General features: G+C 66.1%; 52 protein-coding genes, 1 tRNA gene and 1 pseudogene (1 of these 54 running past the window's edge). 26 read left to right on the forward strand and 28 right to left on the reverse strand.

The annotated features are described in order from the left end of the window. Positions 1-120: 120 nt before the first annotated feature. The 6 genes from PKE75_RS06260 to kdpA all read right to left on the reverse strand — a co-directional run bounded on the left by PKE75_RS06260 (position 121) and on the right by kdpA (position 8,340). The gene (locus PKE75_RS06260) at positions 121-297 is read right to left on the reverse strand and encodes a hypothetical protein (RefSeq protein WP_271167857.1); all 177 of its coding nucleotides are present in this window, start codon (positions 295-297) and stop codon (positions 121-123) included. Between the two features lie 110 nt (positions 298-407). Beyond that, complete coding sequence (locus PKE75_RS06265; protein WP_271167858.1) at positions 408-1,094, reverse strand: response regulator; 687 nt, start codon at positions 1,092-1,094, stop codon at positions 408-410. Next, the gene (locus PKE75_RS06270) at positions 1,094-3,784 is read right to left on the reverse strand and encodes a sensor histidine kinase (protein ID WP_271167859.1); all 2,691 of its coding nucleotides are present in this window, start codon (positions 3,782-3,784) and stop codon (positions 1,094-1,096) included. Before PKE75_RS06270 ends, PKE75_RS06265 begins: the two co-directional genes overlap by 1 nt. Positions 3,785-3,820: 36 nt before the next feature. Then, positions 3,821-4,396: a potassium-transporting ATPase subunit KdpC gene (gene kdpC, locus PKE75_RS06275; protein ID WP_271167860.1), complete on the reverse strand. Its 576-nt coding sequence runs from the start codon at positions 4,394-4,396 to the stop codon at positions 3,821-3,823. Positions 4,397-4,413: 17 nt separating this feature from the next. After that, the gene (gene kdpB, locus PKE75_RS06280) at positions 4,414-6,453 is read right to left on the reverse strand and encodes a potassium-transporting ATPase subunit KdpB (protein WP_271167861.1); all 2,040 of its coding nucleotides are present in this window, start codon (positions 6,451-6,453) and stop codon (positions 4,414-4,416) included. A gap of 177 nt (positions 6,454-6,630) precedes the next feature. After that, positions 6,631-8,340, reverse strand: a complete 1,710-nt coding sequence (gene kdpA, locus PKE75_RS06285) for a potassium-transporting ATPase subunit KdpA (RefSeq protein ID WP_271167862.1) — start codon at positions 8,338-8,340, stop codon at positions 6,631-6,633. Between the two features lie 866 nt (positions 8,341-9,206). Between kdpA and PKE75_RS06290 the strand changes: the two genes are divergently transcribed. The 15 genes from PKE75_RS06290 (at position 9,207) to PKE75_RS06355 (ending at position 22,686) form a co-directional block, all read left to right on the forward strand. Continuing rightward, complete coding sequence (locus PKE75_RS06290) at positions 9,207-10,379, forward strand: transporter substrate-binding domain-containing protein (protein WP_271167863.1); 1,173 nt, start codon at positions 9,207-9,209, stop codon at positions 10,377-10,379. Positions 10,380-10,485: 106 nt separating this feature from the next. Then, positions 10,486-11,040, forward strand: coding sequence for an ANTAR domain-containing response regulator (locus PKE75_RS06295; protein ID WP_271167864.1), 555 nt, complete (start codon positions 10,486-10,488; stop codon positions 11,038-11,040). Positions 11,041-11,310: 270 nt separating this feature from the next. Then, positions 11,311-11,913, forward strand: coding sequence for a nitrile hydratase subunit alpha (nthA, locus tag PKE75_RS06300; protein WP_271167865.1), 603 nt, complete (start codon positions 11,311-11,313; stop codon positions 11,911-11,913). 12 nt (positions 11,914-11,925) lie between these two features. Next, on the forward strand, positions 11,926-12,237 hold the full coding sequence (locus PKE75_RS17850; RefSeq protein ID WP_346432707.1) for a hypothetical protein: 312 nt from the start codon (positions 11,926-11,928) through the stop codon (positions 12,235-12,237). After that, a complete protein-coding gene (locus PKE75_RS17855) occupies positions 12,238-12,588 on the forward strand; it encodes an SH3-like domain-containing protein (RefSeq protein ID WP_346432708.1) in 351 nt (116 codons plus the stop codon). Next, complete coding sequence (locus tag PKE75_RS06310; protein ID WP_271167866.1) at positions 12,588-12,986, forward strand: nitrile hydratase accessory protein; 399 nt, start codon at positions 12,588-12,590, stop codon at positions 12,984-12,986. Before PKE75_RS17855 ends, PKE75_RS06310 begins: the two co-directional genes overlap by 1 nt. Continuing rightward, positions 12,983-13,165 (forward strand): CbtB domain-containing protein, encoded by a 183-nt coding sequence (locus PKE75_RS06315; RefSeq protein WP_271167867.1) that lies wholly within the window; start codon positions 12,983-12,985, stop codon positions 13,163-13,165. Before PKE75_RS06310 ends, PKE75_RS06315 begins: the two co-directional genes overlap by 4 nt. A gap of 66 nt (positions 13,166-13,231) precedes the next feature. After that, a complete protein-coding gene (locus tag PKE75_RS06320; protein ID WP_271167868.1) occupies positions 13,232-13,921 on the forward strand; it encodes a CbtA family protein in 690 nt (229 codons plus the stop codon). A 218-nt stretch (positions 13,922-14,139) separates the two neighbouring features. After that, positions 14,140-15,132 (forward strand): ABC transporter permease, encoded by a 993-nt coding sequence (locus tag PKE75_RS06325; RefSeq protein ID WP_271167869.1) that lies wholly within the window; start codon positions 14,140-14,142, stop codon positions 15,130-15,132. Further along, the gene (locus tag PKE75_RS06330) at positions 15,129-16,154 is read left to right on the forward strand and encodes an ABC transporter permease (RefSeq protein WP_271167870.1); all 1,026 of its coding nucleotides are present in this window, start codon (positions 15,129-15,131) and stop codon (positions 16,152-16,154) included. The genes PKE75_RS06325 and PKE75_RS06330 overlap by 4 nt, the downstream gene beginning before the upstream one ends. Positions 16,155-16,251: 97 nt before the next feature. After that, positions 16,252-17,469: a sugar ABC transporter substrate-binding protein gene (locus PKE75_RS06335; RefSeq protein WP_271167871.1), complete on the forward strand. Its 1,218-nt coding sequence runs from the start codon at positions 16,252-16,254 to the stop codon at positions 17,467-17,469. A 71-nt stretch (positions 17,470-17,540) separates the two neighbouring features. Then, on the forward strand, positions 17,541-19,079 hold the full coding sequence (locus PKE75_RS06340; RefSeq protein ID WP_271167872.1) for a sugar ABC transporter ATP-binding protein: 1,539 nt from the start codon (positions 17,541-17,543) through the stop codon (positions 19,077-19,079). Positions 19,080-19,127: 48 nt separating this feature from the next. Continuing rightward, positions 19,128-20,879, forward strand: coding sequence for a nitrilase-related carbon-nitrogen hydrolase (locus PKE75_RS06345; RefSeq protein ID WP_271167873.1), 1,752 nt, complete (start codon positions 19,128-19,130; stop codon positions 20,877-20,879). Positions 20,880-21,077: 198 nt separating this feature from the next. After that, on the forward strand, positions 21,078-22,115 hold the full coding sequence (locus PKE75_RS06350; RefSeq protein ID WP_271167874.1) for a phenylacetaldoxime dehydratase family protein: 1,038 nt from the start codon (positions 21,078-21,080) through the stop codon (positions 22,113-22,115). 70 nt (positions 22,116-22,185) lie between these two features. Then, the gene (locus PKE75_RS06355; protein ID WP_271167875.1) at positions 22,186-22,686 is read left to right on the forward strand and encodes an ester cyclase; all 501 of its coding nucleotides are present in this window, start codon (positions 22,186-22,188) and stop codon (positions 22,684-22,686) included. Between the two features lie 112 nt (positions 22,687-22,798). Here the strand turns inward: PKE75_RS06355 and PKE75_RS06360 are convergent, their stop codons facing one another. Beyond that, positions 22,799-23,689: a LysR family transcriptional regulator gene (locus PKE75_RS06360; RefSeq protein ID WP_271167876.1), complete on the reverse strand. Its 891-nt coding sequence runs from the start codon at positions 23,687-23,689 to the stop codon at positions 22,799-22,801. Between the two features lie 123 nt (positions 23,690-23,812). Here PKE75_RS06360 and PKE75_RS06365 point away from each other — a divergent pair, with 123 nt between their 5' ends. After that, complete coding sequence (locus tag PKE75_RS06365; RefSeq protein WP_271167877.1) at positions 23,813-25,312, forward strand: CoA-acylating methylmalonate-semialdehyde dehydrogenase; 1,500 nt, start codon at positions 23,813-23,815, stop codon at positions 25,310-25,312. A gap of 63 nt (positions 25,313-25,375) precedes the next feature. On the opposite strand, the gene PKE75_RS06370 is transcribed toward PKE75_RS06365, so the two are convergent. Continuing rightward, positions 25,376-26,296 (reverse strand): LysR family transcriptional regulator, encoded by a 921-nt coding sequence (locus tag PKE75_RS06370; protein WP_271167878.1) that lies wholly within the window; start codon positions 26,294-26,296, stop codon positions 25,376-25,378. Positions 26,297-26,330: 34 nt separating this feature from the next. Between PKE75_RS06370 and PKE75_RS06375 the strand changes: the two genes are divergently transcribed. Continuing rightward, positions 26,331-27,992 (forward strand): GMC family oxidoreductase, encoded by a 1,662-nt coding sequence (locus PKE75_RS06375; RefSeq protein WP_428979114.1) that lies wholly within the window; start codon positions 26,331-26,333, stop codon positions 27,990-27,992. A gap of 59 nt (positions 27,993-28,051) precedes the next feature. Here the strand turns inward: PKE75_RS06375 and PKE75_RS06380 are convergent, their stop codons facing one another. Beyond that, positions 28,052-30,100, reverse strand: a complete 2,049-nt coding sequence (locus PKE75_RS06380; protein WP_271167879.1) for a 2Fe-2S iron-sulfur cluster-binding protein — start codon at positions 30,098-30,100, stop codon at positions 28,052-28,054. Between the two features lie 28 nt (positions 30,101-30,128). Beyond that, complete coding sequence (locus PKE75_RS06385; RefSeq protein ID WP_271167880.1) at positions 30,129-30,740, reverse strand: glutathione S-transferase family protein; 612 nt, start codon at positions 30,738-30,740, stop codon at positions 30,129-30,131. 136 nt (positions 30,741-30,876) lie between these two features. Between PKE75_RS06385 and PKE75_RS06390 the strand changes: the two genes are divergently transcribed. Continuing rightward, positions 30,877-31,770, forward strand: a complete 894-nt coding sequence (locus PKE75_RS06390; protein WP_271167881.1) for a LysR family transcriptional regulator — start codon at positions 30,877-30,879, stop codon at positions 31,768-31,770. 540 nt (positions 31,771-32,310) lie between these two features. Here PKE75_RS06390 and PKE75_RS06395 read toward each other — a convergent pair. After that, positions 32,311-32,736, reverse strand: coding sequence for a hypothetical protein (locus tag PKE75_RS06395; protein ID WP_271167882.1), 426 nt, complete (start codon positions 32,734-32,736; stop codon positions 32,311-32,313). A gap of 1 nt (position 32,737) precedes the next feature. Further along, positions 32,738-33,322: an SHOCT domain-containing protein gene (locus PKE75_RS06400; RefSeq protein WP_271167883.1), complete on the reverse strand. Its 585-nt coding sequence runs from the start codon at positions 33,320-33,322 to the stop codon at positions 32,738-32,740. A gap of 272 nt (positions 33,323-33,594) precedes the next feature. On the opposite strand from PKE75_RS06400, the gene PKE75_RS06405 reads away from it, so the two are divergent. Together PKE75_RS06405 and PKE75_RS17860 are read left to right on the forward strand one after the other, a co-directional pair. Further along, positions 33,595-33,828, forward strand: a complete 234-nt coding sequence (locus PKE75_RS06405; protein ID WP_271167884.1) for a helix-turn-helix domain-containing protein — start codon at positions 33,595-33,597, stop codon at positions 33,826-33,828. Positions 33,829-34,169: 341 nt separating this feature from the next. Beyond that, positions 34,170-34,364, forward strand: coding sequence for an oxygenase MpaB family protein (locus PKE75_RS17860; RefSeq protein ID WP_346432718.1), 195 nt, complete (start codon positions 34,170-34,172; stop codon positions 34,362-34,364). A gap of 171 nt (positions 34,365-34,535) precedes the next feature. Here the strand turns inward: PKE75_RS17860 and PKE75_RS06410 are convergent, their stop codons facing one another. The 14 genes and pseudogenes from PKE75_RS06410 to PKE75_RS06470 form a co-directional block, all read right to left on the reverse strand. Continuing rightward, a complete protein-coding gene (locus PKE75_RS06410; protein WP_271167885.1) occupies positions 34,536-37,409 on the reverse strand; it encodes a beta strand repeat-containing protein in 2,874 nt (957 codons plus the stop codon). A gap of 216 nt (positions 37,410-37,625) precedes the next feature. Beyond that, positions 37,626-37,778, reverse strand: a pseudogene (locus PKE75_RS17920) (calcium-binding protein); the annotation flags it as partial. A gap of 68 nt (positions 37,779-37,846) precedes the next feature. Then, positions 37,847-38,164 (reverse strand): hypothetical protein, encoded by a 318-nt coding sequence (locus PKE75_RS06415; protein WP_271167886.1) that lies wholly within the window; start codon positions 38,162-38,164, stop codon positions 37,847-37,849. An 83-nt stretch (positions 38,165-38,247) separates the two neighbouring features. Then, complete coding sequence (locus tag PKE75_RS06420) at positions 38,248-38,637, reverse strand: hypothetical protein (RefSeq protein WP_271167887.1); 390 nt, start codon at positions 38,635-38,637, stop codon at positions 38,248-38,250. A gap of 77 nt (positions 38,638-38,714) precedes the next feature. Beyond that, positions 38,715-39,047 carry a thermonuclease family protein gene (locus PKE75_RS06425; RefSeq protein ID WP_271167888.1) on the reverse strand — a complete coding sequence of 111 codons (333 nt, stop codon included), beginning with the start codon at positions 39,045-39,047 and terminating at the stop codon, positions 38,715-38,717. 465 nt (positions 39,048-39,512) lie between these two features. Further along, entirely contained in the window at positions 39,513-40,448 is a 936-nt protein-coding gene (locus PKE75_RS06430; protein ID WP_271167889.1) for a phosphotransferase, read from the reverse strand. A gap of 12 nt (positions 40,449-40,460) precedes the next feature. Further along, positions 40,461-41,408, reverse strand: a complete 948-nt coding sequence (locus PKE75_RS06435) for a phosphotransferase family protein (RefSeq protein WP_271167890.1) — start codon at positions 41,406-41,408, stop codon at positions 40,461-40,463. Then, the gene (locus PKE75_RS06440; protein WP_271167891.1) at positions 41,405-42,700 is read right to left on the reverse strand and encodes a Zn-dependent hydrolase; all 1,296 of its coding nucleotides are present in this window, start codon (positions 42,698-42,700) and stop codon (positions 41,405-41,407) included. Before PKE75_RS06440 ends, PKE75_RS06435 begins: the two co-directional genes overlap by 4 nt. Beyond that, complete coding sequence (locus PKE75_RS06445; RefSeq protein ID WP_271167892.1) at positions 42,693-43,451, reverse strand: DeoR/GlpR family DNA-binding transcription regulator; 759 nt, start codon at positions 43,449-43,451, stop codon at positions 42,693-42,695. The genes PKE75_RS06440 and PKE75_RS06445 overlap by 8 nt, the downstream gene beginning before the upstream one ends. A gap of 101 nt (positions 43,452-43,552) precedes the next feature. Next, positions 43,553-45,397, reverse strand: a complete 1,845-nt coding sequence (locus PKE75_RS06450; RefSeq protein WP_271167893.1) for a dipeptide ABC transporter ATP-binding protein — start codon at positions 45,395-45,397, stop codon at positions 43,553-43,555. Beyond that, on the reverse strand, positions 45,397-46,320 hold the full coding sequence (locus PKE75_RS06455) for an ABC transporter permease (RefSeq protein WP_271167894.1): 924 nt from the start codon (positions 46,318-46,320) through the stop codon (positions 45,397-45,399). Before PKE75_RS06455 ends, PKE75_RS06450 begins: the two co-directional genes overlap by 1 nt. Continuing rightward, a complete protein-coding gene (locus PKE75_RS06460; protein WP_271167895.1) occupies positions 46,320-47,300 on the reverse strand; it encodes an ABC transporter permease in 981 nt (326 codons plus the stop codon). The genes PKE75_RS06455 and PKE75_RS06460 overlap by 1 nt, the downstream gene beginning before the upstream one ends. A 41-nt stretch (positions 47,301-47,341) precedes the next feature. Further along, positions 47,342-48,919 carry an ABC transporter substrate-binding protein gene (locus PKE75_RS06465; protein WP_271167896.1) on the reverse strand — a complete coding sequence of 526 codons (1,578 nt, stop codon included), beginning with the start codon at positions 48,917-48,919 and terminating at the stop codon, positions 47,342-47,344. Between the two features lie 192 nt (positions 48,920-49,111). Further along, entirely contained in the window at positions 49,112-49,417 is a 306-nt protein-coding gene (locus tag PKE75_RS06470) for a hypothetical protein (protein WP_271167897.1), read from the reverse strand. A 14-nt stretch (positions 49,418-49,431) separates the two neighbouring features. Here PKE75_RS06470 and PKE75_RS06475 point away from each other — a divergent pair, with 14 nt between their 5' ends. After that, on the forward strand, positions 49,432-50,760 hold the full coding sequence (locus PKE75_RS06475; RefSeq protein WP_271168521.1) for a recombinase family protein: 1,329 nt from the start codon (positions 49,432-49,434) through the stop codon (positions 50,758-50,760). Positions 50,761-50,872: 112 nt separating this feature from the next. Here the strand turns inward: PKE75_RS06475 and PKE75_RS06480 are convergent. Next, positions 50,873-50,948 (reverse strand) — tRNA-Ala (locus PKE75_RS06480). A gap of 154 nt (positions 50,949-51,102) precedes the next feature. After that, complete coding sequence (locus PKE75_RS06485; RefSeq protein WP_271167898.1) at positions 51,103-51,531, reverse strand: TIGR02300 family protein; 429 nt, start codon at positions 51,529-51,531, stop codon at positions 51,103-51,105. A gap of 135 nt (positions 51,532-51,666) precedes the next feature. On the opposite strand from PKE75_RS06485, the gene aroA reads away from it, so the two are divergent. The 5 genes from aroA to ihfB all read left to right on the forward strand — a co-directional run. Further along, a complete protein-coding gene (gene aroA / locus PKE75_RS06490) occupies positions 51,667-53,010 on the forward strand; it encodes a 3-phosphoshikimate 1-carboxyvinyltransferase (RefSeq protein WP_428979127.1) in 1,344 nt (447 codons plus the stop codon). Then, positions 53,011-53,658 carry a (d)CMP kinase gene (cmk, locus tag PKE75_RS06495; protein ID WP_271167900.1) on the forward strand — a complete coding sequence of 216 codons (648 nt, stop codon included), beginning with the start codon at positions 53,011-53,013 and terminating at the stop codon, positions 53,656-53,658. A 315-nt stretch (positions 53,659-53,973) separates the two neighbouring features. Further along, a complete protein-coding gene (rpsA, locus tag PKE75_RS06500; RefSeq protein WP_271167901.1) occupies positions 53,974-55,692 on the forward strand; it encodes a 30S ribosomal protein S1 in 1,719 nt (572 codons plus the stop codon). Positions 55,693-55,881: 189 nt separating this feature from the next. Next, on the forward strand, positions 55,882-56,832 hold the full coding sequence (gene sppA / locus PKE75_RS06505) for a signal peptide peptidase SppA (protein WP_271167902.1): 951 nt from the start codon (positions 55,882-55,884) through the stop codon (positions 56,830-56,832). A gap of 64 nt (positions 56,833-56,896) precedes the next feature. Continuing rightward, positions 56,897-56,948 carry the 5' portion of an integration host factor subunit beta gene (ihfB, locus tag PKE75_RS06510; protein WP_271167903.1) on the forward strand. The gene runs 251 nt beyond the window's last position, so the window shows 52 of its 303 coding nt (coding positions 1-52); the start codon lies at positions 56,897-56,899; its stop codon lies beyond the right edge, outside the window.

Raw genomic sequence — 56,948 nt, forward strand, 5'->3', positions numbered from 1 at the left:
CGCCCTTCATCCCCCGGCCGCCCGTCCCTGACAAAGACAGGCAGCATGCGCAACGCACGCCCCGGGGGGCAAAATTGGACGCCGATCCCCCTCACAACGGGGTCAAAATTCCACGCCGGATCACAGCTTCGCATCGAGAGCGCAGTTGAACATCGCGAGGTCGCGGACTCGAGCGTCCGTCTTCAACTGCTGGCGGATCGCCCAGATGTGCTTCGGCTTCAACGGCGCGTTCGGACCGATGAGCCGACCGGCGTTCCATGGCTTCTGAGGTAGCCGGAACAAGTCGGGCTGGCGCATAGCCTCCTCCTAGAGGCCGCCCCTCAAAGGCAATCACACACCCGTAACCGTTCGCGAAGCGCCAATAGCGGAAGCGGGCCTATATGCGGAAAGCGGACGTCGTCCGTCGATCAACTGACCAGCCGATATCCTACGCCTGCCTCAGTCAACAGATGGCTCGGACGCGAGGGGTCGGGCTCCAGTTTCACCCTCAGCTGCCGGATGTAGACGCGGAGCGACGTCTGGTCGCCGTCGTCCTGTCCCCAGACGGTGCGAAACAGGTGGCGATGGGTCAGCACCTTGCCGGCATGGACCACGAGCTCCTGCAGGATCGCGAATTCCTTCGGCGACAGCTTCACCTCCGCGCCGTCTCGGGTGACGACATGACGGGCGAGATCGACGACAAGCGGACCCGCTCGAAAGACTGGCTCGGCGCCTCGGTCGGCGAGGCGGTGGCGCAGAGCGGCGCGCATGCGCGCCATCAGCTCGTCAGTCCCGAAGGGCTTTGTGACGTAGTCGTCGGCGCCGAGATCGAGCGCCGCGACCTTCGCCGCCTCCTCGCCGCGAGCGGAGAGCACCACAATCGGCACGGGGCCCTGCGCGCGGATCTCGCGGATGAGATCGAGCCCGTCCATGTCGGGCAGGCCGAGATCGAGCAGGACGAGCTCAGGCGCGACATGGCGCATGAGCCGCAGTGCTTCGGCCCCGGTCTCCGCCTCCAGCGTCCGGTAGTCGTTCACCCCCAGCGTCGCTTTCAGGAAGCGCCGGATCGGCGCCTCGTCGTCGACGATCAGAACGGTGATCGCGCTTGAGGCCATCAGGCGGCTGCTCCTTCCCGCGCCGGCGTCGCCGCCCGCGGGAGCCGCAGTTCGAAGCGCGCGCCATGGCCGCCGGCGACGTTCTCAGCAGTGATCGAGCCGCCCATCGCCTCCACGAAACCCTTTGTGATGCCGAGGCCGAGACCGGCGCCCGTCGTCTTCCGGTCGCCCTGCCCGGAGCGGTAGAACCGATCGAACACTTTTTGAAGATCGTCCGCGGGGATGCCGGGGCCGTCGTCCGTCACGCTCAGCAGCACGTGGTCGGCCTCGGCGCGCGCCTCGATCGTCACCATCGCCCCCGCCGGCGTGTACTTGCCGGCGTTCTCCAGCAGATTGACCAGCGCGTGCTCGAGCAGCACCGGATCGCCGCTGATCAGAAGCGGCGCCTCGGGAAGCGCGACGGTCACGCGGCGGTCGCCGAGCAAAGGCGACGCGCGCCTCAGCGCTCCTCCGATGACGTCTTCGACGTCGAGCGTCTCGGCCTTCGCCGCCACGCCGCCGGCGTCGAGCTTCACGACGTCCAGAAGATTGGCGACGAAGCGGTCCAGCCGCTCGGTCTCGCTTTGCGCGCTCGCCAGCATGTCGTCGCGCGTGAGGTCATCGTAGCGGCCGCCATAGCTGCGCAGGCTGGTGATCACGCCCATGATGGTGGCGAGCGGCGTCTTGAAGTCGTGGCTAACGGAGGCGAGCAGGGCGCCCCGCAGGCGTTCGGCCTCAGCCTCCAGGCGCGCGGCGTCGACGTCGGCGCCGAGGCGGATGCGCTCCAGCGCGACCGCGGTCTGGTCGACGAGCGCGTCGAGCAGGCGACGCTCCCCGGGCGTCAGCACCGGGCCCGCCGAGCGCCGCGCGACGCCGACGACGCCGAGCTTGCCGCGGCTTGTCTTCAGCGGAAGGAACAGCCGCGTGACGCCCGGCAGGGTCGCGGCGCCGCGGCCGGTCGGCGCGTCGTGCTCGTAGGCCCAGGTCGCGGCGGCGAGCTCGGCGGCGTCGAGTTGGTCTTCGGGCGGATAGGCGCCGCCGACGTCGAGGCCGTTCGCGGTCTCGGTGAGCAGCACGACGTCGGCCTTCAGCATCAGCGCCACCTGATGGGCGGCGGCCCAGAGCAGATCGTCCTCGTCGCCGACGGCCGCGAGCTTGCGCGAAAACGCGTAGAGCTCGGCCGTGACCCGCGCCTGATCGCGCGCCGCGAGCGTCTGCGCCCTCACGCGCGCCGCGACGGAACTTGCGAGCACCGCGGTCAGCGAGAAAAACAGGATGGCGACGACGTTCGAAGGATCGTCGACGGTCAGCGAGAAGCGCGGATCGGTGAAGAAGAAATTGTAGGCGAGGGCGGCGAAGAACGACGCGGCGAGCGACGGGCCGAGGCCGTAGCGCACCGCGATGAGGAGCACCGCGGGCACGAAGACCAGCGAGATGTTCGGCAGATCGATCGTGAGGTCGACGGCGAGACCGGCGAGGCCGGCGCCGAGCGACGCTGCGGCCGCGGCGAGGTAGGCGCGCAGGCGCGGCGGCTGCGGGACGGGGCGGGAGGCGACCGATTTCGGCGGAACGGTTTCTCCGTCTCCCGCCATCACCTGCACGGCGATCGGCCCGGAGCGTTCGAGCAGGTTCGCGACGACTGATCCGTGACGGAACGCGAACCAGCGCGAGCGCCGCGCCTTGCCGAGAAGGATGGTCGTGACGTTCCGGCTCCGGGCGAAAGCGAGCAGGTCCTCCGCGACGTCGGCGCCGCCGGGGAGAGAAAGCGATTCCGCGCCAAGCGTCTCCGCGAGCCGAAGCGTGTCGGCGAGGCGATCCCGTTCGGCGTCGGACAGATGGGCGTGGCGCGGGGTCTCGATCGTCACGCAGAGCCAGTCCGCGCGGGCCCGGTCTGCGAGCCGCCGGCCGGCGCGCACGAGCGCGGCAGCTCCGGGCTGCTCGTCGATCGCGACCAGGACGCGCTCGACCGCCGCCCACGGCCCTTCGATGGCGTTGGCGCGCATGTGCTCGCGCATGTCGGCGTCGACGCGTTCGGCGGTGCGCCGGAGGGCGAGCTCGCGAAGCGCGGTCAGATTGCCGGGCTGGAAGAAGTGCCGAACCGCGCGTTCCGCCTGCTCGCGCACATAAATCTTGCCGGTCGCGAGGCGCTTTCGCAGAACGTCGGGCGTGACGTCGACGACCTCGACCTCGTCGGCGAGGTCGAAGACGCTGTCCGGCACCGTCTCGCGGACCCTCACACGCGTGATGCGGGCGACGATGTCGTTGAGGCTTTCGAGATGCTGGACGTTGAGGGTCGTGAAGACGTCGATCCCGGCGGCCAAAAACTCCTCGACGTCCTGGTGACGCTTCGGATGTCGCGAGCCGGGCGCATTGGTGTGGGCGAGTTCGTCGACGAGGACCAGTTTCGGCGCGCGCTTCAGTACGGCGTCGACGTCCATTTCCTGCAGCGTCCGGCCGCGATAGGCGACTTCGACCCTCCGGATCGCTTCGAGACCGCTAACGAGCGCCTCCGTCTCCGCGCGGCCGTGAGTCTCGACGACGCCAATCACCACATCGACGCCCTCGGCATGCGCCGCGCGGGCGGCCGACAGCATCTCGTAGGTCTTGCCGACGCCGGGGGCCGCCCCGAAGAAAATCTTCAGGCGGCCCCGTCCTTCACGCGAAGCGGCGTCGAGAAAGCGTTCGGGCGAAGAGCGTGGATCGGCGGCCATTTCCGGCGGATTATAGATCGCCGAACAGGCTCGGCGTCACGGTCTCTTCAGCGCATCGAGCGCGATGTTCAACGCGAGCACGTTCGTCCTTGGCTCGCCGATGAGGCCGAACAGCCGACCCTGAACGCTGGCTTCGATCAGGCGCCGGACGTCGTCTTCGGCCACTCCGCGCTCGCGCGCGACGCGGTCCACCTGCGCGTAGGCTGCGGCCGGCGAGATGTCGGGGTCGAGCCCGGAACCCGACGCGGTGACGAGATCGGCCGGAACCGGTCCATCGATTGCGTTTTCGGCCTTCGCCTTGGCGACGTCGCCCTTGATGCGGTCCGCGAGCGCCTTCGAGGTCGGCCCGAGATTGGAGCCGGAGGAGGACGCCGCGTCATAGCCGTTTTGGCCCGCGGCCGAGGGGCGGCCGTGGAAATAACGCGGGCTGGCGAAGGACTGGCCGATGAGGCTTGAGCCGACGACGCGGCCGTCCTGCTCGATCATCGAACCGGAGGCCCTGGCAGGCATGGCGAGCTGCGCGACCGATGTGATCGCGAGCGGATAGACGACGCCCGTCACGAGAGTGAAGAGCGCGAGCAGCGTCAGCGCGGGGCGGAGATGGCGGAGCATGTCGATGGTTTCCTTCTTCACGCCAGGCCGACGGAGGTGATCGCGAGATCGACGAGCTTGATCCCGATAAAGGGCGCGACGAGGCCGCCGAGGCCGTAGACGAGGAGGTTGCGGCGCAGCAGCGCCGCGGCGCTCGACGGCGTGTAGGAGACGCCCTTCAGCGCTAGCGGCACCAGCGCGACGATGATCAGCGCGTTGAAGATGATCGCGGAAAGGATCGCGCTCTGGGGGCTCGCGAGCCCCATGACGTTGAGCGCGCCGAGCGGCGGGTAGAGCGCGACGAACATCGCCGGGATGATTGCGAAATACTTCGCGACGTCGTTCGCGATCGAGAAGGTCGTCAGCGCGCCTCGGGTCATCAGCAGCTGCTTGCCGATGCCGACGATCTCGATGAGCTTCGTCGGGTCGCTGTCGAGGTCGACCATGTTGCCGGCCTCGCGCGCCGCGACCGTGCCGGTCTGCATGGCCACGCCGACGTCGGCCTGGGCGAGCGCGGGCGCGTCGTTGGTGCCGTCGCCGCACATCGCGACGAGCTTGCCGCCCTCCTGCTCCTTGCGGATGAGCGCGAGCTTCGCCTCCGGCGTGGCTTCGGCGAGAAAATCGTCGACGCCCGCCTCCGCCGCGATCGCGGCCGCGGTCATGGGGTTGTCGCCGGTGATCATCACCGTGCGGATGCCCATCGCGCGAAGCTCCTGAAAGCGCTCCCGGATGCCGCCTTTCACGATGTCCTTGAGGTAGACGACGCCGAGAGCCCTCGCGTCGGTCGACACGACGAGCGGCGTTCCGCCCTCGCGCGCCACGCGCTCGACGATCGCGCCGAGTTCGTCCGGGATTTGTCCTCCGAGCGTCTTCACGTGCTTGAGGACGGCGTCGGCGGCGCCCTTGCGGATCTTCGTGGCGCCGATGTCGACGCCGCTCATCCGGGCCTGCGCCGAGAACGGGATGAACGTCGCGGCGAGCGGGGCCATCTCGCGGCCGCGCAGGCCGTGCGCCGCCTTGGCGAGAACGACGATCGAGCGGCCCTCTGGCGTTTCATCCGAGAGGCTCGCGAGCTGGGCGGCGTCGGCGAGTTCGCGCGCGGTGACGCCGGGCAGCGGCCGGAACTCCGCCGCCTGACGGTTGCCGAGGGTGATCGTGCCGGTCTTGTCGAGCAGCAGCACGTCGACGTCGCCGGCGGCCTCCACCGCGCGGCCGGACATGGCGAGCACGTTGAAGCGAACGAGCCGGTTCATGCCGGCGATGCCGATCGCCGACAGGAGCCCGCCGATCGTCGTCGGGATCAGCGTCACGAACAGCGCGACCAGCACGACGACCGGGACCACGCCGCCGGAATAGGCCGCGAAGGATGGGATGGTCGCGACCGCAAGCACGAAGATCAGCGAGAGGCCCGCGAGCAGGATGGTGAGCGCGATCTCGTTCGGCGTCTTGGCGCGCTCGGCGCCTTCCACCAGCGCGATCATGCGGTCGAGGAAGCTCGAACCGCTCGCGGCCGTAATTCGGACCGTGATGCGGTCCGACAGCACCTTCGTGCCGCCGGTGACGGCCGAGCGATCGCCGCCGCTCTCGCGGATCACCGGCGCGCTTTCGCCGGTGATCGCGCTCTCGTCGACGGTCGCGACGCCTTCGACGACCTCGCCGTCGCCCGGGATCAGGTCGCCGGGCTCGACGAGCACGAGGTCCCCGACCTTCAGCGCGGGCGCCGCGATCTCCTCGTAATCTCCGCCCTGGCCGACAAGCCGTTTCGCCATCGTGTCCGAGCGGGTGCGGCGAAGAGCGTCGGCCTGGGCCTTGCCGCGCCCCTCCGCGATCGCTTCGGAAAAGGTAGCGAAATAGACCGTCGCCCAGAGCCAGAAGGCGAGCTGGCCGGAGAAACCGGCGGAGGGCGAGCGGACCGCGAGGTCGCGCGCGAAGAGGACGACGGCGACAAGCGCCACGACCTCGACCGCGAACATCACGGGATTGCGGATGAGCTGGCGGGGATCGAGCTTTAGCAGGGCGGAGCCCAGCGCCGGAACGATCAGTGCGGGATCGAGCAGGGAGCGAGGTTGTGCTGACATGTGTCTGGCCGGTTGAGCGTCGCATCTGTCGGCGGAGCGCTGAGCGCGCGGGCGACGATTGCAAGCAGTGTGATCAGGACGAGCAGAAGGGCGATCCGTGCGGCGCGCCGGCGTCTGAGCGCGCCGGCGGCTTCGGCGTAACAGACCCGAAAAGAGCGCCGGTCGCAGAGCATGGCCTTACCGCGTATCGCCGGCGGCGGTCGCAAAGGCGTCGGCGACTGGGCCGAGGGTGAGCGCCGGGAAGTAGGTGAGGCCGCCCATAATGAGGACGACGCCGACCAGCAGCCCGACGAACAGCGGTCCATGCGTCGGAAAGGTGCCGGCGGAGGGCGGGACCTTGCTCTTGGCCGCAAGCGATCCCGCCACCGCCAGCATCGGGACGATCAGCGCGAACCGGCCGATCATCATCCCGATCGCGAGCGTCACGTTCCAGAACGGGCTGTTCGCGGTCAGGCCGGCGAAGGCCGAGCCGTTGTTCGCCGCAGCCGAGGTCGTCGCGTAGAGCGCTTCGGAAAAGCCGTGCGGCCCGCTTTCCTGCAGGCCGGCCAGGCCGGCGGGAACGACGATGGCGACGGCGAGCGCGAGCAGCGTCGCCGCGGGCGAGCACAGCAGCGCCAGCATGGTGAGCTTCACCTCGCGGCCTTCGATCTTCTTGCCGACATATTCCGGCGTGCGCCCGACCATCAGCCCGGCCACGAAGACGGCGACGACGGCGAACAGCAGAATGCCGTAGAGCCCGGCCCCCACGCCGCCGACGATCACCTCGCCGAGCTGCATGTTGACCATCGGGATGAGGCCGCCGATCGCCGAGAAGGAGTCGTGCATCGCGTTGACGGCGCCGCACGAGGCCGCGGTGGTGACCACCGCGAACAGCGCCGACAGGGCGATCCCGAAGCGGACCTCTTTGCCTTCCATATTGCCGGCCGAGGGATCGAGGCCGATTGCGGCGTGGATCGGGTTGGCGCCGGCCTCCGCCCAATAGACCAGCCCGACGCCCGCCAGGAACAGGGCGCCCATCGCGCCGAGGATCGCCCAGCCCTGCCGCTCGTCGCCGACCATGCGGCCGAACACATTGGTGAGCGCCGCGCCGATCGCGAAGATCGAGACCATCTGGATGAGGTTGGAAAGCGCCGACGGGTTCTCGAACGGGTGCGCCGAATTGGCGTTGAAGAAGCCACCGCCATTGGTGCCGAGCATCTTGATCGCGAGCTGGCTCGCGACCGGCCCTAGCGCGATGGTCTGGTCCGCCCCTTCGAGCGTCTTCGCGGTGAGATAGGGCTGGAGCGTCTGCGGCACTCCGAGCGCGACGTAGATCAGCGCGAATACGATGCACGCGGGCAGCAGCACGTAGAGGACCGATCGGGTCAGGTCCGTCCAGAAATTGCCGATCCCCTTCGCCGAGCGCCGCGCAAAGCCGCGTATCAGGGCGACCGCTAGCGCCATGCCGGTCGCGGCCGATAGGAAGTTCTGGACCGTCAGCGCCCACATTTGCGAGCCGTAGGACAGCGTGGCTTCGCCGCCATAGGACTGCCAGTCCGTGTTGGTGATGAAGGAGATCGCGGTGTTGAGGGCGAGGTCCGGCGTCACGCCCGCAAAGCCCTGCGGATTGAGCGGCAAAACGCCCTGAAGGCGCAGAAGGCCATAGACCGCAAGGAAGCCTGCGACGTGGAACGCCAGCATGGCGAGCGCATAGCTCGCCCAGCTTTGCTCAGCGTCGGGCCTGACGCCCGCAAGCCTGTAGAAGCCACGCTCGACCGGCGCGAGAACGGGGTGAAGGAAGGTGCGCGCGCCGGCGTAGAGGCGGAAGAGAAAGCCGCCAAGCGGGCGGACGAGCGCAAGGACGATCGCGCAGAACACCGCGATCTGCATCCAGCCATTGATGGTCATCGTGTTGGGGTCCGGAAGGTCGAGCGGTTCAGAACCGCTCCGGCCGCAGCAGCGCTGCGAGGAAGACCGCGGTCGCGGCGAGCGCGGCCGCTCCGCCGAGAACGGCGTCGAGAACGGGAAGTCCGAGAAGGGTCATCGCGCTCAAAGCCTTTCGCAGGCGAGCGCATAGGCCGCGAGCGCGGAGAACCCCGCGATCCCGCCGGCGAGCATCAACAAATCCATCATGGGCAAGGCTCCACACGGCGACGTCGCCATGCGGATGAGATGCAGCCTCGGCCCGTTGGAATTTAAGAGGGATCGATGCGGCGGCGCGTTAAGAACGTGTTGGAACGGCGTCTCGCGAGTAGCCGCCGCCGGGAGTGCCAACCAGCCGTCGCGCGCACGTCAGGTAGGCGCCGACGCTCCCGTAAACCAGACGTTCCCAAGTTCGGCAAAGGGTCAAACTCGGCAATTGTCGTCTATCCTTTGCGCCATTCTGTCGCCCTTGCGCCGCCTTGGCGCGCTGTTTCCCAGAAAGGACTTCACTTCCTTCGCGACCAGAGCGTTGGTGTCGTCGTGGCGAACGAGGGCGCAACGATGTCGCGGAAGCTAGCGAAGGCCTGCCTGAGGTCGATGTTCGAGCCCGTGACCGAGTGCGGGGACCGGGCGCGCGCGGCGAGGGAGCTTCTGGCTCGCGCTTGACACCGAGTTTAGGCTTCTCTAGCATCCCCGTAGGCATCGAGGCCTTGTTCTTGTTGCGCTCTCGCGGGGCGCTAACGCTCTATTCCACCCTAAACCAATAGATCTTTGAGCGACTGTATCCTGGCCAGGGATGCACGAGCGGTCACGTATCGCGGGGCAGGGGGAGTCGCTTTCAGCGAGCTTCCATGACCAAGGCGTCCATTCCCGTCGGCATCCTCTACTCCCTGACCGGCTTCTACGGCGGGATCGGACGCGAGATGCGCAATGGCGCTCTTCTCGCCTGCGAGGAGGCCAATGAAAGCGCCGCCTACCCCTTCCGCCTCGATCCGATCGAGTTCGATCCGGGCGGCTCGCTCGAGGCTTACCAGCGGCACTGCAGAGCTCTGATACAGGAGCGCAGCGTTCGGCATATCATCGGCTGTTATACCTCGGCGTCGCGTAAGGCGATTCTTCCCATGATCGAGGGGCATGGCTGTCTTCTTTGGCAGTCGGCTCGGTACGAGGGCTTCGAGAGCAGCGAGAACGTCTTATATATCGGGTCTGCACCGAACCAGAATGTCGTTCCTCTCATGCAGTACGTGAGGGAATCGCACTCGGGCGATAAAATATATTGTGTGGGCTCAAATTACGTCTGGGCGTGGGAGATAAATCGGATCGTACGGGAATATATGGAAGGGGCGGTCGGCGGCGTAACTGCCGAGAGGCTCGTGCCCATGGGCGATGCCTCTTTCGATCATATCATTCGCGACATCGTGCGAACGCGCCCTCGAGTGCTTCTTAACACGCTGATAGGGCAATCGGCCTATAGCTTCTATCGGGCTTGGACAGAGGCCGCGAAGAGCTTTCCGTTCCTAAACGAGGTCACAAAGCTCAGCCTGACGCTGACCGAGCCCGAAATCCGGCTCGTCGGGACGGATGCGGTTCGGGACTATGTCGTTTCGTCCGTCTATTTCCAGTCGATCGCGCGGGCGGAGAACCAAAGTTTCCTTGAGCGCTACAGGGACCGCTTCGGTCAGGAGAGCTGCCCTTCCGTCGACGCCGAGGCCGCCTATCTCTCGGGTCTGTTCCTGGCGCGGGCCATAGCCGAGGCCGGAACCACTGACGTCGAGGCGGTAAAGACGGCGGTGTATCGCGATCGCATCGAGGCGCCGCAGGGGCCCGTCTGGATCGACGCGGACAACAACCACGCCTATCTCACCCCGCGTCTTGCGCGGGTGTCGGACGACGGCGTCCTCCGGACCTTCTGGGAAGCGCCCGGGCCCGTGAAGCCCGACCCGTTCCTGACATGGGTGGAGCGGTATGAGAGCGGCGGATTCCGTCCTGCGGAACGAAGCTCGGGCCAGCGTCAGGAGGGATAGGACCATGGCGCAGTCCAATCTCCTGGTACGGGGCCTCAGCCTTTGCGCCCTTTTCTGTGATCCAGGCGATCGGAGCGCAATTGAACGACAGTCCCACAGGCTCGGCATGGCGCCGACCTTCCACGAAGCGCTGCCGTCCAGCGACGCGCTGCTGAGCTTCGACCTGCTCGTCATCGACGCGGACAATGGAACGGTCGCGGCGCCGCGCTACGCCATCGCCGAGATCGCAAGGCCGAAGATCGCCCTAGTGGGTTCGGAGGCGCCGTCACGCCTGCAATGGGCGCTCAGCCAGGAAGTGACGGCCCATCTTCAGAAGCCGATCCGCTCGCAAGGCCTATTCTCGACGATCGTGTTCGCTCGCGAGCGCCACGCTCAGTTGGTCGGGGCGGAGAGCCGGGCTCAGGGAAGGCGGTTCGTGGTCTCCGCGCAGATCGCGCTGATCCGCGAGCTTGCCATTGACGAGGCCTCGTCATTCCGCTGCCTGCGCAATCTCGCCATGAACACGCATAAGACGATCGAGCAGGTCAGCGTGGAGCTGCTGGCGGACCCGGAGCTGCGGACACGCCCCCGCCTGCAGGCCCATCTCGATTTTCAGGCGCCCGGGGATGGTCGCAGCGGCCCCTCCGGGAGCGCCGTGGCGCCGCTTCGGGCGCGCCGCTGACAGGCCGATGCTCATAAATTAGGCGAAACGCGCATTATATTCGGGCGTTACTTGGCGACCTACTTCGTTGACAGCGTCATTGTCTGCTGAAAATATCCAGACAGGCAGCGTTGCCCACGGCTGTGACGGACTATGCGCCACAGCAAATCGGATGACCTTTAGGTCGTCACCTACACCGATAGATCGCACCGACAGGTGATTGGCCGAAAAGCCCGCAGGCGTTTGCCTACGGGCTTTTCGTCGTTGCTTGTCATGTTCAGGAGACGGATGATGGGTGCTCACCATGAGCCTCCGGCGGAGCTTTCGACGCGCGTAAAAGCGATCGAAAGTCTATTAATCGAGCGCGGTTATTTCGCCGCCGAGGCGCTCGACAAGATCGTCCAGATTCACGAGCATGAACTCGGTCCGAGGAATGGAGCGAAAGTTGTCGCTCGGGCCTGGGCCGATCAGGACTACAAGAAGTGGCTTCTCACGGACGCCACAGCCGCTATCGCAGACATGGGATATTCCGGAGCCCAAGGCGAGGACATGGTGGTGGTCGAGAACACCCCGGATGTTCATAACCTCGTCGTCTGCACGCTGTGCTCATGCTATCCTTGGCCGACGCTCGGTCTGCCGCCGACCTGGTACAAGGCGCCGCCCTACCGCGCGCGCGCCGTCATCGACCCGCGGGGCGTGATGAAGGAATTCGGCCTCGATGTCCCCGAAGACGTCGAAGTCCGGGTCTGGGACAGCAACGCCGAACTACGTTACCTCGTGATGCCAATGCGGCCGGCCGGGACCGAAGGGTTTTCCGAGGAAGAACTTGCGAATCTCGTGACGCGGGACTCGATGATCGGCGTCGCCGTCGCGCTTTCTCCCTCCGCCGTCTGAGGAGACCAGACCATGAATGGCGCGCACGATCTCGGCGGCATGCACGGCTTCGGCCCCGTCAATCCGGATCCAAACGAGAAACTCTTCAACCATGAGTGGGAGAGGCGTATTTTCGCGATGTATTTCGCGACGCTCGCTTCCGACATCTACAGCATCGATGAGCTCAGGAAGAACATCGAGATCATGGATCCGGTGCATTACCTCAGCTCGAGCTATTACGAGCACTGGGTTGAGTCGATCGAAACGTCCCTGATCGATCGAAAGATCGTGACCAAGGAAGAGATCGCCGAGCGCATGAAGAAGATCGACAAGGAGGCTGCGTAAATGCCGACCATCACCCCCGAACAGATTCCTGATCTCGTCCGGAAGGGCGCGTCCTGCCGCGTCGACGCAGCGCTCGAACCCCTCTTCAAGACCGGCGACAAGATCCGCGCGCTCAACATCAACCCCGCGACCCACACGCGGCTTCCACGGTATATCCGTGGGAAGGAGGGAGTCATCGACCGTGATCACGGCGTGTTCGTCTTTCCGGACACGCAGGCGGAGATGAAGGGTGCGAAACCGCAGCATGTCTACAGCGTGCGGTTCACGGCTCAGGAGCTCTGGGGAGCGGACGCGCCGCAAAAAGACAGCCTCTACATCGATCTGTTCGAAGACTACATGGAGAAGACTTGATGGCGGAGTCGCACGAAGGCGCTCTGAACTTTCTCCGCAGGTCGGAAGACGGGCAGACCTTCCGAGAGCCATGGGAGGCTTCGGCCTTCGCGATGGTCGTTCAGCTTCACCAGAGCGGGCATTTCACCTGGTCGGAATGGGCGGATCACTTGAGCGCCGAGATCAAGCACGCTGAGCGCCATGGGCTGGATCCAGACGGCAAGCTCTACTATCAGCATTGGCTCGCGGCGCTCGAAAAGCTGATCGAGGAGAAGAACATCCTCTCCCGCCGGGACCACGCTGACCGGATCGCGCATCTGAAAGCCAATCCTGTCCCGCACGATCACGTCGCCAAACGCGATCCGATCTTCGTCGCCGCGGCTCGGCCGCAGGCGTTATCAGCAGGAGTACTGCAATGACCTCCGTCCAGAACGCAACACGCCTCACCGCCGCCTCGTCCGCCGACAGCGCCGTCCAGGTCCTGGCCGCGGCGCTTCTCGGGATGGCGGTGCTGTTCGGCGTCGGCTTCAGCGCCATGCCGGCGTTGCACAACGCCGCTCACGACGCGCGTCACTCGGTCGGCTTCCCCTGCCACTGACGCAAGGCCGGGGCCGAGCGATTGGCCCCGGCCTCCCTTTATTCCTCGACGGCGACGGGTTCGGTGATGCGAAAATTTCGGTCGATTCTCTTCATCTGCGCGTTCGCCGCACTTGTCGTGGGCGGCGCGACTGGGCTCTTGCGCGTCGCGAGCACGACTCCTCTGATCCTCCAGGCCGAGGTCTACGAGCACGCGGCCGGGCACGCTGAAAGCGCGCCGGCCGGGCATGCCCACGAGGCCGAGGAGTGGGAGCCCGCCGACGGGTGGCAGCGCAATGGCCTCACCGTCCTCGCGACGATGGTCGCAACGTTCGGCTTCGCGCTCCTGCTCGCCGCGGTGAGCGAATTCGCCGGCGGCATACGGAACTGGCGCGCCGGCCTCCTCTGGGGCTCGGCCGGGTTCGCCGTCTTCGTGGCGGCGCCGAGCCTTGGCTTGCCGGCCGAGCTTCCGGGCGCGCCGGAAAGTCCGCTTCTCGCGCGGCAGGCGTGGTGGCTCTTCGCCGCGGCCGCGACTGCGGGCGGACTTGCGCTCATGGTCTTTCCCCGGAGGCTTCTCCTGGCGGTGATCGGCATGGCGTTGCTCGTCGCGCCCCATATCGTCGGCGCGCCCGCCCCGACGGCCGGGCAGGCGCTTGCGCCGGCGCTGCTCGAACATCGCTTCCTAGTGACGACGGCGATCGTCAGCCTAATCTTCTGGCTCGCGCTCGGCGCGTGGCTTGGTCTCTCGCGGTCGTGGTTTCGCGAGCGCCTGGCGTGAGCTGATGCGAAGCTCGCGGCCAGCGCGCTTCACATCGTAGAAATCTCCCTGGCCGGGACACGCCCGGTCAGCACCCTCCGTCGGGAGACTCCGGCGATCGCGGCCCTGGCGCCGCGCCCGCCCCGTCGACGGACGTCTTTGCGGACATAGCTGGCGACGAAGCCTTGCGAATTCCCAATGTGGGAAGGCGCGGGAGCCGTTCGTCCATTGGAGGCGAAATGAGCTTGGTTCCGAACGAGAGCTTGCCGGGAACGCGCCCCTCACGGGCGCTGTTCGCGAACGGCGCGCTGATGGCCGGGGTGTTCTACGTCGTCCTTTACGGCGTCTACGCCGCTTACGATCCGGGGGCGCTCTCGCTCGCGACCTTCACGGATCTCATGAACAACGCTGCGCCGCTCGCGTTGGCCGCGGCCGGCCAGACGATCGTCGTCCTGACGCGCGGCTTCGACCTGTCGCTCGCCGGCACGATCTCGATCGTCTCTGTATTCATGGCTGTCTTCCCAATGGAGGACGCCGGGGGTGGAGCTGCGAGCTTCGCTGCATGTCTCGCCATAGGCGGCGCGATCGGCGCGGTCAGCGGCTTGCTGGTCGCCTTCCGGGGGATACAGTCCATCGCCGCTACGCTCGGCGTGATGATCGTCTGCCAGGGGATCGCGCTCCTGATCCTGAACGCGCCGGGCGGCGCCGTCGCGGAGTGGGTCAGCTACGAGATGACTGACGTCGTGTTCGGCTTCGCCCCGGCATCGGGACTTGTGGTGCTCGCCTTCGCTCTGGCCTGGCTGCTGCTGCGGAAGACGGATCTCGGACTTTCGCTCTATGCGATCGGCGCAGACGAAGGCGCCGCGGGGCTCTCGGGCGTTCCCGTCGCGCGGCGCCGGTTCTGGGCCTACGTGCTCGCCGGCGCATGCTACGGCGCCGCCGGCTTCATGCTGTCGGCGCAGACCGCGACGGGCGACCCGAACGCAGGCATGCCGTTCCTGCTGCTGTCCTTCGCCTCGGTCGCCCTGGGCGGCACCAGCCTCACGGGCGGGCAGGGCGGCGTGGTGGGCAGCCTGATCGGCGCCTGCGTCCTCATGCTCATGCAGAAGGTGCTTTTCGCCGCCGGCGTCTCGTCCTTCTACATCGGAGCCTCGCAGGGCGCGCTTTTGATCCTCGCCATCCTGTTCGGGCGGCTTGTGAGCCGCGCAGCCTCCTCAGGAGATGCCAAGTGACCGTCGAAGCCACCCTCGAGGCGCCAACGGACACCCGCCGCGCCGCCCGCTTCTCCGGCGAAGCGCTCACCGCCATGGGCCTGTTCGCGCTGTCCGCCGGCATGGTGGCGGCGTCGCCGCTGATCAGCCCCGCGCTCGGATCCTGGAGCCAGATCTACACGATCCTCTTGCTCGTCTCGTTTCTTCTCGTCATCTCCTTCGGCCAGGGTCTCGTGATCCTGACCGGCGGCCTCGATCTTTCGGTCGGCTCGGTGATGATGCTCGGCGGCGTGCTGACGACGACCTGGATCGGCGGCGATTCCGCGACGTTCTGGGGTGTGATGCCGGTGGTGCTCGCCTTCGGCGCCGGCATCGGCGCGCTGAACGGGATCGGCGTCGCCATGGTAGGCATCCCCCCTTTCATCATGACAATGGGCGTCGGCATCGTCACCGCCTCGCTCGCCCTCGGCTACACCGGCGGCACGACCCTTGGAGCCGCGCCGCCGCCTCTGCTCTTGCTCATGAAGGGCGACATCCTCGGCGCGCCGAGCGTCATCGTGTTCGTGCTGCTCTTCTGCCTGGTCGCGTGGACGCTGCAGAGCCGCACGACCTTCGGGCGCAAGGTTTACGCCATCGGATCGAGCCGGCGGGCAGCCAGGATCGCCGGAGTGCCGATCGTTTCGACGACGATCCTCGTCTATGCGACGAGCGGGCTCTGCGCCACGCTCTCCGGCGCGATGCTGGTCGGGTATTCGAACGGCGCGACCCTGCGGATGGGTGATCCATATCTGCTGCCGAGCATCGCCGCGGTCGTTGTGGGCGGCTCGTCGATCCTGGGAGGATCGGGCAACTTCGTGAACACGATCTGCGGGGCCCTGTTCCTCGCGACGCTCGAGTCCCTCATCGCTGCGAGCGGCCTCGGCCAGGGATGGCGAACCATCCTGTCGGGCCTGATCATCGTCGGCGCCCTGCTCGTCCAGAGCGGCTGGATCTCCGGCGTCTTCGCCTCCGTCGCGCGGCGCGTGAGGGGTGCAGGCGGCTAGCTCGCCCTTCTCCGCGCTCACCTGCGTCGAGCAAGGCGCGACGCGCCTCACTCGCTGCGATCTTCACCAGACTTCCCGATCCCGAAAGGAACCCCGCATGAAGTTCGGCAAGCTAACGGCCGCGAGCTTCGGGCTCGCGCTTGGACTGACGGGCCTGCTCGGCGCGGCCTCCGCGCAGGACGCGCCGCAGAAGAAGTACAAGATCTATCTGAGCCTGAGCTACTCCGGGAACAACTGGATGAGCGAGACGGCGAACATCATCAAGGCGCTGGCGAAGACTCCGCCTTACGACAAGATGGTCGAGCTGAAGGAGGTCATCTCCGGCACCGATCCCCAGGCGCAGATCGCGGCCTATGAGAGCATGATCGACGCCAAGGCCGACGGCGTCATCAGCTTCCCCATCTCGCCCACCGCGCTGAACCGCGTCGTGAAGCGAGGCTGCGATCGCGGCGTGAAGTTCTTCATGTACGACTCCACCGTGACCGAGAGGTGCGCCTACAACGTCAGCTACATCTCTGCGGGTTTCGGCGAGAACACGGCGCAGGAGCTCGTCAATTCGCTCGGCGGCAAGGGCAAGATCTTCATGGTTCGAGGCGTGCCTGGAACGTCGGTGGACAAGCGCCACTACGAAGGCGCGATGCACATCTTCTCCAAATATCCGGGGATCAAGGTCGTCTCCGAATACTACGGCTATTGGGACGACCGCATCGCGCAGCAGGAGACGGCGAAGGCGCTGGCGGCCCATCCGGACGTCGACGGCATCTGGTCGGAGCTCGGCGAAGCGGGAACGCTCAACGCCGTCGTCGACCGCGGCGGCAAGCTCATGCCGATCGTCGGCGAGAACATGAACGGCTTCCGCCAGGGCTTCCTCAACGAGGACTACAAGGCGCGCGGACTCAAGGGCGTCTCGTCGGGCTCGCCGCCCGCCACCGCCGGCTACGCGTTCAAGCTGATGATGGAGATCCTGACCGGCAAACGCGATCTCGAGCCGGTCAACATCGAGTATCCGCTTCCCTGGGCGCGGTCGGACGAGATGAAGCCCTGCCAGGGCGAGGCCATCGCCGACGGCTGCAACGTCTTCGACGCCAAGTTGGTGCCTCAGGGATTCTCGACCGTCATCTATGACCCGGCGCTTCTGCCCGAGATCAACCTGCAGTCGGCGCTGACGGGCGAGCCGGTCCCGGGGATGACGATCCAGCCGCTGCCGAAGGAAATCGTCAAGGCGGCTAATGAACCGGGGATCAACTGCAACCGCTGTGATCCCCCTGCCGATCTCTACAAGCTCACGACCGCCACGGCGACCGTGCAGCCCTGAGGTCGGCTTGCCGCGGCCGCTCGCCCCGGCCGCGGCGCCTCCTCCGCATTGCTCGAAACCGGAGACCGAAGATGGACGCCTCCAGCGAACGCCAGCCCATGCTCGCCATCAGCGGCCTGTCCAAGGCCTACGGCTCGACCGTGGCGCTCGAGCACGTCTCGATCGAGATCGGGACCGGCGAAGTGCACGCCCTTCTCGGCGAGAACGGCGCGGGAAAATCGACCTTCGTCAAAAGTCTCACCGGCGTGGTCCGGCCAGATTCCGGCGTGATGACGCTCGCCGGCGCGGTCTATGCGCCGCGATCCATCCTTGAAGCCCGGTCTCGCGGCGTCGTCGCCGCGTTCCAGGAGCTCAGCCTCGTCCCGAACCTGTCGGTGGCGCAGAACTTCTTTCTGCCGCGCTCGCTGAAACACTGGGGGCTGAACTCGCGACTCCGGATGGAGGAGAAGGCGGCCGAGATCCTACGCCGCTGGGGCGGCGACATCCCGGTCAGACAGACCATCGAGCGGCTAACGCTCGCGCAGAGGCAGCAGATCGAGCTGATCCGCGCTCTCGAGCGGCGCCCGGACCTGCTCATCCTCGACGAGCCGACGGCCGCGCTCACCGATCCCGGCTGGCTGTTCGAGGCCATCGCGGAGCGCGCAAGCGCCGGCGGAGCCATTCTCTACATCTCGCACCGGCTGGCGGAGATCCGCCAGGTCGCGCAGCGCGCGACCGTGCTGCGCAACGGCCGCTCCTCAGGCGCGCTAAGGCTCGCAGAGGCGAGCGATCAGGACATCTTTCTCGCGATGGTCGGACGTTCGAGCGCTCGCAGCGGCAGACCAACGCCGAGCGCGCGCAGGAGCGACGCCTGCCGTCTCGTTGTGAACGACCTCCGCGCCAGGAACGTCGATGGGGTCTCGTTCGAGCTGCGCGAAGGCGAAGTGCTCGGCGTCGCCGCGCTCGAAGGGCAAGGACAGCGCGAGCTGTTCCGGGCGCTCGCGGGTGAGGAGAAACAGACCGCCGGCCAGATCGTGGTCGAGGATCGGCTGCAGTCGTTCTCCTGCCCGCGCGACGCGCTCAAGGCGCCAGGCGGCATCGCCTTCGTGCCCGAGGAGCGGAAAACCGAGGGAATCTTCGCCAGCCTCCCGGTCGCCAGCAACATCACGCTCCCGCGTCTGTCGAAGCTCAGCGTCGCCGGGGTCATATCGCCGACACGTGAGCGCAAGGCGGCGAGAGACGCCGCCGCCAAACTCGACCTCGGCCAGCGCTACCTGCCTTTCCGCATCGGGGCGCTGTCGGGCGGCAACCAACAGAAGGCGATCATCGCGCGGGCACTGATGACGGGCGCGAAGACGCTGTTGCTGTTCGATCCCTCGCGCGGAATCGATGTCGGCACCAAGGAGACGATCTACGCCGCGATCAGGAGCTTCGCCGACCGGGGAGGCTCGGTGCTCGTCTATTCTTCGGAAATACCAGAGCTGATCTCGCTCGTGGACCGCTGCCTGGTGCTCTACCGGTCCCGAGTCGTGGCGTCGCTCGCCAACGCCGAGATGGAGGAGGACACCATGATGGCCCTCCTGACGGGAAACCCGGCGAGCGCTTCGGGCGAAATCGGCGCGCAGAGCTGAGACGGGGCCGCGGGATCGGCGACCCAATATTTTCAATGACTTAGGAGCATGACAGTGGCGAAGCGTTACAAGGCGGCGGCGGTCCAGTTCGAGCCGACGATGTTCCGCAAAGATGAGAACGTATCGTCGCTCCTCGCGCTGGTCGAGAAGGCGGCGAAGGACGGCGCGAAGCTCATCGTCACGCCCGAAATGGGAACGACGGGCTATTGCTGGGTCGACCGGGACGAGGTCGCTCCGTTCGTTGAGAACATTCCGGGCCCGACGACCGACCGGTTCTCGGAAGTCGCCAGGCGCTACGGCTGCCACGTCGTGATCGGCATGCCCGAGCGCGATCCGGAGACCAACCTTTACTACAACTCTGCGGCGCTCATCGGGCCGGAGGGCTTCATCGGCCGCCACCGCAAGACGCATCCCTATATCTCCGAACCGAAATGGGCCGCGCCCGGCGACTGCGGACATGCGGTGTTCGAGACCTCGCTCGGACGGATCGCGATCCTGATCTGCATGGACCTCCATTTCGCCGAGACAGCCCGCCATGTCGCGCTCGAGGGGGCGGACGTGATCTGCCACACCTCGAACTGGCTCGCCGAGCGGACGCCCGCGCCCTACTGGATGAGCCGAGCGTTCGAGAACTCCTGTTGGCTGATCGAGAGCAACCGCTGGGGGCTCGAGCGCACGGTGCAGTTTTCCGGCGGCAGCTGCGTGATCGCCCCCGACGGGTCGATCGCCGCGGTGATCGATTCCGGCGACGGCGTCGCCTATGCGGAGATCGACCTCGCGGCCTCGCGCGCGCGGCGCGTCCTCGGGGAGCCGACTTTCGAGGATCGTCGGCCCGAGATGTACATGAACGTCGCCACCAACACCTTCGCGTGGAATCCCTCCGACTTCTTCAAGCTTTACGGCCATTCCCCGATCCCGCCCGGTCGGCGCTCCCATGTCGGCGTCGCGCAGTTCGCTCCGGAAAGGGACGTGGCGCGGAACCTCGCGACGATCGAAGCGATGGCTGACGAGGCCGCAGGGCGGGGCGTCGATCTTCTCGTGCTTCCCGAGCTTTGCCTCACTGGCGGTCCGGCGGCGAAGGCTGATCTCGCCGAGCGGTTATCCGGGCCGGCCGTGGCGCGGCTGATAGAGATCGCCACGCAACGTCGCATGCACATCGTCGCTGGCCTCGCCGAGCGGGGCGACGGCGTCTTCCATGATACGGTCGCACTTGTCGGGCCGGAGGGGCTCGTCGGCTCCTATCGATCGGTCCACCTGACGGCCGCGACTAGGAGCTGGGCGACCGCCGGCGACCGGTGGGAGGTCTTCGACCTGCCCGAAGGGCGCATCGGCCTGCTGACGGGATATGACGCGAGTTTCCCCGAGGCGGGACGGTCGCTCGCGCTGCTTGGTTGCGACGTCATCGCCGTCTCCGCGGCGCAGCGTGGCGCCTTCGTGCGCGGCCACGGCGGCACCGCGGTGCGGCAGAACTATCCGATCCCGACCGGCCCCGATCCCTGGCACTGGCACCACTTTCGCGTCAGGGCCGGGGAGAACAACGTCTATCTCGCCTTCGCCAATATCTTCGACGCCGAACAGGGCTTCGATGGGAAAAGCGGGGTGTTCGGTCCGGACACCTTCGCCTTTCCGAGATGCGAGGCGGTCCAGCAGAGGGGGGCGGGCGTCGCTGCGATGGAGATCGACACGACCAGCTCCGGCCCCTATCCGTCCAGCGTCGTCCGGCGCAAGGACCTCGTCCTTATGCGACTGCCGCACCTCTACAAGAAGCTGATCGAGAAGCCGCGAGGCGCGCCGGCCTAAGTCGGGGCCCCGGCGATCGGACAGGACGAGCGTGCCGGGGCGTAAGCGCCCCGAAAGTCTCGCGTGGCGAGCCTTTGTCCTGCAGCGGACGAAGCAATAACGACAACGCGCGACGTAAAACGAAGCGCATCATGGGCGACGCTAAATCGCGCAGCCGCGCCAGGACGCGTAATTATTTTTACTGGAGGCCTCGAATTGATGTCACTGAACCATCAGACGCCAGAGTTCATCGAATCCGACAATCCTGGCCGCGAAATCAATTATCCCCAGGGCGTCACGGAAATCATCTTCGGGCAATTCGGCTTTCAGGCTCCGGAGGCGGGGCACGCTGAAGAATTCATCTCCACCTCGAGGCGTTACTTCGCTCTCGAAAATGGGCCCGCGCGAGTCGAGCGGTGCCATGGCGTCTCAAGTGGCGTTCACGAAGATATTCTCATCGCGTACTGGTTATCGCGGGAATCCTACGAAAATTGGCTCGCATCTTCAAATTTTCCGGAATGGTGGGAGTCGTTGTCTCCGGACGGTCCATTCGGGTATTGGCGAGAAATCGTCTCGCCCGATATCGGCCGTGTCGGGGGAGTATACTTTGGACTGGCGTCTGACCGCCATGTCGGGCTGACAAGTCTTCTTGGCGCGCCGCCCACGCAGCGTTGGGGCTATTGGGGCGGATATCGGGACCGCATGCGAGCGTCGCAGCAAGATTCGTTCGAACCCGAGCTTGGCGTCGAGCCGTTGCCGCGTCGTCGGCCTAACACTCTCGGTCGGCGCGTGATAGTCGACGCTCCGAACAACATTTTGCTTGTGCGCGAGGGTCAAGAATCGACCTATGTCACCGGGGCGATCGAACGGAAGTCCTGGGACACCGAGGTCAAGCCCGCCCTCGCCAAATGGATCAAGTACCTGGCTGAGAATCCCGAGCTCAGCGGAGCGCTCGTTGTCAGGGAGGTGGCGGAACTGGAACTCGAGACGGGCGAGAGCACAGAGAAGCTCTCGCAATTAATCTACTTCCAGAGCCTTCGTCACCTCGAGCGCGCGGCGCGCACGCAGCCTTCGCATGTCGCACTGTACAACTCTTACATGAAAATGTTGGGCGAAGTGGGCGCGGCAGGCGAGACGGCGCAATTGGTGGTCTGGGTCGATCAGTTCTTGGTGCAGACGGGGCGAATGCTCGCTGAATACATAAATTGTGATCCCCAGCTAGGTCTGCTTCCTTGGTTCGACGCCGTAGACAGCTGAACATGCGCCACGCCCCGCCGCTGCTTCCAGTCCGCGCCGTTGCAGGCAGACAACAATCAGGAAGACATTCATGAAATCCCCCAACAAGAAAGTCGCGTTCAGCACCTTTCTCGATCAGGTCGTCAATGGCGGCGATTATGCAGCGTTGTATCGCCTGTTTCACCCCGAGTTCGTTGGATGGTTTCCGGATGCGGCCGAACGCGTGGAGGGCGTCGCCGGGATCAGGGCATGGGTCGAGAGGCTCCGGGAGGCGTTCCCCGACATCAACACGCTGATCGAGGGGAACTGGATGACTTCCGAAGACGACGCGCACCATGTGGGGCGCGGCAATGTCGCCGAGCGGCTCTCGGCCTATGTGGTTCTGCGTGGCACGCACACACGCGAATACGCAGGCGCCAGCGCTTCGGGGCGGATCATTGCGTGGCAGCAGATCCACTTGGTCGAATTCCATGATGGCCTCATTGTGTCCGATACTGCGATCTCGGACCGTCTGACGTTCTACTCAAAGACCGGCGCCGTCATGCCCCCGCCCGGGATTCCGGGCGTCCTGCCGATCCGGGAAATGATATAGAATTTGGCGAGCCGGAAGCTTCGTACGTCAGCGACGGGCGCTTGGGCGCCGAGCGTTCGGTGGCTCCCGCGCGGATGCCTGATCGGGCGGGACCGGGACGGGCGCCGGCGGGTCAGTCGTGCGGCGCGAACCTGCGCCGCTCTTCCTTGAACCGCCGGATCACGAAGTCGCGCAGCACCGCGATGCGCCGGATCGCGGCCGCGTCGGGGTGCGACAGCAGGAAATAGCTGCGATTGAAGCGCATCGACGGCAAAATGCGCACAAGGCCTTCGACCGAGCGGGCGGCGAAGTCGTGCAGCACGCCGATTCCGGCGCCAGCCCGGACCGCTTCCATCTGGCCCATGACGCTGGCGCACCGGAACGTCCGGCCAGCATGGCGCTCAAGCGCAACTGAATAGTCGAGGGCGGAAGCGTAAGCGAGGTCCTCGACCCCCGTGACGACGGCGTGGTCGCGGATCTGCTCGACCGTTGAGGGGGCAGCGTGCCTCTCCAGATAGGCCTGCGCCGCATAGATGCTGAGGGAATAGTCGATGAGGCGCGAGACGGTCAGCCGTCCTTCCGCCGGGCGATCCAGCGCAATGGCGAGGTCAGCCTCCCGGCGCGACAGTGAGAACGCGCGCGGCAGCGGAACGAGCTCCACCACTAGGTTCGGATGCCGCCAGGCGAGCTGCCCCAGTTCGGCGGCAAGGAAGTAGTTGCCGAGACCGTCCGGGGCGCCGATCCGAACGGCGCCCGACACGTCGTCCTCTTCCCGGCGGATCGCCTCCGCGACGCCGAGCAGCTCGAACTCCATCTTCTCCGCGACCGGAAGCAGGCGCTCGCCGGCCTGAGTGAGCACGCAACCTGTCGGGCGCCTGTCGAAGAGCGCCACGCACAGCGCCGCTTCCAACGCGTCGAGCCGTCGTGCGACGGTCGAGTGATTGAGGCCGAGGCGCCGCGCGGCGGCGAGCAACTGTCCATGGCGCGCGACGGCGAGCAGAATGCGGAGGTGATCCCAGTCCATCCTCTATTTTTCGCACAACCTTTGCCGAAACAAGGTCGTTGATGTGTGGGCCGTGAAGTCCGACGAGATGGCGAGGAGGCTGCGCGGCCCAGGTGAGCGCAGGCCAGGACAGGAGATCAACGCATGGCGACGGCCATCAATCACTTCATCGGCGGCGCCGAGTTCGCGGGAGCGAGCGACCGCCACGCGCCCGTTTACAATCCCGCGACCGGGGAGCAGTCCGGACGGGTCGCGCTAGCCTCGCAGGCGGACGTGCGGGCGGCGGTCGGGGCGGCGGTCGCGGCCGCGCCTGGCTGGGCGCGGTCGACTCCGCTGCGCAGGGCCCGCATCCTCAACGCGTTCCTCCGCATTCTCGAGGAGCGGATCGACGAACTCGCGACGGTCATCAGCGCCGAGCACGGCAAGGTCTTTTCCGACGCCAAGGGCGAGATTCAGCGCGGCATGGAAGTGGTGGAGTTCGCCACCGGCGCGCCGCAGCTCCTGAAGGGCGAGTTCACCGAGAACGTCGGCACGCGGGTCGACAGCCACTCCGTCCGCCAGCCGCTCGGCGTCGTCGCCGGCATCACGCCTTTCAACTTCCCGGCGATGGTGCCGATGTGGATGTTCCCGGTCGCGCTCGCCTGCGGAAACTGCTTCATCCTAAAGCCCTCGGAGCGCGATCCCTCCGCCTCGCTCCTGATGGCGAAGTGGCTCAGGGAGGCCGGCCTGCCCGACGGCGTGTTCGGCGTGGTGCAGGGCGACAAGGAGGCGGTCGACGCGCTGCTGAACGATCCGGACGTTCAGGCGATCAGCTTCGTCGGTTCGACCCCGATCGCGAGACACATCTACGAGACCGTGGCCCGGACGGGCAAACGCTGCCAAGCGCTCGGCGGCGCGAAGAACCACATGATCGTGATGCCGGACGCCGACCTCGATCAGGCCGTGGACGCGCTCATGGGCGCGGCCTACGGCTCGGCAGGCGAGCGCTGCATGGCGATCTCGGTGGCGGTTCCCGTCGGGGAAGAGACGGCGAACGCCCTTGTAGCCAAGCTCGAGCCGCGCGTGCGCGCCCTCAAGGTCGGACCGGGCGCCGATCCGGAGGCCGAGATGGGTCCGCTCGTCACGAAGCAGCACCTCGACAAGGTGCGCGGCTATGTCGACGCGGGCGTGGCGGAAGGCGCCGAGCTGGTCGTCGACGGCCGGGACCTCAAGCTCCAGGGCTACGAGAACGGCTACTTCATTGGGGGAAGCCTGTTCGACCACGTGACGCCGGCGATGAAGATCTACAGGGAGGAGATCTTCGGTCCCGTGCTGGCCGTCGCGCGCGCCGACAGCTATGCGACCGCCGCGAAGTGGGTCAACGAACACGAATTCGGAAACGGCGTCGCAATCTTCACCCGCGACGGCGACACGGCGCGCGAGTTCGCGCACGACATCCAAGTCGGGATGGTGGGGATCAACGTGCCGATCCCCGTTCCGATGGCGTTCCACTCGTTCGGCGGTTGGAAGGCCTCGCTGTTCGGCGACCACCACATGCATGGGCCGGAGGGCGTCCGCTTCTACACGCGTCTGAAGACCATCACCTCGCGTTGGCCGACCGGCATCCGCGCCGGCGCCGACTTCATCATGCCGACGATGAAGTAGGCCAGACGATCCAGACGAGCGCCGCGGCTTCGGCTTGCGGCGCTCCGGGCCTATCGCAGACGCCTACGGTCCCGCGAAAATGGATGCGTCTTGGCGTACGCGCGACACGATGGCGTCAAGCACCGCGCGGACGCGATAGAAGTGCTTCAGATCGTCATGGACGGCGATCCAGTAGCTCCGGACGAAATGAACCTCGGAAGTGAGGATCGGCCTAAGCTCCGGATGGGCCGCAGCGAGATACCGAGGCAAGATGCCGATCGCCGCGCCGGATAGAACTGCGTTGACCTGGGCGATCACGCTGGTGCTGCGGACCGCGAGCGGCAGCTTCTCGCCGTCGCCGACCGTGTCGAAGCTCAGCTCCTCCGTGAAGAGCAACTCGGGGATGTAGCCGGCAAGCGTATGGCGCTTGAGATCGGACGTGGCCGCAGGAGTCCCGCGCGCCTCGAAATACTGGTCCGTGCCATAGATCTGCAGCGCGTAGTCGATGAGCTTGCGGACGGTCAGCTGACCGGTCCTCGGCCTTTCGAGCGTGATCGCGATGTCGACCTCCCGCGTCGCCAGCGAATACGTCCTCGGCAACGCTATGAGCTCCGTCTCAAGGCGCTCGTATTGCAACGACAGCTCCGCCAGCCGGCGCGCCAGATAGCCGACGCCGAAACCTTCGGGCGCCCCGATCCTGACCCGCCCCGCGACGAGCGACGCCTCTTCGCCGAGGCCGGTGATCTCCCGCAGGATGACGGATTCGATGCGTTCGGCGGCCTTCGCGACCTTCTGACCTTGCTCGGTGATGACCGTCCGTCGCCCGGCGCGCTCGACCAGGGGCGCGCCGATGGCCTTCTCCAGCCGCGCCACGCGCCGGCCGACGGTGGAGTCGTCGACCCCGAGCGCCTTCGCGGCCGCCGTCATCTGCTTGGCCCGGACGAGCTGCAGGATGATTCTGAGATCGTCCCAGTCCATATCTGCCTGCAAAAATGCGGATGGCATGCGGATTTATCGGCGTTGAACGCAGAAATCCACCATGTCACGAAGCGCCCAGAAAGTACGGGGGGGAATCGTGATCAAGCGCATCGACGGCGATTTCGACTACATCGTCGTGGGCGCCGGAACGGCCGGCTGCATCGTGGCCAACAGGCTGTCGGCGGACCCGCGAAAGCGGGTTTTGCTGCTTGAGGCCGGAGGCCGGGACAACTGGATCTGGCTCCACATCCCGGTCGGGTATCTGTTCGCCATCGGCAATCCCCGTTCGGACTGGATGTTTAGGACGGAGCCCCAGCCGGGTCTGAACGGGCGGTCGCTGGCCTACCCGCGCGGCAAGGTCATCGGCGGTTCGTCAGCCATCAACGCCATGATCTCGATGCGCGGCCAGGCGGCGGATTACGATCACTGGCGCCAGCTCGGCCTGACGGGGTGGGGCTGGACCGACGTGGCCGCCGCCTTCCGGAGGCTCGAGGATCACTTCCTCGGGGAATCCGAGCACCATGGCGTCGGGGGCGGCTGGCGGATCGAGGCGCCGCGGCTGTCATGGGACGTGCTGGACGCGGTAGCCGAGGCGGCGAGCGAGATGGGGATCGTCAAGATCCCCGACTTCAATACCGGCGACAACGAGGGAAGCAGCTACTTCCACGTGAACCAGAAGCGCGGTCGACGCTGGTCGTCCGCACGGGGGTTCCTCAAGCCTGCGCTGTCGCGCTCCAACCTCTGGCTCAAGACCGACGTGCTTGTCGACCGAGTCGTGATCGAGGACGGCCGGGCCGCGGGCGTGGCGTTCAGGCAGGACGGAGAGCTGGTCGAGGCGCGGTCGAGGGGCGAGGTCGTGCTCTGTTCGGGGTCGATCGGCTCGGTGTCGGTGCTCCACCGGTCCGGCGTCGGTCCGGGCGGCTGGCTGCGGGAGGCCGGCGTCGAGGTGGCGGTCGACCGGCAGGGCGTCGGGCGCAACCTTCAGGACCATCTCCAGCAGCGCGCCATCTACAAGGTGAGCGGCGTCAGGACGCTGAACGAAATCTACTACAACCTGTTCCGGCGCGGCTGGATGGGGGTCGACTACCTCCTGCGGAAGCGCGGGCCGCTGACCATGGCGCCGTCGCAACTGGGGATATTCACCCGTTCCGACCCCGGTCAGGAACGCGCCAACATCCAGTTCCACGTCCAGCCGCTCTCGCTCGACAAATTCGGGGAGCCGCTGCACCGCTTCCCCGCCATCACGGTCGCGGCCTGCAACCTGCGGCCGACCTCGCGCGGGAGCGTCCGCATCGGCTCGCCCGCTCCCGAAGCGGCGCCGCGCATCGATCCGAACTATCTCGCGACACCTGAGGACCGACACGTCGCGGCCGACGCGATCCGCGTGACGCGGCGCTTGATGAAGCAGCCGGCGCTCGCTCGCTTCAGCCCGCAAGAGCATCTGCCGGGGCCGGCTGTCGGCGATGACGAGGTCTCGCTCGCCGCAGCCGCCGGAGACATCGGCACGACGATCTTTCACCCGGTCGGCACGGCGAAGATGGGCCTTCCAAGCGATCCGTACGCTGTGGTGGACGAGCGGCTGCGCGTCTTCGGCGTTGACCGGCTGCGCGTTGCGGACGCGTCGATCATGCCGACGATCGTGTCGGGCAACACCAACACGCCGACGGCGATGATCGCGGAGCTGGGTTCCCGACTGATTCTGGAGGACGCCGGCGAGCGTTGACCCCTGGAGCGGCATCCAATCAGGCGATGACGCCTGATCCATTTCGATCGAACTTCGCACTACGACTCGAACGCGATCTCCAGGCGGCTTCCGCCCGTTGCGGCCGGCGCTCCGACGCACATCAAGGCCTCCCCCTGCGAGAGGGGCATCGTCGGCGCCGAGGCATAGGCGACGGCGCCGTCGCGTACACGGGCGCGACACGTCCCGCACGAGCCCACGCGGCAACTGAAGCGCGGCGCCAAACCTACGGACTCCGCGAGATCGAGCAGGGAGCCCGCCGCCGGGGTCCACCGCGCCGTCGCTCCCGACGGCGCGAACGCGACGGTGACCGGGACCTCGGCGACCGCCTCGTGCGGTGACGGCGCCGTCGCGGTCGGAGCGAACGCCTCCGCGTGAATGCGGTCCTCCGGCAGCCCGAGGCCACGCAGCCCGTCGCGAAGCGACTCCATAAATGCGTACGGTCCGCAGAGGTAGACGTCGCAGTCGTCGAGCGCTGCGCGCGACCGGACGGCCGCTAGGTCGATGCGGCCGTCGATCTCATAGTCGCGGCCGTACTCGGCTTCCGAGACGTCGGTAAGCGCGCGTATGAGGCGGATCGCGCCGCGCCCGGCATCGGCCAACCGGACGAGCTCGTCGTCGAAGGCCCGCTCGCTGCGCGAGCGGGCGGCGTAGAACAGCGCGGTCGGTCGCGTCCGCCGGGTCCTCAGCCCTTCGAAAACGAGGTGGCGCAGCATCGCGACCATCGGCGTGATCCCGACGCCGGCCGCGATCATCACGGCGGGGCGCGTCGCGCGCGCGTCGATCCCAAAGCGGCCGGCGGGCGGTAGCGCCTCGATCTCGTCGCCGACCTCCAACTCGTGCAGGGCCCGCGACGCCGCGCCCTGCGCCCTCACGCTGATGCGACAGACGCCGTCCGACGGCGCGCAGGAGATGGTGTAGGCGCGCGTCGCCGGCGCCGGCAGGCCGGCGACGCTCAGGCGGATCGGCAGATGCTGGCCCGCCGTGTGAAGGATCAACGCGCCGCCGTCGGTCGGTTCGAGATGGAGCGAGCGGATGGTCGCGCTCTCCTGGACGATCCTGGCGACCTTCAACCGGCGCCATGCCTTTAGCGCCGGCTGAGCCTCGAGCCGCTGGGCGGCCTCCGTCCAATTGCCGCTCAGCACCGTGTTGGGCGAAGCGCCGTCCGCGCGCGCGCTCCAGCGCAGCGGCAAGGCGTCGGCCCGTCGGACGATCCTGCTGGGGCGGAAGCGCAGCAGCCGCTCGGCGCCGGTGAAGGCGGCGATCTCGGGCCCGTCGAGGACGACGTCGGCCCCGCCCGTCAGCTGCAGCGCGTCGCCCGTCGCGAAATCGACGAAGAGCAGACCTGCCCTGGGATTGGCGTGGATGTTGCCGAGTGTGTTGAAGAACAGGTTGCCCGAAAAGTCCGGGATGGTGAGCGTCCCGTCGGGATCGATCCGGACGAAGCCCGGGCGGCCGCCGCGATGCGAGACGTCGACGCGCCGCTCGGCGCCTGGACGGTCGACGTAGGAGGCGACGAACAGCGTGTCGGCCGCCGTGATCGCGGCTCGCGCCCGGTCGTCGAGGGCGTCGAGGGTCTCGGCGCGCGCCGCCCCAGGGGCCGCGGGGTCGCGCATGAGGGTGACGTCGCGCGGGCTAATGTATTGCGGACAGTTTCCGAAGCTCTCGCGCGCCTCGACCGCAAATTCGGCGTCGGAAGCGCGGCGAACCACGCCGTTCAGACGGTTGCGCCGCCGGGTGTGCAGATCGATCCCGAGCAGGCCGACGGCGTCGCCGTCGTCCAGGCCGGCGTCCGCGGGGTCGCCTCTGTCGCGTCCGGAAGCGACCTCCAGCGTATGCGGGTCCGGAGAGCGCAGGAAGCCGGGCCGGCCCGCGATGACGGTCGCCCAGACGTCGCCTGCCGGATCGACGGAGCCTGCGACGACGAACGGCAGCTGCGGATAGAAGGCGCGGTGCTGCTCGATCAGATGGTCGCGGACACTGCGGCGGCCCACTGCGGCCATTCGCTCCACGACGCCCGCGTGACGCTGGAGCTCGAGCTCGCCCTCGTGCCAGGGCGACCCGAAGTCGGTCTCAGCACCGCCGTCCATGCCGTCCTCCCGCGTCTCGACAGCCGGATTAGGCCCTCAGGCCGACGGCTGTGCTCTCGAAGGGGACGAAGCCCGGCAGCGCCTCGACGCGCGCCAGCCAGGCCCGCACCTCGCTGTAGGCGGACAGGTCGACGTTACCCTCGGGCGCAGCGGCGATGTAGCTGTAGAGCGCGGCGTCCGCTGCGGTGGGGCGCGAATCGGCGATCCACTCGCGGCCTGCGAGTTCGGCGTCGATGAGCGTCAGGATCGCGTGCGAGCGCGAAATAGCCTCGGCGGCGTCAAACGGAGCGCCGAACACCGTGATGAGGCGGGCGACGCAGGGGCCGTAGTAAATCTGCCCGGTCGAGACCGAGAGCCAGCGCTGGACCGCCGCGGCCGTTCGGGGGACGTCCGGCAGCCAATCGGACTTCCCGAACTTCTTCGCCGCATAGACCATGATGGCGATCGAGTCCGGCACCACGATGTCGCCGTCGACCAGCACAGGAATCTGGCCGAACCGATTCATCTCCAGGAACTGCGCGGACTTGTGCGCCTGGCTGGCGATGTCGACCTCGACGAGCTCGTGCGGCACGTCCGCGAGCGACAGGAACAGGCGCGCGCGATGCGAATGGCCCGACAGCGGATGGTGGTGGAGCTTCACGACTGGTCTCCCTCGACGTTTGACTGACGGACCGTCGTCCGGGCGGTCTCCGGAGGATGCTCATTTCAGCGGCCGGCGATAAGCTCCATAATTCTCAAGGGATTGTTTCTCTTCGCGCATTAATGGATGGCTACCGATGGACCGGTTTCAGGCGATGGGCGTGTTCGTAAAGGTGGCCGAGAGCGGGAATTTCGCCCACGCGGCGCGGCGTCTTTCGCTCAGCCCGGCTGCGGCGACGCGCGCCGTCGCCTCGCTCGAGGCGGCGATTGGCGCGAGGCTGCTGACGCGCACCACGCGGCGCGTCAAGCTGACCGACGTCGGCGAGCGCTATCTCGATGACTGCCGTCGCATTCTCTCCGACCTCGCTGAAGCGGAGGCCGGAGCGGCGGGCTCCCACGCGCGGCCGACTGGCCTGCTGACGGTGACCGCCCCGGTCATGTTCGGACGGATCTACATGTTGCCGATCCTGACGAACTATCTCAGCCGCTATCCCGCGGTCGACGGCCGCGCCTTGTTCCTCGACCGGATGGTCAACCTCGTCGACGAAGGCGTCGACGTAGCGGTGCGCATCGGCCCGCTCGCCGATTCAGGCCTGGCGGCGGTTCGCTGCGGAACGGTTCGGCGCGTAGTCTGCGCCTCGCCGGGCTATGTGGCCGCCTATGGCGTTCCGAAAACGCCGGGCGATCTCGCCCGGCATCGCCTCATCGCCATCACCCATGACGGCGCGGCGGGATGGCGGTTCAAGGGCGATCGGCGAAAGGCAGTCACAGTGAAGCCGCGTCTCGCCTGCAACGTCAACGAAGCGGCGATCTCGGCCGCGATCGACGGTTGGGGGCTAACGCGCGTGCTGTCCTACCAGGTAGCCGAAGCGATCCGCGACGGTCGGCTAACGGTGATTCTCACGCCCTTCGAGCCTGAGCCGCTGCCGATCCATGTCGTCCATGTCGAAGGCCCGGGCGCGGCCGCCAAAGTGCGATCGTTCGTGGATTTTGCAGTGGACCAGATCCGCACAAACGCGCTGATCAACTAAGATAGCACTGTCACGGCAACGACCGGAGCTCGCGCGTGTCGGCCGAGCCTGGAAACCAGATTATCCTGCGGTGACGGCAGCCCACGTCTGATGGGCTTCGGCTCTGAACGTTGCTGAACGTACGGCGCGAGATCAGGTGGCTGGACGATGGAGGCATTATGGACGGCAGAGTGCATGGACAGGAATCGCGGCGCTGAACCAACGGACTTGAACCGTTGCATCTTCTTTTCACGTCGTCGAACTGGGCCGATGGGAGTTCTCGGCCCGATCGTTCAGGCGCAATCCCTGCTCATGCCGAGCGGCGAGTCCAAGAGCGGCTGTGGCGGCTCCATGGGACGGCAGCCTGTCGGTCACCATCAGGTCTGGAGCGAATCCGTGCTGAAGCGTTTCTTTATGAGGTGGCGGCCTTCCCGAACATCCCGGACGACGATCAGGTGGACTCCATGACCCAGCTTGTGGCGAACATAGAACAGGCCGCCCGGCTCGCCAGAACTAAAAGACGGTCTCAGTAGAAGTCATGCTTGAATCAGGCGTGTTTATTTAACGAACCTCTAATCCTATCTCAAACGGGTATCGTTTTATGACCGACTTCATAAATGATCCGGTAAATTTATCCACGAATACGTCTCCCTTTCGAACCCAGTAGGTAAGCTGGTACTGTTGGATGCCCTCGTTGTCGTCACAAACGACTGAGTAAATCATCATGTCCCGGTCGATCGACTTGTCGAGGAGGTGAACCGTCCGAACCAGCTTGCAATCGGTCTTCATGTCTTTCATCACGTTCGTCATCACGCGGATGATGTAGTCTGTGGTGACGTTCGTGCAGCTGCCGCCTCCGCATCGATCAGCCTTTGCAGGCGCCGCTGACGTCATGGAGATAGCTGCCGTCACGATGGCGACGCTGGTTACTTGCCCGAAGGTCCGACGAGCGACATGCTTGGCAAGTTTCGTAAGGCCTTGCTTCATGTCACTGCTGCCAATGGCAAAGATTGGCTAGGGCGTCGTCGATCATCGCTTGCCGCGTCGAGGCGATCGCTGCTTTACCGGGAGCCTCGACGGGGCTAGGGTCGGGATAACCTGCGATGCCGCGCGCCGCGCCGTTCAAGCCGTAGGTGACGCCGCCAAGCTCGACCGTCGCGATCGGACGGTCCGTCGACCCGAACGTCTTCGTCTCACAGCGCACGGTGGCGGTGTCATAGTTAGGATAAGGCCACGCCGCGCCGTAGTCCGCGCGCTTGTAGACCGTCCGACCGCTGAACGAGCCGAAGATCCAAAGCGCGACAAAGGTCACGCCAATCACCGCGGCCGTCTTTCGTAAGCGCGGGGGTTTTTTTGCCACGGTTTCAGCCGCTTTTGCTGACGAAGGTTGAGACCGCGCAGTTGCGGTGGATTCTCCCGTTGCCGTCAGCGGAGCGTCCGAGCGTGCTGGCGCTTGTACGCCGTCGCCGTTTCGCAGCCGGTCTCGCGCCGCGATGAACTCTTCGGACGTGATCTCGCCAGACGCCTTCATAGCGATCAGCTCAGCGAGCGCGTCAGACACAAGGCGGCTCATGCGCGACGCTCCTCGCGCCGCGATGACCCTGCATGCGCGGTCACGCGGGGCTGCCGCCCCGGCGAAACTCTCCTCCGCCGTGTTGCTCGTTCCGTTCCGCCTCGGGAGGCAGTCACGCGATGTCGTCGAAAGTCCATGAGAGCTCCGCTGACTTTGCGGCTCGGCACCTGCCGTAAGCACACGCCGACATCGCTCAAATGCCGAGGCGTGTCGAGCAAAATGAGACTCATAGTCTGTAGATCAATAGGCGACACGCCGGCGACCGTTCGCGCATGGATGTGCGTCGCCGGGTCGGCCTTAATCTGAAGCGGTTCCGGCAGGAGAAAGGCCTGTCGCAGGAGGCGCTCGCCTTCGAGGCGAAGCTGCACAGGACCTACCTCAGCGGCGTCGAGCGCGGCGTACGCAATCCGACCGTAACGGTGCTGGAAGGGATCGCCGTCGCGCTGGGGGTGACGAGCTCAAAGTTGCTTGACGAGATCGAAGAGCCGCAGCAGCCGGGCGCGTAAGGCTGCGGCTCCCGAGCCAGAGGTCGCGCTATGGCCGGCTGCGCAGTCCTGACCAGCTCCGCCGGCCACTCCAACCGTCGCGTCAGCGACGTGGTCCTGACCCCCAGAACTGATCCGGTCTGAGCGCGACTTTTTTGGGCATCCTGATCCCTGCAGAAGCGTGACGCCATGAAGCGCAAACGGTATTCGGACGAGCAGATCGCCTTCTCCCTGAGGCAAGCTGAAAACGGCACGTTGAGCTGCGAAGACGCCGGCGGAACGCGAAAATAGCGGGAACCGTTTCACAACGGCGGCCGGATGGGAACGTGACAATGCCATCCCGACTGTACTGTACGTCGATGATGATCGGCAGCATCGGTTCGCTGGTTCTCCTAATGCCTTGCCCCGCGCTCGCCGGCGTATGGGACCACTCGAATTTCCGGCAGGACATGTTCGGAAGCCTGCGCCGCACAGCGAATCTGGCCTTAAAGATGAATCTAAAATCCGTAGAGAGAAACCGACTTGCAGTCGAAAGTCGTGACCTAGAAGTCGCATGAATAGGTCGCTTCGCTTAGTCTAACAAATATAGATCTGCCGATCTCGCGAGATATACGACGATGAACTTCTTGTGCATATCATCGACGATCTGAGATATGACGCCGATGGCGACGATTTCTCCTATCGTCGATTCGTGCCGCCCGAAGGCGTTCGTCCTTGGAGCGCCGAGCTCAGATGATGGTAAAATCCGCCGCGGTGATGGTCGCGTGGTTCTCGAGCGTGGCGAACTGCACGGCCTTGTAGGTCGCCCCCGTTCCGTCCCGGTCGAAGAATAGCGCTCCGGTCGTGTTGTTGAAGATGATGCGGTCGGAGGCGTCGGCGGCGGCCGTCCCCAGGTGAAAGGCGTCGGCCGAAAGCGCGCCCAGAGCGAGGCCGGCGAACACGGACTGGCCGAGCCGCATCGTGTCGTCGGCTGCGCTGAAGTCGGTGATGGCGTCGACGTTTGACGAGCCGAGCGTGGTCGAGAACACGAAGGCGTCGTGCCCCGCGCCGCCCGCGATCCGGTCCGCGCCCGTCATCCCGTCGAGAATGTTGTCGTGGTCGTTGCCGGCGATCGTGTTTTTCAGGCTGTTGCCAGTCGCATTGACGTCACCGTCTCCGGTCAGCCTCAGCCGCTCGATATACTGGCCCGCCAATGAGTAGCTCACCGAACTGAGAACACGGTCGTCGCCCTGGCCGTTCGCCTCGACCGCCTTATCGCCGACGGTCTGGACGTAATAGTCGTCGTCGCCGGTCCCGCCTGTCAGGACGTTCACGCCGGCGTTGCCGGTCAGCACATTGTCCAGGCTGTTGCCGGTCGCGTCGATTGCTGCGGCCCCGGTCAGGGTCAGGTTCTCGACGAACTGGTGGGCCAGCGAGAACGTCACCGAGGCGTTGACCGTATCGACGCCCGAGACGTTCGCTTCGATCACGACGTCGCCGGCGTTGTCGATCGTATAGGTGTCGGACCCCGCGCCGCCCGTCATGGTGTCGGCGCCGCCGCCGCCGTTCAGGGCGTTGGCGCCGGCGTTGCCGGTGAGTGACTGGGCGAAGCTGTTGCCGTTCAGGTTGATCGCGGTGGTCGCCGCCGCGTCCGTGGTCTTCATCACCTCGATCTCGGCAGCGGAGTTCAGCGTGAACGTCGCGCTCGCGATGACGGTGTCTGCCGCTCCCTGGCCGCGCGCCTCCATCACCACGTCGGCGTTGGTGTCGACGATGAACGTGTCGGAGCCGACGCCGCCTGTCAGCCGATCCGCGCCGTCTCCGCCGTCCAGAGTGTCGTTGCCTACGCCGCCGCTCAGCGTGTCGGCGCCGTCGCGGCCGGACAGCAGGTTATCGCCGGAGCTTCCGGTGAGCCTATTGTTCAACGAGTTGCCGGTCCCGTCGGTGTCGGCGGAGCCCGTCAGGACCAAGTTTTCGACATACTGGCCGGCGATGGAGAAGCTGACGGTCGCATAGACGATGTCGCTTCCCGCGACGTCCGCCTCCGAGACCCTGTCGCCGCTGTTGTCGACGTAATAGGTGTCGGAGCCCGCGCCGCCAGCCATCGTGTCGGCTCCGGTTGAGCCGTCGAGCACGTTGTTCCCGACGTTGCCGGTCAGCACATTGGCGAGGCTGTTGCCGGTAGCGTCCGCAGCGGCCGATCCGGTCAGCGTCAGGTTCTCTACCCATTGGTGCGCCAGGGAGTAGGTCGTCGTCGAGTAGACGAGGTCGGTCCCTGCGTTCTTCGCCTCTACCGTCTGATCCTCCGTGATCGAGACATAGTAGACGTCGTCGCCCAGTCCGCCGATCATCACGTCGGCGCCGGCGCCGCCGTCGAGCGTGTCGGCGCCCTCACGGCCGTCGAGCGTGTTGACGCCGGCGTTGCCGGTCAGCACGTTCGCGGCGTTCGTCCCCTTACCGTCGATATTGTCGGCGCCGGTAAGGATCAGATTCTCGATCGAACCATGAACCTCGGTCGCCGGACTGGCGAGGTCGTAGGCCATCGCTGTCACGATCGTGTCGACGCCGCCCGAGCCGCTGACGCTCTCGTCGACAACGTCGGCCAGGTCGTCGACGTAATAGACGTCTCCGTTGGCGCCGCCGCGCATAGTGTCCGCTCCGGCGCCGCCCATGAGCGTGTCGGTTCCAGCGCCGCCTGTCAGCAGGTTTGCGCCCACGTTTCCGATCAGCAGGTTGGCGAGCGCGTTGCCCGTCGCATTGATGTCGTCCGTCCCGAGCAGCGTGAGGTTCTCGACGTCGCCGAGAATGACCGTGGTGTTGGCGAGCGAGAAGGAAAACGTCGTCTGCACCGTGTCGACGCCGTCGGAGCCAGCGATGCTTTCGTTGACGCGATCCGTCAGGCCATCGATGACATAGACGTCGTTTCCAGCGCCCCCTCGCAGAACGTCGTTACCTGCGCCACCGACCAGAATGTCGCTGCCGCCGGCGCCGGTGAGGATGTTGCTCTCTTCGTTGCCGGTGATGAGATTGTCGAGTGCATTGCCCGTTCCGTTTATCGCTGCGGCCCCGGTCAGGGTCAGGTTCTCGACGTCTCCCTTGAAGGTCGCTGCATTCGACATGTCGAGGGTAATCGCCGTCTCGACGGTGTCGATCCCCGACCCGAGGAAGGCGAGTTCGTCCACCACGTCGGAAGCGCTGTCGACAACGTAGACGTCGTTGTCGGCGCCGCCCTGCATCGAGTCGACGCCTGTCCCGCCGTCAAGCCGGTCGGCGCCGCCAGCGCCCTTCAGCGTGTCAGCGCCGACGCTGCCGAACAGCGCGTTGACGCCGCCGTCTCCGGCGAGCGAGTCGTTGTAGTTCGATCCGTAGAGATTCTCGAAGTTGAGAAGTACGTCGCCTTGCGCGTCGCCGCCCGACGCCGCGCCATTGATGGCGACCACGACGCCGGCCGACGACCCGGCGTAGCTGAGGGTGTCGACGCCAGTGCCGCCATCGAGGTGATCCGCTCCGCCGCGCCCCTCGACGACGTCGTCGCCGGCCGCCGCAGTAATGTAATTTTCGTCGGAGCTACCTGCGATCGTGTCGTTGCCCCCCGCAGTCCGGACATTCTCGATGCTAATCATCGTCAGGAGCGATCGGCCTGGCTCAAGCGCCGGCGTTATCGTTCCAGCCTGAAGATCCACGCGAACAGAACTGTCGAACTGCCATTGATAATCGTCGCTGCCAATCCCGCCGTCTATTGTCGCACCACCTGACACTATGAAAAGATCGTCGCCATCGTCGCCATAAAAAACTTGATGGTAGGCTACAGAATAACCTGTCTGGATGATGGTGTCGTTACCAGTTCCTGCGTGGACGACATCATTCCCAAATCCGGAGTTAATCGTATCATCGCCACCATATGCATTGATAGTGTCATCGCCGTCTGTCGTCGGCGGATTAAAGTTATAGTCGATGCGATCGTTGTTGTTGGTGCCATTAATTACAGTCATGACGCTATTTCCTGCGGACTGGATCGGATCAGACAGACGTCAACCGTAGCTATGATCTCAGTCTCCGCTTATATAAGGAACTTAATCGCCAAATCTATACTTAATTCGATCAATTTTTTCCGCAGCCTCTCGGCTGCGGCTGCGGATAAACCTGCGTGGAGAAGCGCGTGCATGTGAGCCAAGTCCACCTGGCCCCGCATCAGCCCTTCATATTCCATTCGACTCATCTGTCCGGATTTGTACTGATATGTCCACTGTGGTATTTCGATTGCAGTCCTTTTAAGAAAATCTTTAGCATCATTCGCTGCTTGTGTTCTAAGTGCGCCTGCTTCGTTTCCCGCAGCTTGGATAAACGCTTGTTCGAGTGCTTCGGCGAATTTGGCCATACTCATTGCGTCTTCTCCTGTGCGGCGGCCTTGTTTTCGGCAGAGATTGGGCATGCTGTCTGTTTTTGTTTATTGGCCTCCAATCATATAATGGTATCAAATGCGTCATCAAGTTGTTGTTTCTTGTTGAGTCGATAGGCGGACGATGTCGTGCCCTGAGCTCTCCACGTCCTAGCAAATTCGCCGAAAAGATTACCAGAAGGATTTCGTAATTTATCCCACATCGATGTTGAAATTTTATTCTCAGAAACACCGGCAGAAAATTCGTATGCGCTGTTTATCTTTAGTGCGGTGCTATCGACATCCCTTTGCTTTGATTTGAAATTATTCCCGGATGACAGCACCAGCGCGCCAGTTTCAGCTTTGATTGATGTTGTTTTCTTATAAGCCTCGAGACTGTAGTCCGGGCTTAGCTGAGCGCAGCCAGTAAGTGTGGTAGCTGTGAATAAGACGATTATAGGTTTGTCGTTCACGAAGCCCCCCGCAAATTTCCACTTCTGAATTGGGTATAAGAGCACGCACAGGGGAGATCGCGAGTTAGGAGTAATCCCTACTCTCCGCACCACTCGGGCCGATCCGCCTTCCGCAACTTCGGCCGCGGCCGAGCGTGCCCTTCGCGCACAAGCTCCGCGCCGACGTCCTTCCCCTCCGAATTTCCGCGACGCTCGATGGTGAAGTCGTTCGGCGCCATGATCGCGATCAGCCGCTCGCGGGCCGCCTGGGCGCGGAACAGCTCGAGCGGGCACTTCGCGCGATGCATCTCCGGGGCGTCGATCGGGCCATCCTCGGACGTCAGCCGGATGCGCTCTCCGTCGACGTCGATCGTTTCGCCGTCGACGACGCGCAGATCAGCCGACCATGCCGGCGACGGCAGCGAATTCATCAAGAAACAGTGCGAGAATGGCAGAAACGGCTGTGCCGGCTTTCAGGCGTCCGATATACGCGCGCTGTTCCGCCATGTTCGAGGTATCTCAAGCCGAGAGCCTCTAAATGGCGTCGGCTGGGGCAGGAGGATTTTAACCCATAAGATTGCTTTGCCAAGAAGACTTAGAAGACCAGCGGTCATCTAGACGTAAGACATGCGGAACTGTTACGGGGACTGTTATCGGGTTGTCCTTGAGAGCGACGCATGAGCCCCCGCGAGTGAGCGCACCTCGTTGCTGGCGACGAGGACCGCGCCCTGGAACCGGCGCCCTGCCGCGACGTGAAGGGGCTTCCGGTCGGCCTGATGCTGACCGGCCGCAGCTTCGACGACGTCACGGTGCTGCGCGCGGCGATCGCTTATCTCTCCGCCGCCTGACGGCCGTCGCGACGCCGCCCTGTCGGACGGCGGCGTCGCGCGCTCGCTTCAAAGCTTCCTGAGAAACGTCGGCCAGCGCGGGTCGCAGATGATCGAGCGCGCGCGCATGTGCTTCCAGGCGCCGTATTTGTAGAAGTCGAAGTCGAGCGTGGAGATGCGGTTCTGCACCATCGCCCAGGTCGACCATTTGATGTCGGCCAGCGCCTTGTGCACCATCAGACGGGCGAAGGACGCTTCGTCGGCGCGGCCGAAATAGACCTCGAGCAGCTCGCGGTCGACGTCCTCGGTGAAGAACATCTCGCCGCTCCAGATCGCGATGTCGTAGATGCGGTCGTTGTTCGAGGCGTATTCGAAGTCGATCAGCATGATCGACGCGTCGGGCCCGATCAGGAAGTTGCCGGGCATCGGGTCGTTGAAGCAGGGCGTGAGGTCGAGCCCGGAGGCTTCAAGCGCCGCGCGCGCCATCCGGTATTGGCTCTGCAGCCAGACATGGTCGGCGGGAATCTCGGCGCCGAGCGTCCGCACCTGTTCGTCGTGCTCGTCGATCATGTCGAACACGGTCTTGGTGAGCGGCAGGAGAGGGGCAGAGTGCAGTCGGCGGTAGACCGACATGGCCTCCGCGCGCAGCGAAGGGTCGGCGAAATCGCGATGGGTGGACGGCCGCCGGCCTTCCACGAATTCGGCGATCTCCACGCCTTCGGCGTCGAGATAGTCGAAGGTGCGCGGCCCGAGACCGACGGTCTCCGCCCGGCGGCTGGCGGCGCGCGCGGCGTTGCGGTCGATGAACATCTCGGTTCCCCGGCCGGGGATCTTCACGAAATAAGCCATGGGATCGCCTTCGATCTCCACGCGCCAGTTCATGTTGCTGATGCCGCCGAACACCGGGCGGTATCGGACCCCGCGTCCGCGCCATGGCGCGACGGCGCCGAGCGCCGCCTCGATCAGCCGCTCCGACTCGGTCGCGGCGCTTCCCAGGCTTTTCATCGGCGCGGACTCCTAGAGCGACCGGAGGGTTTCTTCGAAGCCGGGCCGGCCGACCAGCATCCGGCACCGGAGGAAACGCCAGCCGGCGTATTTGCGGAATTCGAGCGAGGCGTGGGGCGACAGCCGGTCGAGCAGCAGGCTGCGCAGCCCCCAGTAGAAATCGTCCGCAGCAGCGTAGGCGCGGCAGCGGGCGAGCGAGGCCGGGCGGCTCGCGCCCTCGTAGATTTCGAGCGCCCGGGCCATCTCGCTGTCGAACTGGAAAGCCTCGTTCAGCAGCGCCCCGATCTGATGGTAGGGGTCGCTGTTGGCGGCCATGTCGAAGTCGACGAGGCGCAGGCCGCCGTCCGGGCCGAGCATGAGGTTCGAGGCGTGCGGATCGTTGTGCGCCGGGCGCAGGTCGACGCCGGCGGCGACGATCGCTTCGCCGATGGCGTCGGTCCAGCGCTTCAGCCACCACGCGTCCGGCGGCAGCGTGTCGGCGTCGCTTCCGAGCAGCCGCCACATCGTCTCGACGCCGTCGAACACGCTCCAGCTCCGCGACAGCGCAGGGCCGTCTGCGAAAACGCCGTAGGCGTCCAGCACGCCCGCAAGGCGGTCGTCCCGCCGCAGGTCGTCCATCCGCGCGGGGCGCCAGTCCGCCCCGAGGTCCTCGAACAGGATCGCGCCCTCCTCCTCGAAGAGAGCGAGCGGCGCCGGCGCGAGGCCACGGGCGGCTGCGGCCCCCGCGGCCTCGAAGCTCGCGGAGAGGTCGATGAGATCGCGGATCGCCGGCTCGGTCACCTTGAGGAAGCCTCCGGGCTCCCCGGCGACGACGAGCCGGAAGGTCGTGGACTCGACAGCGTGATAGGACGGCGAGGCGACGCCCGGCGCGGCGAGCTCGACGTCGACGGACCGTCCCGCCAGCCCCGGCGCTCTCGCAAGGATCCGCGCCAGCGCGTCCGATCCGGCGGGATCGCTCATGGGGTCTTGTCCGCCTTTATGACGGCCGCGCCGCCGGTCGCGAGCTCGTGCAGCATGTCGGCGACGATCTGGACGCCGAAGGCCTGGTCCTCGGGCTTGGTGAACTCGGTGGGGTGGTGGATGACGCCGCCGACGCTCGGAACGGCGAGGACGACGGCGGGACACACCGCGGCGAGCGCGACCGCGTCATGGCCGCCGATCGTGTCGAGCAGCGGCATGTCTTCGCCGCGCCTGGCCGAGACCTCGCCCGCGAGCCGGACGAGGCCCGCGTCCATGGCGCCCGCGGCGCGATAGTCGACCGAGCGGACCTCGGAGCCGACCTTCGCGAAGTCGGCGGCCTCGGCGATCATCGCTTTGAGCTTCTCCTCCGCCTCGCGCAAAATCTCCGGCGAGCCCGAGCGGAGCTCGATGAACAGCACCGCTTCGCCCGGCACTGTGTTGGGCGAGTTCGGGAACACTTCGAGCCGCCCCACCGATGTGTGGAGGTCAAGGCCGTAATCGCCCGCGAGCCGCTTGAGGCCGGTGATCACGAAGCCCGCGGCGAGCAGCGCGTCCTGGCGCTCCGCCATCGGCGTCGGGCCGGTGTGGGCCTGCCGTCCGATGAACGCGAGGCGATATTTGGTGGCGCCCCAGAAGCGCGAGAAGGCCCCGATGCGCTTCTTGGAGTTCTCCAGGGAGGGCGCGCCTTCGATGTGGAGCTCGATGAGCGCGGCCGGAACGGGGACCTTGTCGTCGCCGGCGTAGCCGATAGAGCGGAGCGCCTCGCCGACCGAGACGCCGGCGCCGTCGCGGCGCTCGAGCGCCCAGTCGAGCGCGGCGGCGCCGGTGAAGACGCTGCTGCCGAGCAGGCTCGGCTGGAAGCGCGCGCCCTCCTCGTTGGTCCAGTTCACGATGGCGAAATTGCAGGCCGAGGAGGCGCCTTCGCGCTTCAGGCCTTCGGCGACCGCGCGGACCGCCTCGCAGGCGGCGACGACGCCGAGCGCGCCGTCGAAGCGCCCGCCGTTCGGCTGGCTGTCGATATGCGATCCGACCATGACGGTCGGGGCGTTGTGTCCGGCGAGATCGAGAAGGCCGAACTGGTTGCCGATGGCGTCGACCTTCTGCGTGAAGCCGTTGTCTTTGAACCACGCCCCGAGCCAGTCGCGCGCCTTGCGGTCCTCCTCGGAAAGCGAGAGCCGCGTCATGGACCCATCGGCGCCGCCGCCGAAGGCGGAGACGGCCTCCATCATGGCTTGCAGCCGCTGCGGATCGATCGCCGCCGGAGACGGGGCTGTCGACGAAATGTCAGGCATGGATGAGGTCAACTTTCGTTTTCTGAAACAGTTCTGCGAATTCGGTGCTGAGCGGGCCGTCGGTGACGAGCGCTCCGATGTCGCCGAGCGCGAAGGTTCTAACCGTGCCGAGCCGGCCGAACTTGCTCGAATCCGCCAGCATGACGGACCGCCGCGACTGCTTGAGCGCCGCCCGGCGGAGCAGCGCCTCGTCCTGGCCGCGATCCATGAAGCCATGCTCGGCGTGGACGGTGCCGATGCTGACGACGGCCATGTCGTAGAAATGCTCGCTGATGGCCGCCAGCGTCTGGTGGCCGAACAGGGCCTTGTAGGTCGGCTTCATCTCGCCGCCGAGCACGACCACGTCCGCCTCCGGGTCGGTGCAGAGCAGAGCCGCGATGTCGATCGAATTGGTGTGGATCGCGACCCGCCGCCCGAGAAGGTGACGGGCGAAGGCAAGCGTCGTCGTTCCGGTGTCGATGAAGATCTTCATGCCGTCTTTGACGAGCGGCCGGGCCGCCAGAGCGATCCGGCCCTTCTCGCGCGCATTCACGCGCGTGCGTTCGTTGAAGGGCCGGTCGCCCTCCTTCCGGTCGACAACCGCGCCGCCGTAGACGCGCCGCGCGTGGCCGCTCCCCTCAAGATCCTTCAGGTCCCGGCGGATCGTTTCGGCGCTGACCCGCAGGATCGCGGCCGTCGCCTTCACGTCGACGCGCCCGTGCCGCAGCAACTCATCGAGAATGAGCTGTTGCCGCTGCTCCGTGATGCCCATGACCGTTCTCCCGCGCGCGACTCGGTCCGGCGGGCCCCCTCGGCGCGACGAAGGCTCGTTGGCACGGGACCGCTCCAGCGGCAATTCCAAAGCCGGCCGCGTCACGTTCCGGTGCTCCGGCTCGCCCGCTCGGCGGCGATCGCCGAAGGCGACGAGACGAGATGGCAGGACGACAAGTCCGTCCGTCCGCGGGCCGTCAGCAGCGGATTTTCACGCACGCAGCGGTCGAAGGCCTGCGGGCAGCGGCTGCGGAAGGAGCACCCGGTCGGGAGATCGATCGGGCTCGGCGGCTCGCCCTCCAGCAGGCAGTCCTCGGGCCGGTAGCGGCGCTCCTCGAGCGTCGGCATCGCCGACAGCAGGGCCTTGGTGTAGGGATGGCCCGGATCGAAGAACAGCCGATCGTTGTCCGCGAGCTCCACCACCTCGCCGAGATACATCACCGCGATCCGGTTGCAGGCCTTCCGCACCATGGCGAGGTCGTGGGAGATGAAGATGTAGGTGAGCGAATGCTCGCGCTGCAGCTTCTCGAACAGCGCCAGCAGCTTGAACTGCTCGGTCTGGTCGAGCGCCGAGAGCGTCTCGTCCATCAGCAGGATCTCGGGATCGAGCACCATGGCGCGGGCGACGTTGACGCGCTGCCGCTGGCCGGCGGACAAGCCCGTGGGCAGCTCCTCGTAAAGCGCGTCCGGCAGGCCGACGTCGTTCATCACGGCGCGGACCTTCTCGCGGATGCGGCCGGCGTCGCGCCAGCCGTGGACGCGCAGCGGAATCTCCAGCATGCGGCCGATCGCGGTGCGCGGCGGCAGCGAGTCGAACGGATCCTGCAGAACGAGCTGGAGCTTCCGGCGGAACGCCAGAAGCCCCGCGCCCGACAGTTTCGAGATGTCCTGGCCCTCGCAGAGCACTTCGCCGCCGGCCGGCCGCTCCAGGCGGCTGAGCAGCCGCATCAGCGTCGATTTTCCGCAGCCGGACTCGCCGACCACGGCGAAGCTGTCGCCCTTGAAGACGTCGAAGGTGACGCGTCTGACGGCCCTCAGCTCGCTCGCGCCGGCGAAGGCGCCGCGCTTCCTGACCCTGTAGGTCTGCGACACGTCGTTGAGGCTCACGACGGCGCTGCGCTCGGCGTTGGAGCCGCGCGGGACAGCGGGCGCCTCTCGCCAGATCGCGGGAACCTGCGATACCAGCTCGCGGGTGTAGGGGTGGCGCGGCGAGGCGATCAGCGCTTCGGTCGGCTGCTCCTCGACGAGGCGGCCGTCGTCGATAACCAGGATGCGGCTCGCCGCCTCCCGCGCCACCGGCAGCGACGATGACACGAAGAGCACGGCGGTCTCGAAGCGCTCCGTCAGCTCGCGCATCAGACGGATCACCTGCGCCGCGACGGTGACGTCGAGAGGCTGGGTGACGTTGTCGGCGACCAGCAGCGTCGGGTTCGACACCATCGCGTCGACGATCAGCGCGCGCTGCATCATGCCTCCCGAGAACTGGGAGGGGTAATCGTGGAAGCGCGCCTTGGCGGAGGGGATGCGGACCGCCTCCAGCAGTTCGACGACGCGCCGGGCGGCCTCCGCCCCGCCGATCTCGGGCGCGACGGCCCGGATCTTCTCGACGATCTGCCGGCCGACGGGGAGCGTCGGGTCGAGCGCGCCCATCGGGTTCGCGCCGACATAGGCGACGTCGCGGCGCAGCCGCCGCATCTCTCCGGGCGCCATCGCCAGGATGTCGCGGTCGCGGAACCTCACCTCGCCGCCACGAATCGCGAGCGGGGCCTCGATCCAGTTGACCACCGCCTTCGACAGGACGGTCTTGCCCGAGCCCGACGCGCCCACCACCCCGACGATCTCGCGGGGGCGCATGTCGAACGAAATGTCCTTGAGGATCGGCCGTTCGCGCCCGGCGAGCGCAAGGTCGACCGAGAGGTTGCGGACGGAGAGCACGGCGGCGGCCATCACACGCCTCCGTAGATCGTGTTGCGGGCGCGTTCGAAGGCGGCGCCGATCAGATTGATGCTGGTCAGCGTCAGGCACAGAAAGACGCCGGGCATGGTGGCGATCCACCAGGCGTTGAGAAGATATTTGCGGCCGTCGGCGATGATGTTGCCGAAGGTCGGCGTTGGAGGCTGGACGCCGAGCCCGAGGAAGCCAAGCGTCGACTCGAAGATCATCATCCGCGCCACGTCGAGTATCGAAGTCAGCAGGATCGGCGGCGCGAGCAACGGGATGAGCAGCGTCAGGATGATGCGGGCGTGCGTCGCGCCCGAGACCTGCGCGGCGCGGACATATTCGCGCCCCCGCTCCGCCATGACCACCGAGCGCATCACGCGAGCGTAGACCGGCCAGTTCGACAGGCCGAGGACCAGGATGATGGCCGGTATCGTTGGCCGCGAGACGCCGAGCACGGCGATCGCGAGGATGATCATCGGGATCGAAAGCTGGGCGTCGGTGACGCGCATCGCCAGCGTGTCGACGCGTCCGCCGAAATAGCCGGCGACGGCGCCGAGAACGCAGCCGATGAGCAGCGTCACCGCCACCGACGCGACGCCGATCAGGAAGGAGTAGCGCAGGCCGACGACACTGCGCACCAGCATGTCCCGCCCGATCTGGTCGGTGCCGAGCGGATGGGCCCAGCTCCATTTGTCGCCCATGAAGAGCGGCGGAAGCAGGCGGGCGCGCACGTCCATCTTGGTGGGATCGATGCCGCTCAGCTCTGGATAGACCGCGGCGGCGAGCAGCAGGATCGCGAAGAGGGCCAGTCCGATTCGGAACTCGGTCGAACGCGCGGCCCGGCCGAGGATGCGGCGCGCGATCGACCGCGAGCTCGCCGCGGGCGAGGGTATCGGAAGCGCGGTGAAGGCGGGGTCGATCGCGCTCATCAGTATTCGAGCCTCGGATCGATGGAGGTCGCCGCGAGGTCGACCAGGATGTTGATCAGCACGAAAATCGCGCTGGTGACGATTGCGATGCCCTGGATCAGCGGGAAGTCGCGCTGCAGCACGGCGTTGATCGTCAGCAGGCCGAGGCCGGGATAGTCGAAAATGTATTCGACGATGATCACTCCGCCGAGCAGGCTCGAGAACTGCACCCCGAGCACGTTCAGCAGCGGGACGGAGGCGTTGCGCAGCGCGTGGTTGAGGACGATGCGCGGGAGGGTCAGCCCGCGCACATGGCCTATCGCGACGTAGGACTGTCCCATCTGGGCCGCGACCGCGCTCGACAGCGTCCGGATCAGCACGGGCGAGAGCTCGACCGCCAGCACGATGGCCGGGAGGATCGTGTAGGAATAGCCGGCGTAGCCGATTGCCGGCAGCCAGCCGAGCTTCACCGACAGGAGCAGGGCGAGCACGATGCCGAGCCAGAAGTTCGGCAGCGAGATGAACACCGACGAGACATAAAAGGCGAGCTTGTCGATCCAGCCGCCGGGATTGAGCCCTGCGGCCACGCCGAGCGCGGTCGAGAAAACGAGCGCGATGGCGAGCGCCGTGGCGGCGAGCTGCAGCGTCATCGGCAGCGTTTCGAGGATCAGGTCGAGCACCTCGGCGCGCTCGCCGCGCGTCGCGTCGTTGAAGCTCGCGCCGCCGGTCGCCGCGCCGTTAGCGGGGCGCACGAAGGACTGGCCGAGGTCGCCCTGGACGACCTTGCCCATGTAGCGGCCGAACTGCACGACGATGGGGTCGCGCAGGCCCATCTTGGTCGCGATCTCCTCGATCAACGCCTCCGGCGCCATGCCGCCCGCCATCAGCCGCACGGGATCGCCCGGAACCACGCGCAGCAGCGTGAAGATCAGCAGCGAGACCAGGAAGATGATGACCGCGCCTTGCGCCAGCCGGCGGATCAGAAAACTCAGGACGAACATGGGACTCCGGACTCCGTCGCGGCCGTTCGGGGCCCCAAGCATCAGGCGGGCTTGGAGGCGTCGATCGAGCCGTCGGGATAGATGTAGAGGCCTGTCAGATCCTTCTGCATCGCGTGGATCATCACCGAGGTGAAGAGCGACAGCGCCGGGACCTTGGAGGCGAGCAGCGGCATGGTCTCGGTCTGAAGGATCGTCTTGCGCTCCTCCAGCGTCGCGGCGTTGCGCTCCTTGTCGAGGCTCGCGTCGATCTCCGCGTCCTCGACGCCGCAGATGCGGTGCGAGGACGAGTGGAAATGGGTGCGGAGAATGAGGTCAGGCTCTGGCGAGCCGGTCGACCAGCCGCAGTCGACCATGTGGCCGGGGCCGCCGCCGGGACGATGGTAGAGTTGCTCGTTCCACGCCGCGGGCTCGAGCACGGTGAGGCTGACCTTGAAGCCCTGGTCGTTGAGCATCGAGGTGATGACCTCGCCGTATTCCTTGGTCTTCGGGTAGAAGCCGACCGAGGTGATGTATTCGAGCGGCGGCAACCCCGCGCCCTTCGGGAAGCCGGCCTCCGCCAGCATGGCCTGGCACTTGTCCGGGTCGAAGGCGGGATAGTTCTTGAGGTCGACATAGCCGAACTTGACTGGTGAGACGTAGTTCGCCGAGGCGTGACCGGCCGAGCCCAGCAGGTCGAGGATCAGCGACCGGTCGATGGCGTGGCATGCCGCCAGTCGAACCCGCGGGTCGTTGAACGGGGGCTTCGAGCAGCGGAACCAGAGATATTTGTTCTCGACCGAGACCACCTCGTTGGTGGTGAGCTTGGGATTGCCCTTGACGGTTTCCACCTGTTCGGGCTCGAGACGCTCCACGATCGAGGCCTGCCCGTTCATGAGCGAGAGCATCCGGGTCGTGGAGTCGCCGACGAAGTTGAAGCTGATGCCCGGGATCGCCGGCTTGCCGCGGAAGTAGCCGTCGAAAGCGGCGAGGATCGTGGCGTTGCCGCGCTGCTCGACGAATTTGAACGGGCCGGTGCCGTTCAGCCGCTGCGTGAGCGGCCCGCCGGGTCCTCCCGCGACGTCTTTGGCCGACATGATCGGCAGGAAGGACGCGAGGAAGATGAAGAGATGGGCGGGATAGCCTCCCTTCGAGGTGTCGACGATCACCGTGTAGTCGTCCGGCATCTCGATGGTCAGCGTCTCGCTCGGGCCGGGATACCACTGCGCCGGGCGGTCGGGCTTGGAGCCATATTCGAAGGTCGCCTTGACGTCCTCCGCCTTGAACGGCTTGCCGTCGTGGAAGACGATGTCGTTCCTGAGCTTGATCTGCAGGCGATGGGGATCGAGCAGCTTGATGTCGGTGGCGAGCTCGTAGACGACGGCGCCCGGATCCTCGAGCTTCATCGGGGTCCGCGTCAGGAAGCCCATGACGTAGCCCTCGATGTTCTTCTGCGAGAGCGTCGTGTGGGCGGTTGGATCCCAGTTGCCGGTGATGTTCTCGGCGGACAGGAAGACCATTTCCTTGCCGCTCTGGGCGTAGGCGGAAGAGATGAGGAAGTCCGGATTGATCTGGACGAACCCCGCGCCGGCGACGGCGGCTCCGCCAAGAAGGATGCGGCGGCGATCGATCATGTCAGCCATTGTCGTCCCCTAGAAAACCACACAACGTTCAAAGTGGTTAAAAACCACAGCAAGCCCCGTGCCACGTCGTGCGGCCCAAACAGGACGCTGAGGGTGAGCGCCGAAGCGCGCTGCGAGCGGCCGGTCGTATGCTCAGCCCATAGGCAGCGGCGGCCGAATGCAGTGCACGGGGAGTGCCGCTTCAGTGGGGGCTCAAGTTACGGCTAGACATGCCCCCTTCAGCCACTTCTCCAAGTAATGCTTCTTGATCCGCTCGATCTCTTCGGGCGTTCGAAGGAGCAGCGAGACCACGAAGCGTGCCGCGGCATGACGCAGCGGGATCGGAATGCCTGGAGCGTGAGGATCTCTCAGGATGTCCAAGGCTTTCGCCGCTTGATCGTCGAGCAAGGACATGAAGGCGGTTTCGAGGAGGGCGCGCTTCCCCTCGGGGAGCCCCATCGCTGAATACAGATGCTTGCCGTAGCCAGTCGCCGCCGGAAACACGAAGCGGCCTTTCACCTCGCTCTGGGGGCATCGACATTATCGTGGTCTACAAGGTCGATCGCCTGACGCGCTCACTGGCCGACTTCGCCAAGCTTGTTGAGCTGTTCGACGCCAGTGGCGTCTCATTTGTGTCGGTCACGCAGTCGTTCAACACGACGACCAGCATAGGCCGGCTGACGCTCAACATGTTGCTGTCCTTCGCCCAGTTCGAGCGGGAGGTCACCGGCGAGCGCATCCGAGACAAGATCGCGGCGTCGAAGAAGCGCGGCATCTGGGTCGGCGGGGTCGTGCCGCTTGGCTATCGGGTCGAATCGAAAAAGCTGCTTGTCGACGAGACCGAAGCCGCCATCGTCCAGCTGATCTTTGAGCGCTACCTTGCGCTTGGATCGCTGTCGGCGGTGCAGAAGGAGCTTCGGGAGAAAGGCGTCGTCACCCGCAGTCGAGTGCTGGCCTCCGGCAGAACGATCGGCGGTGTTCCGCTGACCAACGGGCCGCTGGCGCATCTGTTGGCGAACCGGGTCTATCTCGGCGAGATCAACCATAAGAGCCAGAGCTATCCGGCAGAGCATCCTGCGATCGTCCCGGCGGAGCTATTCGCCGCCGTCGCTGCCAAACTCGTCGAGAATCGCAATGGAGCGAAGATGCAGCGCTCAACCTCGGGCGCGCTGCTGTTCCGCCGGCTGTTCGACGATCGCGGAAACCCGATGACGCCGAGCGTCACCAACAAGAAAGGCGTCCGCTATCGCTACTACGTCTCGTGCGTGCTGGTGCAGGGCAGGGGAGCCGACGCCGAATCGGTGAAGCGCATCTCGGCGTCCGCGATCGAAAACGTCGTCATCGCAGCGCTCCGTTCGAGATCAGAGTCCGATGATGACGATCGCACGCTCGTCGACGAACATCTGAGCCGCACCGTCCTGTCTAAGAACGTCATCGAGCTCCGACTCGCCGATGGCGACGTGATTCGCGTCGCCTCGCCTGTTCGATCGAGTGGAAGAGGGAGCATGGGCCTAACGGAGGCATCCACTCTCCCGATGAAGGCCGAGGCGCGCGCGGTCCTATTGAGGTGCATCGCTCTTGGCCGGCGGTGCGTGGCGGGGCTCGAGCGCGGGCGAACCGTCGATCTTGATCAGCTTGCCGAGCGGCATGGCTGCAGCCGACGTCACATCGAGCAGATGATCGACTATGCCTTCCTCGCGCCTGGCCTGGTGAAGGCCATCGCTGATGGTCGTCTCCCGCGCGGCGTCACCGCGAAGGCGCTCGCCGACGCGCTCTCGGATGGCGCGGCGAGGTGCATCGCTTGCGCCGCACGACATTGCTCTTGGAGTGCGGAGACGGGCGGCGCTGGCGCGATTTATTGAGCCTGAGACCGCCTACCAGAGACAGCGCGCGGGGCTCACCCGTCAGCTAAATCCCGGTAAAGGCCGCACAATCCGTGCGGCCTCAAAAAATCCCAAGTTCTAAGAAACTGCTTGGTGGAGCCAGGCGGAATCGAACCGCCGACCTCTTGAATGCCATTCAAGCGCTCTCCCAACTGAGCTATGGCCCCACCGGGGTGCGGTCAGGCGGCGGCGTTGGGATCGCCACCGGACCGGACGTTTCGCCTTTTTCGCCAAGGCGCCTGCCGGGACGCTTCCCGGTCAGGACATGAGCCGCAGCCTACAGGCCGCGGCGCATCTCAAAATCACGTTTCGTGACGGGGTTCAAGTCTCGTCGTCTTTCTCGCGATCGCCGATGATGTCCGTCATGTCGTCGTCGGAATCTTCGTCCGGCTCGAGGAAGGTCTCGTCGGCGTCGTCGTCCGCGGCGTCGATCTCGACGTCCTCGTCGTCGTCGGACGTCACCACCTTCTCCTTCGGCGCAGCTTCCTCGTCCGCGTCCTCGAGCGAGATCGCGTCGATGTCGTCGTCGGCCTCGACCTTATCGACGACGTCCTCGTCCTCGATCGGACGGGCCTTGGCGCGAGCCGCGTCCGCCTTGGCGGCGCGGGCCATAGCAGCGCTCGACACGAGCGCGGTCGCAACGAACAGCGTGCCGCACTTCGGGCACGTGATCGGATCGCGCATCAGGTCGTAATATTTTGCGCCGCAGGACTGGCAGGTCCGTTTGGAGCCGAGTTCGGGCTTGGCCAAATCGATCGTTTCCGCGTGCTGTCTGAGAGCGAGGCGGTGGATTGACGTGACGGGACCGGGCTGTCAAGAGCGAAAGCGCCCGTTCAAGGGCCCTCGCGCCGTCAGTCGGAACGCAGCCTCACACTCGTGTCTTCCTTGTCCGCAGCCTCGATCGCGCACTCCAGCCGTTCAGCCTCGCTCGCCGGCCGCGTCCGCGCGCCCGGCGACAAGTCGATTTCGCACCGTTCGCTCATTCTCGGTCTCCTGTCCGTTGGTGAGACCCGGATCGACGGGCTGCTCGAGGGCGAGGACGTGCTCGCCACCGCCCGGGCCTGCCGAGAGCTCGGCGCGGAGGTCGATCGGGTGGGCGAGGGCGAGTGGAGGGTGCGCGGCGTCGGCGTCGGCGGCCTGAAATCCCCGGGCAAGGCGCTCGACTTCGGGAACGCCGGCACCGGCTCGCGTCTGATGATGGGCGTCGTCGCAGGCCATCCGATCGAGGCGACGTTCGACGGCGACGCCTCGCTCCGCTCACGGCCGATGCGGCGCATTCTGGACCCGCTCGAACAGATGGGCGCGACGGTGGTCTTCTCCGCCGAAGGCGGCCGGCTGCCCTTGCGTTTGAAAGGCGCGGACCGTCCGCTGCCGATCGTCTACGAATCTCCCGTGCCGTCCGCGCAGGTGAAGTCGGCCGTTCTGTTCGCGGGGTTGAACGCCCCCGGCGAAACCACTGTCATCGAGCGCGAGGCGACGCGCGACCACACCGAGCGGATGCTGCGCGCCTTCGGGGCCCAGGTCACCGTCGAGCGGCGCGGCCCTCACGGGCGACTGATCCGCCTCGTGGGCCAGCCAGAGCTTACGCCTGCCGCTATTTCCGTCCCGGCGGACCCGTCTTCCGCCGCCTTCCCGCTGGTGGCGGCCCTGATCGTGCCGGGGTCGGAGGTCGCGCTCGACGGCGTCATGACCAATCCGCTCCGCACAGGGCTCCTGACGACGCTGCAGGAGATGGGCGCGGACATCGCACTGACGAATGTTCGCGAAGAGGGCGGCGAGGAGGTCTGCGATCTCGTTGTCCGCGCCGGGTCGCTGACGGGCGTCGACGTCCCGCCGGAGCGCGCTCCGACGATGATCGACGAGTATCCGATCCTTGCGATCGCGGCGTCCTTCGCGGTCGGCGAGACGCGGATGCGAGGCCTGCACGAACTCCGCGTGAAGGAGAGCGACCGCCTGGCGGCGGTCCATGCAGGCCTTCTCGGAAACGGCGTCGAGGCGCGGATCGAGGGCGACGACCTGATCGTCGTAGGCTGCGGCGCCGTGCCCGGCGGTGGAGCGCCAGTGACGACGCATCTCGATCACCGCATCGCCATGAGCTTCCTCGTGATGGGACTGGCCTCCGAGCGGCCGGTCGCCGTCGATGACAGCGCGACGATCGCCACGAGTTTTCCGTCCTTCGTGCCGCTGATGAGGAGCCTCGGCGCCTTGATCGACTTCGGGGAAGAATAAGTGATCGTGGCGATCGATGGGCCGGCCGCGTCCGGCAAAGGCACGCTCGCGCGCCGAATCGCCGCCCATTACGGGCTCCGTCATCTCGATTCGGGCGTGCTTTACCGTGCGGTCGCTCTGAGGATGATCGCGCAGGGGCAAGATCTCGCCGACGCGGAGGCGGCGGCCCGGGCCGCCCGCGATATCGATCCGGCGGATCTCGAAGATCCCGCATTGCGCAGCCGCCGCACGGGGGAGGGGGCCTCGATCGTCTCCGCCGTTCCGGCCGTGCGCGCCGCGTTGCTCGATTTTCAGCGCCGCTTCGCAGCCGAGCCGCCGGGCGCAGTGATCGACGGGCGCGATATCGGCACGGTCATCTGTCCCGACGCCGAGGTGAAGCTGTTCGTGATCGCGTCCGCCGAGGAGCGGGCCCGCAGGCGCGCGCTCGAACTGACGAACCGGGGGGAGCCGGTGGACGAAGCCGCGATCCTCGCCGACATCAAGGCGCGCGACGACCGAGACATGAACCGGCTGACGGCTCCCCTTAAGCCGGCGGATGACGCGGTGCTCGTCGACACCACGACGCTCGACGCCGAGACCGCCTTCCTCGCCGCCGTGGCCGTGATCGAAGCTCGGCTCACGGCCGGCCGGACCGCCGCGTCGGGCTAAACGCGTTGCGTCGCGATCGCTGATCTGCTAACGAGCGCGCCATCTGGACGGTCTTCGGGCGCGGTTCAGGAGACCGACAGGCCGGGGCGCGCCTCGCCGTGCGCCTTTTTGGCGTTCCGGCTTTCCGCCGTCACCCTTTGTCGACCTCCAGGACGCTCCAAAGGTCTCCGGACGGTTCTTCCCGGTCGCTGCGTCGTCGAGCGCCGGCCTGTTTCGCTCCCGGGCGAAGCGGTCCATCCGACGCTGTCGGCCATGTGAAGAACGCCCTTTAACGCCAACGCCGGCGCCTGAGCCCGAAGACGGGCAGGAGACTTCATGAACGCCACTGCCGTAGCCGCTGCTCCCTCGCGCGACGATTTCGCCGCGATGCTGGAAGAGTCCTTTGACAAGCACGACGTCGCCGAAGGCTCCGTCGTCAAGGGCACAGTCACCGCGATCGAAAAGGACATGGCCGTCATCGACGTCGGCCTGAAGACCGAGGGCCGCGTCGCGGTCAAGGAGTTCAGCGGCCAGGGCCGCGACGCCCCCCTCAAGGTGGGCGACGTCGTCGAGGTTTATCTGGAGCGCGTCGAGAATGCGCTCGGCGAAGCCGTGCTGTCGCGCGACAAGGCGCGCCGCGAAGAGAGCTGGGTCAAGCTCGAGGTCGCCTTCAACGAGAACCAGAAGGTCGAAGGCGTCATCTTCAACCAGGTCAAGGGCGGCTTCACCGTCGACCTCGAGGGCGCGACCGCCTTCCTGCCGCGCAGCCAGGTCGACATCCGCCCGGTGCGCGACGTCGGCCCGCTCATGGGCACGCCGCAGCCGTTCCAGATCCTCAAGATGGATCGCCGGCGCGGCAACATCGTCGTCTCGCGCCGCACCGTGCTTGAAGAGTCCCGCGCCGAGATGCGCCAGGAGCTGGTCCAGAACCTCGAAGAGGGCCAGGTCATCGAGGGCGTCGTCAAGAACATCACCGACTACGGCGCGTTCGTGGATCTCGGCGGCATCGACGGCCTGCTGCACGTCACCGACATCGCCTGGCGCCGTGTGAACCACCCGACCGAGCTGCTCCAGATCGGGCAGCAGGTGAAGGTGAAGATCATCAAGATCAACCACGAGACGCACCGCATCTCGCTGGGCATGAAGCAGCTGCTCGACGATCCGTGGCAGGGCATCGAGGCGAAGTACCCCGCCGGCGCCCGGTTCACCGGCCGCGTCACCAACATCACCGACTACGGCGCCTTCGTGGAGCTGGAGCCGGGCATCGAAGGCCTGATCCACGTCTCCGAGATGTCGTGGACCAAGAAGAACGTCCACCCCGGCAAGATCGTCGCCACCTCCCAGGAGGTCGAGGTGATGGTGCTCGAGGTCGACCCGGTGAAGCGCCGCATCTCGCTCGGCCTCAAGCAGACCATGCAGAACCCCTGGGAGGCTTTCATCGAGAGCCACCCGGTCGGCTCCGAGGTCGAGGGCGAAGTCAAGAACAAGACCGAATTCGGTCTGTTCCTCGGTCTCGACGGCGATGTCGACGGCATGGTCCACCTCTCCGACCTCGACTGGAACCGTCCGGGCGAAATGGTCATCGAGGAGTTCAAGAAGGGCGACATGGTGCGCGCCCAAGTTCTCGACGTCGACGTCGAGAAGGAGCGCATCTCGCTCGGCGTGAAGCAGCTCGGCGGCGATCCGTTCGTCGAGACCTCGGGCGAAATGCGCAAGGGCTCGGTCGTCACCTGCGAGGTGATCGAGGTCAAGGAAGGCGGTCTCGACGTCAAGATCGTCGACACCGACGTGGTCGCCTTCATCCGCCGCGCCGATCTCGCGCGCGACCGCGCCGACCAGCGCCCCGAGCGTTTCTCGGTCGGTCAGAAGCTCGACGCGCGCATCACGCAGTTCGACAAGAAGGCTCACAAGGTCGCCCTGTCGATCAAGGCGCTCGAGATCGCCGAGGAGAAGGAGGCCGTCGCGACTTACGGCTCGTCCGACTCCGGCGCGTCGCTCGGCGACATCCTTGGAGCGGCGCTCAAGAAGCGCAACGAAGGCTCTGACGAGGACTGAGAAGACCAGGCGAACAGTCGCCCTCGACCCTTTCCGCGCTGAGGCGTGGGGAGGGGCGATGCGACGGACGCCGATCGAGACCGAAGGCCCGCGCGGGAGTTCCGCGCGGGCCTTCGTCGTGTTAGGCCATTCGCCCCGCTGCGGGCCGATCCGCGCCGGGTTCAGACGACCCGAACACGGACGACGGCCATGCCCCTAGACACCGACGCGATTCTCGACCGGCGGGCGTTGCGACGGCGGCTCGCCTTCTGGCGAATCGGAGCGATCGGGCTTGCGGCGGTCGCCGTGATCTTCGGCGCGCTCGCTGCGCGCGGGGGCGGGGAGAAAGCCGGGCCGCGCGGCGACCACATCGCCAAGATCGCGATATCCGGCGTCATTCTCGACGACGAGAAGCGCCAGAAGCTGTTCGCCGACCTTGCGAAGAGCGACGCGAAGGGCGTGCTTTTGATGATCGACAGCCCCGGCGGCGGCGTGACCGCGTCGGAGGAAATCTACGACGCGATCCGGCTGGTCGCGAAGGACCGCCCAGTCGCGGCGGTCGTCGGCTCGCTCGCGGCGTCCGGCGGCTATATCGCCGCGATCGCCTCCGACCACATCGTCGCGCACAAGACGTCGATCACCGGTTCCATCGGCGTGCTGGCGCAGTATCCCAATTTCACGGGCCTGCTGAAGAATGTCGGCGTCGAGGTCGAGAGCATCAAGTCGTCGCCGCTGAAGGCCTCGCCCAGCGGCCTTGAGCCGACGAGCCCCGAGGCCCGCAGGGCCATCGAGGCGCTGATTCTCGATAGCTACGCATGGTTCAAGGGTGTTGTGAAAGAGCGGCGCGGCCTCGATGACGCAGCGCTCGCCAACGTCTCCGACGGGCGCGTCTTCACCGGTCGGCAGGCGATCGATCTGAAGCTGATCGACGAGATCGGCGGTGAGAAGGAGGCGCTCGCCTGGCTCGGGACCAAAGGCGTCGACACTTCGTTGCCTGTGCGCGACTGGAAGCCGAAGTCCGGCTTCGGCGGTTTCGGCTTCGGCGCCCTCGCCGGGGCGCTGGCCGACGCCGCCGGTCTGCCCGGCGTCGCCGCCTCCCTTCGACGAAACGGCGAGAGCGGCGTCCTTGACGGTCTTCTCGCCATCTGGCAACCTTCTTAACAGATCCTAAGGTCTTCGAATACTTCGGCTCTTTGTAATGGCCGGTCCCGGATCGGAGGGGTCAGTGATCAAGTCAGAACTCGTCGCTCGCATCGCCGAGATGAATCCTCATCTTT

It is taken from the genome of Hansschlegelia plantiphila, assembly GCF_027922265.1.
Lineage (GTDB): Bacteria > Pseudomonadota > Alphaproteobacteria > Rhizobiales > Methylopilaceae > Methylopila > Methylopila plantiphila.

Bases quoted from the DNA above. Each gene is read 5' to 3' on its own strand.
- PKE75_RS06260 (WP_271167857.1), bottom strand. From the start codon at position 297: ATGCGCCAGCCCGACTTGTTCCGGCTACCTCAGAAGCCATGGAACGCC.
- PKE75_RS06265 (WP_271167858.1), bottom strand. From the start codon at position 1,094: ATGGCCTCAAGCGCGATCACCGTTCTGATCGTCGACGACGAGGCGCCG.
- PKE75_RS06270 (WP_271167859.1), bottom strand. From the start codon at position 3,784: ATGGCCGCCGATCCACGCTCTTCGCCCGAACGCTTTCTCGACGCCGCT.
- kdpC (WP_271167860.1), bottom strand. From the start codon at position 4,396: ATGCTCCGCCATCTCCGCCCCGCGCTGACGCTGCTCGCGCTCTTCACT.
- kdpB (WP_271167861.1), bottom strand. From the start codon at position 6,453: ATGTCAGCACAACCTCGCTCCCTGCTCGATCCCGCACTGATCGTTCCG.
- kdpA (WP_271167862.1), bottom strand. From the start codon at position 8,340: ATGACCATCAATGGCTGGATGCAGATCGCGGTGTTCTGCGCGATCGTC.
- PKE75_RS06290 (WP_271167863.1), top strand. From the start codon at position 9,207: ATGACCAAGGCGTCCATTCCCGTCGGCATCCTCTACTCCCTGACCGGC.
- PKE75_RS06295 (WP_271167864.1), top strand. From the start codon at position 10,486: ATGGCGCCGACCTTCCACGAAGCGCTGCCGTCCAGCGACGCGCTGCTG.
- nthA (WP_271167865.1), top strand. From the start codon at position 11,311: ATGGGTGCTCACCATGAGCCTCCGGCGGAGCTTTCGACGCGCGTAAAA.
- PKE75_RS17850 (WP_346432707.1), top strand. From the start codon at position 11,926: ATGAATGGCGCGCACGATCTCGGCGGCATGCACGGCTTCGGCCCCGTC.
- PKE75_RS17855 (WP_346432708.1), top strand. From the start codon at position 12,238: ATGCCGACCATCACCCCCGAACAGATTCCTGATCTCGTCCGGAAGGGC.
- PKE75_RS06310 (WP_271167866.1), top strand. From the start codon at position 12,588: ATGGCGGAGTCGCACGAAGGCGCTCTGAACTTTCTCCGCAGGTCGGAA.
- PKE75_RS06315 (WP_271167867.1), top strand. From the start codon at position 12,983: ATGACCTCCGTCCAGAACGCAACACGCCTCACCGCCGCCTCGTCCGCC.
- PKE75_RS06320 (WP_271167868.1), top strand. From the start codon at position 13,232: ATGCGAAAATTTCGGTCGATTCTCTTCATCTGCGCGTTCGCCGCACTT.
- PKE75_RS06325 (WP_271167869.1), top strand. From the start codon at position 14,140: ATGAGCTTGGTTCCGAACGAGAGCTTGCCGGGAACGCGCCCCTCACGG.
- PKE75_RS06335 (WP_271167871.1), top strand. From the start codon at position 16,252: ATGAAGTTCGGCAAGCTAACGGCCGCGAGCTTCGGGCTCGCGCTTGGA.
- PKE75_RS06340 (WP_271167872.1), top strand. From the start codon at position 17,541: ATGGACGCCTCCAGCGAACGCCAGCCCATGCTCGCCATCAGCGGCCTG.
- PKE75_RS06345 (WP_271167873.1), top strand. From the start codon at position 19,128: ATGACAGTGGCGAAGCGTTACAAGGCGGCGGCGGTCCAGTTCGAGCCG.
- PKE75_RS06350 (WP_271167874.1), top strand. From the start codon at position 21,078: ATGTCACTGAACCATCAGACGCCAGAGTTCATCGAATCCGACAATCCT.
- PKE75_RS06355 (WP_271167875.1), top strand. From the start codon at position 22,186: ATGAAATCCCCCAACAAGAAAGTCGCGTTCAGCACCTTTCTCGATCAG.
- PKE75_RS06360 (WP_271167876.1), bottom strand. From the start codon at position 23,689: ATGGACTGGGATCACCTCCGCATTCTGCTCGCCGTCGCGCGCCATGGA.
- PKE75_RS06365 (WP_271167877.1), top strand. From the start codon at position 23,813: ATGGCGACGGCCATCAATCACTTCATCGGCGGCGCCGAGTTCGCGGGA.
- PKE75_RS06370 (WP_271167878.1), bottom strand. From the start codon at position 26,296: ATGCCATCCGCATTTTTGCAGGCAGATATGGACTGGGACGATCTCAGA.
- PKE75_RS06375 (WP_428979114.1), top strand. From the start codon at position 26,331: ATGTCACGAAGCGCCCAGAAAGTACGGGGGGGAATCGTGATCAAGCGC.
- PKE75_RS06380 (WP_271167879.1), bottom strand. From the start codon at position 30,100: ATGGACGGCGGTGCTGAGACCGACTTCGGGTCGCCCTGGCACGAGGGC.
- PKE75_RS06390 (WP_271167881.1), top strand. From the start codon at position 30,877: ATGGACCGGTTTCAGGCGATGGGCGTGTTCGTAAAGGTGGCCGAGAGC.
- PKE75_RS06395 (WP_271167882.1), bottom strand. From the start codon at position 32,736: ATGAAGCAAGGCCTTACGAAACTTGCCAAGCATGTCGCTCGTCGGACC.
- PKE75_RS06400 (WP_271167883.1), bottom strand. From the start codon at position 33,322: ATGAGCCGCCTTGTGTCTGACGCGCTCGCTGAGCTGATCGCTATGAAG.
- PKE75_RS06405 (WP_271167884.1), top strand. From the start codon at position 33,595: ATGGATGTGCGTCGCCGGGTCGGCCTTAATCTGAAGCGGTTCCGGCAG.
- PKE75_RS17860 (WP_346432718.1), top strand. From the start codon at position 34,170: ATGATCGGCAGCATCGGTTCGCTGGTTCTCCTAATGCCTTGCCCCGCG.
- PKE75_RS06410 (WP_271167885.1), bottom strand. From the start codon at position 37,409: ATGATTAGCATCGAGAATGTCCGGACTGCGGGGGGCAACGACACGATC.
- PKE75_RS06415 (WP_271167886.1), bottom strand. From the start codon at position 38,164: ATGGCCAAATTCGCCGAAGCACTCGAACAAGCGTTTATCCAAGCTGCG.
- PKE75_RS06425 (WP_271167888.1), bottom strand. From the start codon at position 39,047: ATGAATTCGCTGCCGTCGCCGGCATGGTCGGCTGATCTGCGCGTCGTC.
- PKE75_RS06430 (WP_271167889.1), bottom strand. From the start codon at position 40,448: ATGAAAAGCCTGGGAAGCGCCGCGACCGAGTCGGAGCGGCTGATCGAG.
- PKE75_RS06435 (WP_271167890.1), bottom strand. From the start codon at position 41,408: ATGAGCGATCCCGCCGGATCGGACGCGCTGGCGCGGATCCTTGCGAGA.
- PKE75_RS06440 (WP_271167891.1), bottom strand. From the start codon at position 42,700: ATGCCTGACATTTCGTCGACAGCCCCGTCTCCGGCGGCGATCGATCCG.
- PKE75_RS06445 (WP_271167892.1), bottom strand. From the start codon at position 43,451: ATGGGCATCACGGAGCAGCGGCAACAGCTCATTCTCGATGAGTTGCTG.
- PKE75_RS06450 (WP_271167893.1), bottom strand. From the start codon at position 45,397: ATGGCCGCCGCCGTGCTCTCCGTCCGCAACCTCTCGGTCGACCTTGCG.
- PKE75_RS06455 (WP_271167894.1), bottom strand. From the start codon at position 46,320: ATGAGCGCGATCGACCCCGCCTTCACCGCGCTTCCGATACCCTCGCCC.
- PKE75_RS06460 (WP_271167895.1), bottom strand. From the start codon at position 47,300: ATGTTCGTCCTGAGTTTTCTGATCCGCCGGCTGGCGCAAGGCGCGGTC.
- PKE75_RS06465 (WP_271167896.1), bottom strand. From the start codon at position 48,919: ATGGCTGACATGATCGATCGCCGCCGCATCCTTCTTGGCGGAGCCGCC.
- rpsA (WP_271167901.1), top strand. From the start codon at position 53,974: ATGAACGCCACTGCCGTAGCCGCTGCTCCCTCGCGCGACGATTTCGCC.
- sppA (WP_271167902.1), top strand. From the start codon at position 55,882: ATGCCCCTAGACACCGACGCGATTCTCGACCGGCGGGCGTTGCGACGG.